This window comes from Pseudoalteromonas sp. SaAl2, from assembly GCF_052947895.1.
Genome location: NZ_CM129605.1, coordinates 1,786,805 through 1,844,475, shown reverse-complemented (window position 1 = coordinate 1,844,475; position 57,671 = coordinate 1,786,805). Strand labels below are relative to the sequence as shown.

The window sequence follows — 57,671 nt, the reverse complement described above, 5'->3', positions numbered from 1 at the left end:
CAAAAATACACCTCAGCCGAGGGCATCAACCGCGAACCTGTGTTTGATGTAGATGGCAACGTACAATGTGATGACAGCGGCAAACCGCTTGAAAATTGTCTCTACTCAGGCGATTTAATAACCCCAGAGCAGCGCAGCCACATAGATGCTCACATGTTCAACGGCTTTGACTTTGACGCCACCATGCTACGCGTAGCCGCCATGAACCTAGTAATGCACGGTATTAAACAACCGGGCATTCATTATCAAGATACCCTAAGCCAAAACTTTAAAGAGCACTACCCGCAAAAAGCAAAAGAAGGCTTTGACATAATACTCGCCAACCCGCCATTTAAAGGCAGCCTAGACGAAGAAGACGTATGCCCTGAGTTATTACGTAAAGTAAAAACTAAAAAAACCGAGCTGCTGTTTGTTGCCCTTATTGAGCGCATGCTAAAAATAGGCGGCCAATCTGCCACTATCGTACCCGACGGCGTATTATTTGGCTCATCAAAAGCGCACGTACAACTGCGTAAAATGCTGGTAGATAACAACCAGCTAGAAGCGGTAATCTCATTGCCAAGCGGTGTGTTTAAACCCTATGCTGGAGTTTCCACCGCGATACTTATATTTACCAAAGGCGGCAGCACCGATCACGTATGGTTTTACGATGTACAAGCCGATGGTTTTAGCCTTGACGACAAGCGCACTCCAATAAAAGCCAACGACTTACCAAGCCTGATCAGCGAATTTAAAACGCGTGATAAAGCCATAGCGACCAGTGATAAAAACGATAAAACCCAGAAAGCCTTTTGGGTCAGTAAAGACGACATAGCCAGCAATAAATACGACCTTTCAATCAACCGCTATAAAGAAGTGGTATACGAAGAGGAAACGTACGATCCGCCAAAAGAGATCTTAGGTAAATTAGTGAGCTTAGAGAACGAAATATTGGCTGATCTTAAAGAGCTGGAGGGGATGTTGTGAGTTTGCCGTTGGTAAAATTGGGTGAGGTTGCGGTTTTTATAAATGGTGATAGAGGTAAAAATTACCCATCAAAAGGTTCATTTGTTAAAGAAGGTGTTCCTTTCATTAGTGCAGGTAATTTATCTGGTGAAGAGTTAAACCGAAGCTCTTTTAATTACATTTCGGAAGAACGTTATAATTTGCTAAGCAATGGTAAAGTCAAAGAAAATGATATTTTATTTTGTTTAAGAGGCTCTTTAGGTAAGTTTGCCATCGTTAAAGGAATCGAGCGTGGCGCTATAGCTTCTTCATTAGTGATAATAAGAAACAATGAAAAAATCAATTTGAATTTTCTAAAGCATTATTTAGGCAGTCCTTTATGTCAAAGAGAAATTAATCAATTTGAGAATGGTGCAGCGCAACCTAATTTATCAGCCAAAGATCTCAAAAGCTTTAAAATCCCATTACCACCACTGGACGAGCAAAAACGTATAGCCGCGATTTTAGATAAGGCCGACACCATCCGCCGCAAACGCCAACAAGCTATCCAACTCGCCGACGACTTCCTGCGCAGCGTATTCCTAGACATGTTCGGCGATCCAGTCACTAACTCAAAGGGCTGGGACATTAAGAAACTTGATGAAGTTGGAGTATTAGACAGAGGTAAGTCCAAACATAGGCCAAGAAATGATCCAAAGTTATTAGGCGGTGAACATCCGTTAATCCAGACTGGTGATGTTGCCAAATCTGGTGGATATATAACATCTTACAGTGCAACTTATTCTGACTTTGGTTTAGCTCAAAGTAGAAAATGGAAAGCGGGGACACTTTGCATAACTATTGCGGCAAATATTGCAAAAACGGGTATCTTAACTTTTGAGGCGTGTTTCCCTGACAGTGTAGTCGGGTTTAAACCAAATCAATTAGTTACAACAGAGTATGTTCAAACTTGGCTTAGTTTTTTGCAGAAAATTCTTGAAGCTAACGCCCCTGAATCTGCTCAAAAAAATATCAACCTAGCTATATTACGTGATCTGGATATACCGTTACCCCCAATAGAACAACAAGTTCGCTTTACGAATACTGTTGAAAATATGAATGAGATTAAGAGAAAGTTTAATAATTCTAATGAGTTAAAGAAAGATGCTTTTAACTCATTAAGCCAAAAAGCCTTTGCAGGCGAACTATAACGCTATTTATAAAAATAAGAACAAGGATGTTAAATGAGCCAACGAGAATTAAATAAAAACATAACCGACACGCTGCTTTTAAAACAAGACGCTTATTTCACGCGTGAGGATAAATAAAAAATGCAGAAACAAGTAAAACGCATGAATGAAGTGGGCGATACGGTATTTTTAACACCTACGCCATTACTCAGCTACGAGGCATTGGTATTAAAAAGCTTAGGCTCAAACACCTATCGGGGTTTTCATCGTAAAAATAATAATTGCTTAGGCGCATCACACACCTTTAGAGATGTGTTAACTAAAAAGAAAGATTATTTAATACATGCACTCAATAATCTCAGCTCTGAAATAGAGTTAAACGAGCTTGCAAACGAGTTATGTAGCGAGCTTAAAATTGAACTGAGTAAAAACATTAAACCTTCGCAGTTGCAGTCGTTTAATAAAGTACGAAAGCCCGTTGATATTGTATTCGAGCATTTTGTAGCAATGGGGGAGGACTTTGCACCAGCAAGAAAAACCGCCACACCATGGCTATTTTTACCCCTTGATAGCCAAATTTTTCAGTCTGAATTTATATTTACCACAGAAGAAGCGAAGGCTTTAGGCATCAAACGCCGCTTTACATATAAAGACATTGAGACAGCGCAGCACTACGCAGATATACAAAACTTTTTTAAAAGATAAAGCGGCAGATATAGGTTTAAACCACCGTATTTATTTTGATTTGGTTTGGAATAAGCGCTTTGAAAGCAACGGCACTAATTTGTTTTTAACCAACCCAAGCAGAAAATGATAAACACTTAGCGGCTTAAAATAACAGCAGCAGGGTTTTAATGAGTTTAATAGTTATTAAGAAGTACCCTACGACTGTACGTCGGGTTAATTGTGACATTATTGGTTGTGCATTATAAATGTAATACGGCTTGGGATGTTGTTGGTTTGTTGGGTAGCGTGACTCCGTCACTTAACCAACCTACGTGTATTGACCTTACGTAGGTTGGATAAGCCGAAGGCGTCATCCGACATTATTGGTTGTGCATTATAAATGTAATTCGGCTGGAATGTTGTTGGTTTGTTGGGTGGCGTGACTCCGTCACTTAACCAACCTACATTTTTTACATGGAGGTTTTATGAGGTATCGTCGAAATTATCAAGCTGGAGGGACGTATTTTTTCACAGTTAATTTGCTTGAGCGAAATAAATCACTATTGGTTGATCACATTGATTTACTACGTGAGTCGGTACGTTGGGTTAAAAGACATAAACCTTTCCATATTGATGCGTGGGTTGTGTTACCCGATCATCTTCATGCGGTGCTAACATTACCCGAAGAGGATTTTGACTACTCTGGCCGATGGCGTGAAATAAAAAAGCGTTTTTCTAAAGGGTTACCTAAAAGAGAATACCTATCTGAGGCACGTATGAATAAAAATGAACGAGGCGTATGGCAACGTCGCTTTTGGGAGCATACTATCCGTGATGAGCAAGATTATTGGCATCATGTAAATTATGTGCACTTCAATCCACTTAAACATGGTTTAGTAAAAAGAGTGAGTGACTGGCCTTATTCAAGTTTTCACAAAGCGGTTGCATCAGGTATCTATAGCCGCAATTGGTGTGGGGAATAATAAAATGTTACTTTGTCTAAGCGCCTCAAACGCGCTTAATAGATACCTCAAAGCTGATTTACCTCGCTTACCACATGAATTCGGTAAACAAGCGGGGGTAAATACACTCATAAGCGATAATAATAGCTTTAACTGGCAATTGCAGATAATTGATAACAGCTATAAATCTCGTGAAAAAACAATCATTGTTTGTGAAGCGAATAGCCGTTTTACGTTTTTTATACCGGTTAGTTTAAAGCTATCACAACAAGAATTAACTCAGCGCTTAGAGTATGAATGGCAGTTAATGATGGCTGAAACGCTTGAGGTGTATCAGTTAATACCACGCAGCGATATTGCGGTGCTGTTAAGTGAGCTATCAAAAATAGAATTCACGCCGCACTGGGTTAAAAATACCGATTTGAGTATAAGTGGGCATATTAGCGATGCTGCCCTTTGGATTACTCAAACACTACAAGAAGAGGGGCTTTATGAGTTACCTAAAGCTCTTGCCATTGAGTTAGCTATTTATTTAAACACCCAACCTAAACGTATTACTAATAAAGCAACTCGCCGCAAAGAGAAGTTTATACCCATAGAGCGATTATTACATTATTGCCAATCGCTTATCGCTGACCAACAACAGATGTTGGCTCATCAAACGAAATAATAGATACCAGTAATATTATTAATTTTAGTGATTACCATAAAAAATAAGAGCTGGTTAATTCTTTAAACTGATCATTAAAAGGGATTTTACTTTGAAAGATTACCAACCATTTTCCGCTGAGATAAAGGGCGGAATCATAGACGAAATCAAAAATAATTTTGGTCATATTTACTCAGATGAGTTGATTGCTATTTTTATAAAAATAATGGAAGAGTCTACATTGGTTGAGCTTGATTTTGCCGACTTGTTAGTGTTTTTACATGAGAGCAGAAACGGCTTTAAAATTTTTACAACTCAACAAGCATTAACTGAATTTGTGAAATCGAGCGCAAGTAAACCGACATCATTATTTGGATATAAAATGGGGGATTCCCGTTCGATTGAAAGCGATAAGGCAAAACGATTAATTATAGCGCTCAAGGGTAATCTCAAGGCATAGATCAAGCAAAAAAGTGTAAAATTAGATACCATTATAAAAAAAGCGACCCTAGGTCGCTTTTTTGCTTTTTACGCTATTAAATTAATAGCATTTCTTTTTCGCTCTTAATTGTGAGTCAAATTCATCAGGAAATAAAATGGTGCCGTCGTCTTCTTCTGTGGGGAATACGGCGATAAGTAAGTCGTCTTGCTCAAGGCCTGGGGTCCAACGGCTTTGCCAATCCTTTAATGGGATCGCTTTAGCGGTGCAGTTTTCCCATTCTCCAGTGGCCCAGGCTTCTGCGTAAATGCGCTCTGGCCATACAGGTACACAATCATCATCTTCATTTGCCAGCATAACGCAGCCGTCATCGTCGTTTAATATCCATACTTGTTTATACTCTTGGACGGTTTCGAACATAAATGCCAGTCGTTTTTTTGCTCCTAATCCAAGGATTGTTTCGAACTTTTCAGTTGCGCTCGCTGTTGCATTATTCATATAGAGGCTCACTTTTGATTGGCTATCGTCTTGCTTTAGTATATTGACTAATATGACAGATTATCGATTGCTTTAAAATTATTTAGTAATTGATGTATATAAATCATTAGCTAGCTGATTTATGTCTTCAATATTGTTGTTAGTTAATGCATAGGTTCGCAGTCCATAAAGGCCCATGGCTAAAAACCGTGCAAGTTGCTTTGCTGTGCGTGTGGTTTGAATCTCTTGCTGAGCTATAGCGCGTGTAAACTGCGCTGCAAGGGCATTTTCATAGGCATTTAAATTCGCGCTTAATACCAGACTAATTTGCTCGTCTTGTCCTTCTATTTCACTAATGCTTTTAGTTAGCAGGCATACTTTCATACTGTTGCCGCTTAGGCACTCGGCTACTACAGAGTCTATGTACTTGCGCAAGCTTGGTAGTACGGGTTTGTTGTCGCAAAAGAAAGCCGTAAATTGTTGGTTTCTATCGGTTTGATATTGTTCAATAGCTGCGAGGAAAAGACCTTTTTTATTTTTGAATGCAGCATATAAGGAGCCAGGATGTAAAGCTGTCACTTGGGTGAGCTTTTGCATACTGGTTTTAGCATAACCAAATTGTGTAAATGCAAGCATGGCTTGGCGTAACACGTATTCGCGGTCAAATTCAGCTACTCTCATTAATTATCTCTATAGCAAATAGTGTAAGAAGGGCTTAATGTTCTAGTTTACTTAATCTTGAACAAATATTCAAAATTACCCTTGAATAATAAGCTAACCATCCTTATCTTGAATGTATACTCAAGATAAGGATTTATTACAATGGCTACAGATTTACTCAAACCGTTTAAACTTAATAACAGCATTGAGCTGCAAAACCGTGTATTAATGGCACCCTTAACCCGCTGCATGAGCGATGACAACTTAGTGCCAACACAAGCTATGGTAGATTACTATGCACGACGCGCTGATGCTGGCTTAATTATCAGTGAAGCGACTATTATTCGCCCTGATGCACAAGGTTATCCTAACGTACCAGGCTTATTTAGCAGTGAACAAATTCAAGGCTGGAAAAAAGTAACCGATGCCGTACATGCTAATGGCGGTAAAATGTTTGCCCAACTTTGGCATGTTGGCCGTGTTGCACATCCTCACTTTTTTGATGGTGAAGTGCTCGCACCTTCAGCCATTGGCATAGAAGGGTCAGTACCCAGAATGCGTGAGCTGACTTATCAAACACCAAAAGCGGCGACTATTGAAGATATTAAAGGCCTAGTGGCTGATTATGCAAAAGCGGCTGAAAATGCGATTGAAGCCGGTTTTGATGGTGTAGAAATACATGGCGCAAATGGCTATTTAATCGACCAATTCTTACATTATGCAGCCAATGAGCGCACTGATGTATATGGTCAAACGCCAGAGAATATGTCGCGCTTTGCATTGGAAGTAGTTGATGCTGTAATAGCTGCAATTGGCGCAGATAAAACAGCACTGCGCTTATCACCAGGTGCTTATTTTAATATGCAAGAAGATAACCGCGACAAAGCTGTTTTTGATTACTTATTAACAAAATTGAATACGCGAGAGCTTGCTTACGTACATGGTGGTATTTTTGATGACAGCATGCGCTTTACAAGCTTAGAAGACAAAACAACCTCAGAATATTTACGTGCTAACTATACAGGTACTTTAGTTGGGGTAGGCAGTTATAGTTTTGAATCTGCCAGTGCGGCAATAAACAATAACCAATTTGATTTAATAGCAATAGGTCGCCCGTTTATTGCAAATCCAGATTATATTAATAAGATAGCAAATAACAAAGAGCTCGTTGAATATGATGATGCGATGTTAAGTGATTTGGTATAGCTATTTGATTCTATCACTAAGCGCATGAATAAAGCCGTGCGCTTAGTTAAAATTCAATTCGATTTAACTAAATACGGAGCTGTATTTAGTTGATTTTTCTTATATCTTCTTATTACTAGCCACAAAAAGTACATCCCCTTGTAACTGTATGGTAAGTAAAAACTAATTTTTCTGTCATTTAAAGTCGCCATACTTTGCCCGAATTTAAAACAACAATTGTAAATGGGACAACAATGCGCGCTTTCAATAAGAAAACCACTTTGAGCTTAGCTATTGCTTTGGCTTTTTCTTCAAATAGCTTTGCCAATGACACCGAAATAGAAGAAGTTACAGTAGTGGCTAAACCAACTAGTTATGCTAATAACGTTATCGAGCCTTCAATGCTTGAACAGCAAAGTTCTGTATCAAGTGTATTAGCTGTTATTGATAACTTACCCGGCATTAGTATAAACGAAGGTGATGCCTTTGGCGGTGATGATTGGTCGACCACCATTACAATGCGAGGCTTTAGTATTGATGGTAATCAACAACAGCTGGGTATGACTGTTGATGGTATTCCAAATGGAGGCTCAAACTATGGTGGTGGCGCTAAAGCGAATCGATACTTAGACAGTGAAAACCTTGCAACTGTAGAAGTAGGTCAAGGAACCTCTGATATCGCATCTGCGTCACTTGAAGCACTTGGCGGTACATTTAACTTTGTTAGTAAAGATCCAAGCTTTGATAAAAGCACTACATTTGCCTATACCAATGGCGACCATGATGCCTCGCGTTATTACTTTAAGCATGAAACGGGCACTATTTTTGATAACACTCAAGCGTATGTGAGTTATTCACAAACAGACACCAGCCGCTGGATTGGTGATGGCAGTAATGGCGGTAAAGACAATCAACACGCTGAAGCTAAGTTTGTATCTAACTTTGATGCATTAACGGTTACTGGTCGTTTATCGTATGATGATGTAAGTGAAACAAACTATAACAGCGTAAGCCTTGAGCAATTTGCACAAACGCCTGACTGGGATCAACTCACGTGGAATTGGACAGGCACGCCGCACTTTGACCAAATGTTTGCAGAAGGTTGGGGTACGCTTCGTGAAAATACATTGGGTTATGTAAAATTTGAATACGCGATTACGCCATCTTCATTATTAACTATCAGCCCGTATTATCATAAAAATTCAGGCCGCGGAGATTGGATCCCGCCTTATTTAACTACCCCTGTTGATGATGAAGGAAACCCAACAACAGAAGGCGGAACAAATGCGGGTTCATATGGGTTTGCAGACAGTGACGGTAATCCACTCGCACCTAATGAAAACTGTACCGAAAGCCTAAGTTGGCCGTGGGAGTCAGGTCCTGGTTTAAACCCAGCTTGTTATGATGATTCAGCAACGCCGGTTATGTCGTATCGTCACACCCATTATGATAAAAACCGTTTAGGCTTAACCGCAGATTATAGCGTAACGTTTGGTATGCATGATATCGAAGCGGGTATTTGGTATGAACAATCGGAGCGTGATGAGTCACGTGATTGGCACAAAGTTATTGATGCTCGTGTATATCATCATTTTGATAGCACGCCATATTGGACACAATACAAAAACACCTTTGATACAGATACGTTCAAGTGGTACATACAAGACTCAATGGCATTTGGCGATTTCACTTTAAACCTTGGAGCGAAACAATACTTAGTTGAGCTACAAAAATACGACCACTTTAACGATATAACCTCAGATAAAGTAAATAGTGATTCAGATGTTTTATTCAGCGCAGGTGTGCTTTATCAGCTTAATAGCAGCACTGAGTTGTTTACCAGCTACAGTGAAAACTTTGCCGCGATTAAAGACGGAGTTTTAGAACGTGATAGCTCGGCGCTGACTGATATAGAACCAGAGACGGCTGAGAATATTGATTTTGGTATACGTTACCAAGCAGATCGTTTAAGTCTAACTGCTACTGCTTATTCAATTGAATTTGAAAACCGTATTACCTTTATTGCTCCAGGCAGTGACACCAGTGGTATTGATTACACCATCGGTACTAACGGTTCATACATCAATGTGGGTGGTATTGAATCACAAGGCTTTGAATTATCTGCAAGTTATATGCTAACCAATGAGTGGAATGTGTATACCTCGTATACCAATAATAGCTCTGAATATGCATCTGACGACCCAAGTTCATACGCTAATGGCGAACTGATTGATGGTGCAGGTCCTAGCTTTAGAGCCGGTGATGATGTCATTGACTCCCCAAGTGACATGTTTGTGCTTTCTACAGATTATTACAGCGGTGATTTTCGCTTTGGTATCTCAGCAAAATATACGGGTGAGCGTTTAGGTGCATGGACTGATGAACAAACACGTGCGCGTAACGAAGTAGACAGTTACACCGTGATTGACTTTAATGCAGGCTATTTTGCTGAAGTTAATGCAGGCGCTTTTACATCAATAGATATTGCTTTTGCTGTGACAAATGTGACAGATAAGCAATACTTGAGTGGCGGTACTGGTAATGGCTCTACCTATTTTATTGGTGCGCCACGTACTGCAGCACTGACATTTACAGCTAATTTTTAAAAATTAGTCATAAATCACAAAGCCCATCAATGATGGGCTTTTTGCTTTTAAGGTAACTTCATGAACACAATATTAAAAATAACAGTCTTAGGGCTGCTCGTTATCACCAGCACGTTGGTAAGGGCCACGCAAAATGTAGTGTTAGTGACACTCGATGGTGTACGTTGGCAAGAAGTGTTTAACGGTGCAGATGAAGCATTAATAAACAATGCAGATTTTGTAAAAAACAAAGCCCAGTTAAACAGTGAGTTTTGGCATAACAACCTAAAACAACGTCAGCAATTATTGATGCCATTTATCACTCAAACCATAGCGAATAAAGGCGTTATTATTGGCGATAGAAATAATGACTCCAAGATGTCGGTGAGTAACCCATGGTATTTTTCATATCCGGGGTATAACGAAATTTTAACCGGTACTGTTGATAAAAACATTAATAGTAACGATAAAAACTATAACCCAAATAAAACCATTTTGGAGCTGTTACACGAGCAGCCTGAATACAAAAATAAAACCGCATTATTTGGCAGTTGGGATGTTTTCCCGTTTATTGTCAATGATAAGCGCAGTGGTGTGTATGTAAATGCGGGGTTTATGCCCATTGATGCTGAGTTATCAGATGATGCAAACTTACTTAATGCAATGCAAAATGAGATCCCTAGCCCTTGGCATAATGTACGTTTAGACAGCTTTACTTATCGCTTTGCTAAAGCATATTTACTGGCTAAAAAGCCAAAGTTATTAGTAATAAGCCTTGGTGAAACCGATGATTTTGCCCACGACGGTCACTACGACCACTATTTAAAATCGGCTAAACAAAGTGATGCGTTTATCAAGGACTTGTGGCAAACACTGCAAGCCACGGAGGGATATAAAAATAACACGACGTTGATTGTTACTACAGATCATGGCCGTGGCAGTCATGCTAATGACTGGCAGCACCATAGCTCAAAGCGTGCATTGGCTAAATCAGAACAAGGACGTAAAGCGTTTCCTGATGGGATTGTTGGCTCTGAACATATATGGCTGGCAGCAATGGGACCGACTATAAAGCAAACTGGTTTAGTAAAAACGGATCAAGAATTTAAACAAGCACAGGTTGCAGCCACTGTATTAAAAGCACTAGGGCAAAACCCACAGCAAATTAACCCAAATATGGCACCTGCGATTAACGAGGTTTTAAAATGAAACGACTTAAAACAGCCCTCATCATTAGTGTATTTTTAAGCTTTAATACTTTTGCAGCAATTGCACCAAGTAAAATTCTGTTTGGTTCGTGTGGCCACCAAGATAAAGCGATTCCCATTTTTGATGCGATCAATAAAGAAAATGCAGACTTGTTTATCTTTTTAGGCGATAACATTTATGGCGATACCAATGATATGCAAGTATTGGCTGATAAGTACCAAAAGCTAGGTGCAAAACCAGGTTTTAAAACACTGCAAGCTAACACGCCGATTATTGCGATGTGGGACGATCATGATTTTGGCCAAAATGATGCGGGCAAAGAATACCCACACAAAGAGCAATCACGACAAATCATGCTCGACTTTTTTGGTGAACCAAAAGAATCAATACGCCGCACGCGCCCCGATGGAATTTATACCTCGTATACATATGGTGAGGAGAACAAACAGTGCAGGTGATCATGCCAGATTTACGCTGGAACCGCGACGCACTTAACCATGTAAGCGAAACGCAGTATTACACTAAGCGCAAAGAAAATAATCAAGGTCCATATAGCCCAACTGAGGTAAAGGGTGCATCAATGCTGGGTGAGACTCAGTGGCTTTGGCTTGAGCAAGAGCTTAAAAAGCCTGCGGCAATAAAATTAATAAGCTCAAGCTTACAGTTATTGCCTGACTTTACAGGGTGGGAGTCGTGGGCTAATTTTCCTGAAGATCGCGCGCGGTTATTCGCACTGATTAAAAAGCATCGTGTGAATGGGGTGATTATTATCAGTGGTGATACACACTGGGGGAAATTTCAAAATACAGCGCTAACCTAGATTACCCGTTAACAGAAATGACCAGCTCAGGCCTGACTGAAAAATGGAAAGATGTTAGCCCTAATAAACACCGTGTAGGTGATTTTACTCATCAAGTTAACTATGGCGATTTGAGTATTGATTGGCAGCAAAAAGATCCAGCTATCTCATTGCAGCTTAAAGACATTGATGGCAAAACCATAATGCAAAGCCAATTTAGTTTATCCAGTATTAGCCCATACTAATAAAATGCTACGCACAGAGTAAACCTTGCTCTGTGCGTGCGAATTTAAAGCTAACTTCCTGATTTATTAATGCCATTAATCGTTAATGGCTACCCCTGCAATTGAAAATATCTTACACTGTTTTTATCTCATGCAAGGACAGTGTCGCAATGCTCAATATTATTCAATCTAACCGAATGGAAACCCTGCAAGCTCAGTTTCATAAGCTGTTAAGTGTAGACCCGCTAACCAGCCCATTTGAAAAAGAAGTGGTACTGGTGCAATCGCCAGGTATGTCGCAGTGGTTAAAAATAGGTTTGAGTGAACAGCTCGGTATTGCAGCACAGGTGGACTTTCCTTTGCCTTCGAGTTTTATTTGGCAGCTTTATCAACAATTATTGCCAAACGTACCCAAAGAGTCAGCATTTAATAAACCAAACCTTGCATGGAAAATATTTACCATTTTACCTGATTGCATTGATGAGCCGTTATATTTACCCCTTAAAACGTATCTTGAAGGTGATTTAGACGGGCAAAAAACCTTTGCTTTGTGTGAAAAAATAGCCGACGTGTACGACCAATATTTAATGTATCGCCCACACTGGATTGCAACATGGGACAGCGGCAAAGATGCCCTAGATGACGTAGACATTAGTATTTCTCCTTGGCAACCCGATTTATGGCGACGCATTGTTGCTTTAAGTGTTGAGCTTGGGCAAAGCCAGTTTCATCGTGCCAATATGCAAGGTAAATTACTGGCAGCACTTGAGACTATGGACGAGAGCTTATTGCCAAAACGCATTAGTCTATTTGGTATATCGGCCATAGCCAGCTCTCAACTGGAAATTTTTGACGCATTAAGTAAAAAAACACAGGTGTTTTTATTCTTTTTTAACCCAAGTGAGCATTATTGGGGTGATGTGGTTGATGAAAAAACCGCAGCAAAAATTACCGCTAAATACGCCAAAACCCCGTTACTTGATGCCGCTCAGCATACGCTTAGTAAACCCGATGAAGAATATTACTTTATTGGTAATCCGCTACTGTCATCGTGGGGTAAATTAGGCCGCGATTATTTTGAGCAACTAGTACAATTTGATGCTAACTGGATTGACGGCTTCACCGACAATTTTGATGACTCACTACTGGGTAAAATTCAAAGCGAAATATACCAACTGGCATTTAAAGGTGAATCATTAACGCTAGATAAAGAGTGGTTTATCAATGACGAAGGCAAATTGCCAATTAGCGAGACTGACACCAGCATTATTGTAAGTGATTGTTATACGCCGCTGCGCGAAGTTGAACGCTTGCATGATTATTTACTTAACTTGTTTCATCAAAACCCAACTCTTACACCAAAAGACATTATCGTGATGATGCCTGATGTAGGCACCTATAGCCCGTATATTGAGGCGGTATTTGGTGGTGCGCATGGTAAACGCCATATTCCGTATGCGTTAGCGGATTTAGCCATCGAGCAAGAAAAACCTGTACTTAGCTCGTTTGCCAGTCTAGCCAATTTACCGTTTTCGCGTTTTGGCGTGTCTGACATTTTAGATTTATTACAAGTAACACAAATTGCCGAAAAGTTTAGTTTAGAGCCCCATGAGTACGAGCAAATTCAATACTGGCTGGAGCGGGTAGGGGTAAAATGGGGCATTAATGCAGAGCATAAAAGTGGCTTTGACTTACCAACAATAGATTTAAACACCTGGCAACATGGCTTAAACCGTTTATTGCTCGGTATAGCACAGCGCGATGAGCAAATCCCATTTGCGGGCATTTACAGCGCCGATGAAGTTGAAGGCATGGCACTCGATACACTCAATAAATTGGTGCATTTTATTGATGTACTGCAAACATTTAAAGAACGCTTAAGCCCAGATGATACTCTCACGAATAAAGCGGATATTTTAGATGAGCTGCTTGAAGCCATTTATGAAAGTGAAAGCGATGACAGCTGGGATCTTTTAGTACTTAAAAAAGTGCTCGATGAGCTGAAAAAACATCATGAAAACGGTGATTATACTCAAGCGGTGTCGCAGCGTATTGTCAGCTATTTAATCAAACAAGGCATTCAAGAAAAGGGCGTTGGCCAGCGATTTTTAGTCGGACAAGTTAACTTTTGTACGCTGATGCCGATGCGCGCCGTACCATTCAAAGTAGTGTGTATGCTAGGGCTAAACGATGCCGACTACCCGCGTACTGTGCAACCCATTGGTTTTGATTTGGTGCCGTATTCTAAAAAGCAAAAAGGTGACCGATCACGAAAACTTGATGACCGTTATCTATTTTTAGAAGCGCTTCTGAGCGCTCGAGATAATTTATATATGAGCTATATTGGTCGTTCGTGTTTTGACAACCAGTCACGTATGCCATCAACATTAGTAAGTGAGTTATTAGAATACATTGGTAGAAGCTTTACCTTAACTGAGCAAAGCGAGCGAAACCCTGCCAGACTGTTTAGTTAAAGCGCAGCGCCTTCAACCATTTAATTACCATTACTATATGCCAAGCGAGCAAACACCAACGCAATTAGCGGTTAATGAGCACAGCTATAACCCAGTATGGTTGCCGGCAGAGGCTATAACGCCTGAGCCACTTAGCAAACTTGATGTGGCAATGCCTGAAAGCCTCGACCTTGATGTGTTTATTCGCAGTGTTTGTAACCCCCATGAAAGCTTTTATCAGCAAACGTTGGGCCTACGCTTACCTGAGTTTAACGATGTGGCCAAAGATGAAGAGCCGTTTAGTGTTGATGCGCTGAAACGCTATTTTTATTTAGATGAAATACTTGAAGCGGCCATTTTCGATAGGCCCCTGAGCCGTGAACAAATATTGCAACGAGGGGAGCTGCCTCAAGCTCATGTCGGTGACTTGATTTTTGAAAGCATGGAGCACCGGGTTGACGCGCTTGCAGGGCAAGTGAAAGCCCATATAGCGACTGGCAAAAATGAACCTGTTGAAGTGTCTTTAACACTCAACTGTGAGGATGCTGATGGCAAAACGCAAAGCAGCCAACTTGAAGGCTGGCTCAATCATATTTACATGCAAAAACAAGTGTTTTACAGAAGTGCCAGTATTAAAGCGAAAGATCTAATTAAGGGCTTTATTTATCATTTAACGGCTCAAGTGATGGGTCACCCTGTGGAAACCTTAATTTTAGGTTTAGATAAACAAATCGCTTTTACGCCGATGGATGCAGAGTATGCGCAGCAACAATTAAACCAATGGTTTAGTTTATACGCAGCCTTGAGGCAATCACCAGTGGCGTTTTTTCCGGCCAGTAGTTATGAGTTCGTAAAAACTGAGGGCGATATTAATAAAGCGATTAATAAATTTAGCCCACAATACATTGGCCGAGGCGAGGGAGAAAACCCGTACATTCGTTTAACTACGCAATCGCTATTAGATTGCCAAGAAGAATTTACTCATTGGAGCAATACACTCCTTACGCCACTAATTGATAACGCTAAGGAGAGTGATTATGCAAGCGCTTAACCCGCTCAACATGCCTCTTGCGGGGCAAAGTTTAATTGAGGCCAGTGCTGGCACCGGTAAAACCTATACTATTACCGGCTTGTATTTACGTTACTTACTCGGTATGCAAATAGCGGATGATCAACAGTCAGCCATAAATAAACCGCTGAGCGTGGAACAAATTTTGGTTGTAACCTTTACTGAGGCCGCCACACAAGAAATTAAAGACAGAGTACGAGCGCGTATTATTGCAGCGCGCGATGCATTACTGGGGCTTAAAACCAAAGATGAGTTGGTAAACGAGCTCATTGCAAGCATCGATGATAAACACCGCGCCTTTGATTTACTTGATGCTGCGGCAAAATCGATGGACGAAGCGGCCATTTTTACTATTCATGGTTTTTGTCAGCGCATGCTCAAACAACATGCGTTTGAGTCTGGCGTGGCGTTTAATTTAGAATTTATACTCGACGAGCGCGAAATTCTACTTGAGACCATTAAAGATTTTTGGCGTACTTTTGTCTACCCGTTAAATAAAGAAAAAACTGATGCCATTTTGGATGTATTCCCAGCACCTGAATCATTATTTAGTCAGGTAGCGAGTTTACTAAATAAAGGCAATGCGCTCATTACTCCTACGATTAACCTTGATGATGTATGGCGAGCACGTGAAGCGTATTTAGCTAAAATCCCCAGCTTTAAAAAAGCGTGTTTAGACAGCGAGTTTATTGGTGCAATTAAAGCCTCTGGGCTCAGTGGTTCCAAAACGCCTGGACGTAAAGGCAGCTTACAAGCGCTTGAGGATTTTTGCCGTGGCGATGAATTATTTTTTAAATTTGGCACAAGTAAGTATTCGTTTGAGGTTTGGAGCACTGATAACTTAAGTGACTCGGCTAACTATAAAAAGAATCAGCCTTTATTTAGCCATGAATTACTGCCTCAATTTGATGAGCTAGCAAAGCTAAGCGGTACTATTAACGAAGGGCTTGGTATAGCCATTGCTCAACACGCAGCAAGCTGGGTTAAAACAGCCATCGTTAAACGTAAAACAGAGCAAAGTGTGATCACCCCTGATGATTTATTAAGTAATTTACACAGTGCGCTTAACAGTGAGCAAGGCGATACACTTTCGCAAAAAATAGCCCAGTTATTCCCCGTGGCGATGATTGATGAATTCCAAGATACCGACCCAATTCAATACGGTATTTTTAGTAAAATTTATGGCCAAGAAAATACCACACTTGCGATGATTGGCGACCCTAAACAAGCAATTTACGGCTTTAGGGGCGCGGATATTTTTACCTATATTGGCGCAAAGCATGCAGTTGCGCAGGAGCAACAATTTACCTTAGGCACGAATTTTCGCTCAAGTAGTGATGTAGTAATCAGTGTAAATAAGCTATTTGCCAAGCACGATAACAGCTTTATTTATAATGAGGCCATTCCATTTAATCCGGTTGCAGCCAAAGGTAAAAAGGCCGATGAATCATTTTTAATCGACGGTAAACCTGCCAAGGCTTTTGAGTTTTGTGTATTTGCCGACACCGCCGCCGATGACAGTAAAAAACCCACCAACAAAGGGGTTGGGCAGCATCATTTAGCAAGCCATTTTGCCAATAAAGTCGTCACTTTACTAAGCCAAGCACAACTAGGCCGTGCCTGCATTGGTGAGGCACCGGTAACTGCTGCCGATATTTGTATTTTGGTACGCGACCGTTTAGAGGCGCAAATTATTAAAAAGCGCTGAGCGACGCTAAAATCGCCAGTGTGTATTTATCCCGCGACAGCGTATTTAGCCAAGAGCTTAGCCATCATTTACTTAACTTTTTAACCGCACTGCATGGTCAATACAATGAATCATTACTGCGCGGTGTATTGGCGGGGCCGCTATTTTGTTTAAGTTATAACGAGATTTACGCGCTGGCTGACGATGAAGAGCAGTGGCAATCATACCTTAACTTTTTTTGCTTACTTAACGGCGCTGTGGCACAAACAAGGTGCCATGGCGATGCTAGAGCACCTGTTGAGCCACAATCAATTAAGCGCGAAGTGGCAGGGTTTAGGGTATAACGTAGAGCGCTGGCTCACCGATTACCGCCATTTAAGTGAAATACTGCAACAAAAGCAAATTGAGCTTGAGGGCACATTGAGGCTATTACGTTGGTTTGCACAAAAGGTTAGCCAACAAGATGGTGAGGCGGTGCAAGTTCGCCTTGAAAGTGACGCAAACCTAGTGCGTATTGTGACCATGCACGCTTCAAAAGGGCTTGAGTTCCCGCTGGTGTTTATGCCATTTGCCAGTGGTTACCGTGAAACTAAAGAGGCTTTGTATCATAAAGATGGGCAACTTATTTACGACTTAAGTAAAACCGACGATGCCCTGCAAAAAGCCGAGCAAGAACGCCTAGCAGAAGATTTACGCTTATTGTACGTGGCACTCACGCGGGCCATTCATTTTTGTGCCATCGGCATGTATAACTTAGGACAAGGGCAGAGTAAGCGACTGGCAATACAAAGTAGCTCGTTGGGCCATGTACTCTTCGCACGGCTTGATATTACCAGCAGCGAAGTATGGCGTAGCCACTTAAAAGAATTTTGCGACGAAAACAACGCTATGCAATACACTGAATTTACCAGCGATGAGTTGCTTGAGCAGGGCACCTTGCAATTGACTTCAACGCAAAGCTCAAGTCACAATCTCAGCGTTAATAATGTCACCGTAGACATTGAAAAAGATTGGCGTGCCACCAGCTTTAGTGCCTTGAGCTTTAAAAAGCACACTGATCACATACAGCCTGGGCGCAGTGATGAAGATCACGAAAAAGACGAGTTTGCCGCAGAGCAAGAAGATGTTAAATCGCCATACAGCTTCCCTAAGGGCGCAAAACCCGGTAGCTGCTTACATGAAATTTTTGAGCAGATTGATTTCACCAGCCCTATAACGCATCCAACTAACAGTGAGCAAGACTTATCTTGTGTAGTCGAAAAAAGCTTAAAAAAATACAACATAGATAGCAGCTGGCAAGAAACTGCAGAGCAGTGGATACTCAGCGCCCTGCAATGCCCACTGAATGACGAAGGGCTCAGTTTAAGTGTATTGCCGCCGAGTGATTGCTTGGTCGAGATGGAGTTTAATTTACCCCTTGAGAGTTTAAACGCTAAACAGCTTAATGCCGTGCTTATAAAACACTTTGGTTTTAATCAAAGTAACCTTGAGTTTTTGAATGTTAAAGGCTTATTAAAAGGCTTTGTTGATTTAATATTTTGCTTTGAAGGCCAATATTATATTTTGGACTATAAATCGAATTACTTAGGGAACCAAGCCAAGCGACTACGAACAAGACTCCCTTGAGCAAGCCATGAGCAGCCATCAATACCATTTACAGTATTTAATTTACACAGTGGCGTTGCACCGTTTGTTAAAACAGCGCATTGCAAATTATAGCCCAGAGCAACACTTAGGCGGCGTTTACTACACCTTTTTACGGGGGATGGGTGAAGGGAAAGGCATTTTCTTTAATAAACTCACCACAGAGCAAGTAGCTATTTTAGATGGCTTATTTACTCAACCCGCGGTTAAAAAAGGAGAGGCATCATGAGTGAAGTTGATGCAATAAATGAATTACCATTAATGGCCGCTGAGGCTGATAATACAGTAGATACCGTGCCGTTAATTGACTTTTTAGTGAGTGAAGGGCGCCTGCGAGTGGTTGATGTAAAACTCGCTGAGCTTTTAACTGGGCATGTAGCGAGCAGTGCTGACAATAGCGATGTATTTAACTTAATTTTGCTGCTGTGTTTAGCAGGTCAAAGCCAGCACAGTTGTTTAAATTTAGATGATGTAAATTGGCAAAATCCATTTAACTTACGAAAGTCTGACTTTAATAAAGCACAAGGCCCCTCGCCCGATACAGTTAGCCCATTTAGTGATGAGTTTGATATTAATCAAGCGGTTCGCTGTTTAGAGTCGCACCCAAGTGTAGGGGAGCAGCAACCACTGAATTTATTTGGCACTAGGCTCTACTTTGCACGCCTTGCAGGGTACGAACAAACGCTAGCCTCAAGGTTATTAGCCATGAGTAAGCGTGAAATAAAAATAGACAATGCAGCGCTTGCTAAGTTACTCAATGATTATTTCCCTGAAGATAAAGCACCAAAAGAAGGGCTCGACTGGCAAAAAGTAGCCTGTGCTATGGCGGCTACAAAGGGGTTTAGTGTTATCACCGGTGGCCCAGGGACCGGTAAAACCACGACAGTGACAAAGTTATTAGCCATTTTACAATCACTGTACCAAAGTGCGCCGCTAAGCATTAAGCTGGTGGCCCCAACTGGTAAAGCCGCCGCGCGGTTAAGTGAATCTATTTTAGGGGCTAAGCAGCAATTAAAAGCGGATATTCCAGATAATGTTGAGCCACACATTCCGCAAACGGCGCAAACTATTCACCGTTTACTTGGGGTTAAACCTTTTACCAATAAGTTTAAACATAACAGCAGTAACCCATTACATGTAGATGTATTGATCATCGATGAAGCGTCGATGGTTGATTTATCACTGATGGCTAAACTAATCGAGGCATTACCCGCTCGCGCAAGGTTAATATTACTCGGCGATAAAGACCAATTAGCGTCGGTAGATACTGGCAGTGTCATGAGCGACTTATGCCAAGGCTTGGCTCTTGGGCAAACGCCGAGTTATTCTGATGCCCGCTGCACCGAGCTTAATCAGTTGTGTTTTAATGGCGAGCAAAAATTACAATCGCAGCAAAGCCTATTTGCATTAGCCGATTGCATCGCGTTCTTACAACACAGTTATCGCTTTGATGCTAAAAGTGGTATTGGCGAGCTGGCTTTTGCGGTGAACACCAACAACTCAGGTAAGCTCAATTATGTTGAGCAGGAAATCTATTCAGGCAAATTTAACGACGTTGTTTTAGATTACGATATTGTCACTAAGCCAATTGAAAAACTGGTACAAAGCGCTGCTAGTCATTACAGTGAGTATTTAAACCTCATTAAGCAAGGCGCGCCGAGTGCAGACATTCATCATGCGTTTACACAATACCAATTACTCGCCGCTGTGCGTGAAGGTGATTATGGCGTAAACAGCTTAAACCTTCGTATTGAAAAGCAATTACATAACCTTGGCTTGATCAATACCCATGCAAATAACCGCCATTATTTAGGTTTGCCTATTATGATTGCGCAAAACGACTACCAATTAAAACTGTTCAACGGCGATATTGGTATTCTACTGCATGATGAAAACGCGCAGCTAAAAGCGGTATTTATTGACGAGCAGGGCAATGAACGGGCATTTTCACCCGCACGACTCCCAGCCCATGATAAAGTATATGTAATGACCATACACAAATCACAAGGCTCAGAATTTAACTACACCGCCATGGTTCTACCCCTGCAAATCAAGCAACCGCGGGTATAAATCGCCAATTGGTCTACACCGGCATCACCCGCGCAAAACACACCTTTGAATTGGTGGCCGACAAAAAAGTATTGCTCATGGCTATGAATAAATCAGTCAGCCGAGCATCAGGGTTGTATGAGAGGTTAACGTAAGTTGAGCAAGCTAGTTAGCGAGGGGGAAGTTTGCGAGTTAGCGAGAGTAAAGTTAGCGAGATTAGAGACAAGTGCGGTGTTAAATTTATTATGTGGGAGTAGGCTTTAGCTGTGATTGTTTTAAATATAGTCGGATGTGCTTCAGCACATGAAATTGTGCAAGGTGTTCCTAAAGTGTCAATGTTGTTTACCTTGATATTCTTAAATGGAATTATTTGTACGTGTGATACAAGCCGTTATATGAATCGATAATCAGGTGTAAATAAAAAATGTACCAATGGAATAAATTAAAATCAGAGTTTGAAAATGATGGAAGCTTAAGAGATATATATGCACTTGATACTAATGCGGATTCATGGAGTCTGTTTCTAGATAATTTACGATTGTCGAATTACAAATTTGAGTTTAAACATGGTGATGAAGTCCTAAATTTACCAAGCAATTATACTTCTATTAGAAAACTACAAGAAGTAAATCCCACAACTTTAACTATTTGGTTAAGTGAAATCAGAGTTAATTGTCATTTCTTTGTTGAGAGTGAAATTGAAATGGACATCTCTCCTGCGGAAATTAACTCAAAAGAAAATTTTAAAGAATTAATGGCGTTTATAACTTGGTTTTCATATTCCCTTCAAGTTGATGTAGTATTAACTCATGAAAATGCAAAAGATTTTGAAATTATTAGGGTTGAGAAAAAATTCATATAACACATCTGATCTTTAACTCTTAATAGATATACAGTTCTTTTCGGCTGCTTCTAGGCAATGGCGGCCGTTTATATATCAATAAACCAACTCACCAATACTCGCTCTAATATCTGCCATGGTGATAAATAATTTGTTATCTACGTCTTTGAATGGGGTGAAGCCGTATTTTTCATAGAAATTCTCAGCACCGCCTTTTGCGTCAACAATGACGATCGGAAAGGCGATAGTATCACTTGCCATTAATAGTTTTTTTAGTGCATCAACTAACAGCCATTCACCAAAACCTTTGTCTTTGTATCTCTGATCAATTGCTAAGCGTGCAATTAAACCACCAGAAGTTACATTGTGATGCTTTTTTTGTAATTTAACGGGCAAATCTGGAATATTAATTGGTGTCATTGTTAATGTATAAAAACCAATGATGTGTTCAGGGCATTGCTGATCCTCAAGAACAAATGTACGCGTATTGTCTTTTTTAGCTTGTTGGCTTGCCATAACCTTTAAGTAATTATTGAGTGGGGCAATACCGCAGTCAAAACGGCTTCGGTCATGTTTAGCTTTATCTAATTGGACAGTATTCATTATTGAGTTTTATTTTTATAACGAGTAGCTGCACTTTGTAATTTACTATTTGGTTTGGCTGGTTGGTCTAACGCGGCCATTAAAGTCATGGTATCTTGCTGACTCAATTGTAGGGCACGCTCACGTTCCATAATTGTTTTTGCTTTTTCAACAGCTGCACTAAGCACAAACGAATTGATACTAGACATACCCGCAATAGCCGCGGCTTTTGATAGCAGTTCTTGTGTATCACTATCTACACGCGCTGTAATTCGAGGTAATGCAGTGGTCATAATAATCTCTACTTAGTATCAGTGTTGCATAAGCGAATTGTAGTATGGTTTTTATGTACTGACAAGTTGTGTGTCATTATGGCACATGAATGGTGGGGCTAATAAGAGCTGAAATGTGTATTTTATATCGGTATTTATAAGATTGGTTTATTTATAAGTAAGTAAATAATTGTGCTTGAAACAATTGGTGAAAAGAAGTTATCAATAAAAAACCTAGAGCATAAGTGTTAGGCTGGCCCTTATGCTCATAGCACCTATATTTTTCTGCCATTAAGCTCTATGGTTTCACCGTCATCAGGGATGATAAACCGTGCTAGCAAGTCATGTTGACTCAACAGTATGCTTAAGTCTGCGCGGTTTATACGGCAGTGATCGAGTGCTTCCATATGGTTCGCTATGATTATGCCTGTGCTCAGTGATGCCAATTCAATAATGTCGTTTTCAGTAAGTAATAAAGGTGCGCCAATATCAAATTGTGCTTTACCAGTTGGGGCAACAATGTAGTCAGGTTGGTTTTTCTTAATAAACTCTCTGATTTCATTGGTTAATATAGTATCACCCATTAGATAAATAGTTGGTTCATCCTCAAGTTTTATAAAATACCCAACACCATGCTCCATAAATGGCGTTAGCCAGCCTGTAGTGTGCTTTGCAGCGACTTGCTCTATAGTGCCGTTGAAAAAAGGGCTACATTTTTCTTTTAATACTTCAATGTTAATCCCTTTTTTAGTTAAGTAACGGGAATCGTGTTTGGTGCAAAATGTGGTGATTTTGTTGTTTCGTAGCCAGCGTTCACCTTTTTTATCTAAATGATCGAAGTGGCCTTTTTGGCAGTGAGTGATCAAAGCGTTTGCAATTTTATGCTCTAGTTGATGGAATGCACTGGGTAATTCAACAAGTGGGTTTCGCTGTTGGCTTTTAAAGTATCGAAGTCTCGGAAGAGTTGCTTTTTTGGCAAGCATAGGGTCGAGTAAAATATATTTACCTGCAGTTTCAATAATTAAGGTCGCATTTCTGATTTGAGTAATTTTCATAATTTCTCCTAGTTAAAAAACTATGGTAATTTGTGAAGTAACTCCATAGTCAAATACTAAATATGAAAATTGCAGAGTTTGAAAAACAAACCGGGCTTTCTCGTGATACGTTAAGGTATTATGAGAAGATAGGCATGCTAACTCCCCCAGTGCGAGCAGATAACGGTTATCGGTATTATGGCCAAACTCAGCTTCAGGAACTTGCTTTTATTGAACGCGGTAAGACTATTGGTTTTACGTTAACGGAAATCAAAGTAGGGTATCAGCGCTATAAAGCTTTAGGGCATCTATGTCCTGAGTTCACAAAACAATTACTAAGCAAAAAAGCATTACTCACTAAGCGAATTAGAGATGATCAAAATGCGATAACCATAATCGATGATATGCTGAAGTAGTCTTAGAAAAGTGTAAATTTGTTACTTATTTGAGAAATAAAGGAGATGAAACTACAACACAGTTTGGTGGCTTTTTAAAGGATTAATTAGTTTGCAACTTTGCTTGAATTTAAGGGTAACGGCTTTGGAACAGCGATAATAAATATCTAAGGAAATTATATATTAACTGTTTTTGCTGTGATGCACACACAAAAAGAGGCTTGTATAAAATATAATCGTGTTCGAACTTTCTTTTGCCTTTACTTAGTTTAAAGTAGATTAGAGCTGATTTTTATACAGCCGATACAATGCTCTCCTGTGGTAGATATATAAATTATTGATGACCCCTTGACCTCGAAATTCAATTCTAGAACCTATTTTCTCACTGTTCTTTTTCTAAATATATTTGGTTGCCAGCCCCAGTGTAGGGCGCTAAGTCTTAAAAAATACGGTAACAAAAAGCGACCCGATAATACACCACATGTAATTTACTTCGAGTAAAAATAGTGCCGCGTAGGTGAGACCACCACAAAAGCAGGTGGTGGAGTATAGCTCGTCGCGCATAACAAGTGGCACTTCACGACATATAACATCACGCATTAGACCGCCAAATATACCTGTGGTCATGCCCATGGTGATTGCGACTATCATAGTGGTGCCTTCTATTAGGGCTTTTTCAATGCCGACTATATTGAATATGGCCATACCAATAGCATCAACCAGTAGCATATAATAATTAGATACATCGGGAAGATAACGAATAAACATAACGGCCACAAATATAGAGCCATAAGTGGCATATAAATAGTTTGGCTCTGCAATCCAAAATACGGGTTGATTTAGCAGTACATCTCGTAACGTTCCGCCACCGAGAGCGGTAACGGTGCCGACAACGACTACGCCAAAGCCACCAATGTCTTTATCGTGCCCAAGTAACGCGCCAGAAATAGCAAAAAAGGCGACGCCTATTAAACTTAGAAAATTAAAATATTCTGCTGTCACTTGGCATCCTTCCCTCGTTTTGTATTCGCGAAAAAGCTTAGCGTGTGGAGTATTTATTTATGCTGAATAGCAGTAGTCGTATTTCACAAAGCTACTGCTATGGCATTAAACTAATAGTTACTGTAGGTAATCAACAACTAACTGAGTCATAGAATCGATTCCTAGCTGCAGTGCTTTTTCGTCGGCAAAAAACTGTGGCGAATGATTACTCGGTGCTGTTTTTGCGTCTTGACCTTGTGGTGTTACGCCTAAAAAGTAAAATAAACCAGGTACTTCAAGAGCGTAGTAGCTAAAATCTTCTGCGCCAGTGATTAAGTCAGTAGTGATGATGTTGTCAGCTCCAACCACCTTAGCGAGTGTTGGGGCCATTTTTTGAGTTAATGCAATGTCGTTTACAGTAACAGGGTAGCCGTGATCGATATGTACATCGGCTTTGGCTCCCCCTGATTGTGCAACCATTTCGGCTGTTTTAACTAATCGCTCTTTTATATCAGCTCGCATCGTTTGGTCAAAGGTGCGAATAGTGCCAATGAGTTCAACGCTATCAGGAATAATATTTGAGCGTACGCCGCCATTTATAGCCCCAAAGGAGATAACCGATGGCGCTTTGGTGACATCAACTTGGCGTGATGAAATGGTTTGCGTTGCCATTATGATTTGTGATGAAGCAACTATTGGGTCTACACCGTTCCAAGGGCGTGAACCATGCGTTTGGCGCCCTTGAACGTTAATAGTGAATGAATCTTCACTGGCCATTAATGGCCCTTCACGAAAACCAATTTGGCCTGTATTTAAAGAGCTGGTCACATGTAATCCAAATACAGCATCAGGTTTTTGTTTAAATAGCCCTTCTTTGAGCATTAGCTCTGCACCGCCTTCTTCACCTTCTGGCGCACCTTCTTCGGCAGGTTGAAATACAAAAAGTACATCGCCTGCTAATTCATCTTTAATTTTGACTAAAGATTCGGCTACAGCCATGAGTATTGCAACGTGGTTATCATGACCACAGGCATGCATTACGCCCACTTCGTTACCACGATAGGTTGATGTTTGTGTTGAAGCAAAAGGTAAATCGACTTGTTCAGCCACAGGAAGGGCATCCATGTCCGCACGTAGTGCAACAAGTGGCCCTTTTTTGCCGCCTTTTAATTTAGCTACTACGCCAGTATGGGCAATACCGGTTTGCACCTCAAGACCAAGGGATTTTAAATGCTTAGTAACATATTTAGCGGTTTCAAATTCACGATTACTGAGTTCTGGGTACTGATGTAAATGTCGACGCCATGTAATAACTTTTTCACTTACGCTGGCATTGGCTTTTTTAAGCTCTTTATTGATGTCACCGGCAAAACAGGGGGGTGCTAGAGTGCCTATTATTAAGCTGCTATAAATAATTTTGTGTAACATGCGGATCCCTTTTATTATTAGAGTATTCATATCAATGTAGAGTAACCCATGCTCAATGAACAGGATCGTGCGATAATTCACCAAGGAAATTGGTTTAACAGTTGCTGTAGTCATCTTCAGCATGATTTAATTTGTCACGCGAAAGTAGTTGAATTAAATGCCGGAGAATCTTTATTTTTACGCGGTGATAATAACTGCGGTGTATATTGTGTTATCAGTGGTGTAGCAAGGGTTAGCGGGGGGAACGCTCAGGGCAAAGAAGCGGTTTTAAGTTTTATTCCTCAAGCTGTGTGGTTTGGTGAAGTCGCATTGTTTGATGGTGGTAGCCGTACTCATGACGTATATGCGCAAACAACACTTAGGCTTGTGCATGTTAGTGAGCGCGCATTAAGCAAGTTGTTGAGTGAGCACCCGGCGTATTGGCAGGATTTTGGCGTTTTATTGTCGCAGAAAGTACGATTGTTATTTTCGTCTTTGGAAGATCATGCTCTGTTATCGGCGCATCAAAAGGTTTGTAATTGTCTGTTAATGTTAACAGCTTTCGACTCTAACACCTCAAATATTTACTTATCGCAGCAACAGTTGGCAGATATTACGTATTTAACACGACAAACAATTAATCAGGTCCTTCAGGCCTTGAGTAAACAAGGTAAGATTGCTTTGCATTATCAACGTATCGATATCTTAGATAAACCCGCACTAGAAAACTCCTTGAATCTGCCCCTATAAAGGAAACTTGGCGTCATAATTGCTTTATTTTGACACACAGTCAAATAAAGCAGGACGCTTAAGTAATGTCATCACTTACGTTTAACAACCAATATCGCTTAGAGCCATACAGTGCACCTTCTACACCTAAAGTTAGCTTGCCCGTGAAGAGCGTTGACAAAATAGAAGATGTGGCAAAATCTGGCCAGCAAGATTTTGCCACTCAGTTAAAACAGCCAACTCATGATAAAAGCTTTTTAGAAGAAGCCAAAGAAGCCCTTGTTTATCAACGCTTAGGTGTTGATAAAGAAAAAATAGATGAAATAAAGGCCCAAATTGAAAAGCTAGCAGAGCAAATGCAACAACAAGGTGCAGACATTGAGACACTACAAGAAAAAAATGCAAGAAACCGCAAAGTATGCTTGAGCAAGAGTATCAAAAGGGGCGAGAGCGACTAGAGCAAAAACCTGAACATGAAAAAGGTAAAATTATCAGTGCATTTGTTTAAATTTATTTTAGTATACATAACTGTCGGGTAACCGACATTGTTGTTTGATGCTATTTGCTACAGTTAATTTATCCTTACAATTAAAAGAGCAGCTCATGAAAACACTTCAGCAACAACTAGGTCAATATGCCCTTTATCATCGCTCGAAACGAAATGTACTTACTCATTTTTTTGGTATTCCATTAATTGTATTTGCCCTCTTGTGTTTATGTGCTCGTATTGAGTTTTCCGTTGCTGGCTATCTAATAAATACCGCGCAAATCCTAGTTTTCGCAAGCGTGGTCTATTACTTAATGCTTAGTGTATCACTTGGGTTAATTATGGCGGTTATTCTTGTGCTGCTTAGTTTGGGCGCTATTGAGATTGCACAGTTAAGCCTTAGAGATTGGCTGGTTATAAGTGTTAGTCTATTTGTAGTGGGTTGGATACTGCAATTTATAGGGCATTACTATGAAGGCAAAAAACCAGCATTTGTTGATGACATTGTTGGCTTAATCATAGGGCCGCTATTTGTACTTGCAGAAGCATTATTTTTAATGGGCTTTTATAGTTCACTTGAGCAGCAGGTAATTGATATTGCAGGTGCTAATAAGCCTTAAAGAGGGTGTATGGACTTTAAAAATAAAACAGTTTGGATCACTGGCGCGTCGTCAGGTATTGGTCAAGAGCTTGCTATTCAACTGGCGAATTTAGGTGCAAATATTATTTTAAGTGCACGCAGTGTCGATAAGCTAGAGCAATTAAAAACAAAATTAGCAAAAGGAGATCACCGAGTTATTGCACTTGATTTAGCACAACCAGAGCAAGTGTTACAGCACGTTAAAAGCACTATTAATGAAATTGGTCAGCTTAATATTTTAATTAACAATGGTGGAGTGTCTCAACGTAGTTTGTTTTTAGAAAACGATTTTTCTGTGTACCGACAGCTAATGGAAGTGAATTATTTTGGTTTAGTTGCCCTGACGAAGGCGGTATTACCTTCTATGGTTGAACAGGGCGGCGGCTCTATTGTGTCAATTAGTAGTGTTGCAGGTAAAGTTGGGTCAAAATTTCGTACAGGTTATTCTGGCAGTAAATATGCTGTTGTTGGTTTTATGGACTGCTTACGAGCTGAAGTAGCAGATAAAAACATTCACTGTTTAACTATTTGCCCTGGCTCGATTAAAACTGCCATTGCACATAATTCACTTAATGAACATGGGGTTGCACAAAATAAGCCCGAGCAGTCGATAGAAAACGGCATGAATGTATCATTAGCGGCAAACAAGATGATACAGGCTATTGCTAAGCAAAAAGATGAAGTTGTTGTGGGGCAGGGCTTGAGTGGTTGGGCACCGACAATTAAACGTTTTTTTCCTGGGATTTGTAACCGTTTAACAGCAAAAACAAATTATAAATAAAGGAGTGACTAAAGTTACTCCTTTACCTAAAATGGCAGTGACAAGTTCTTACCTTCACTCATATAAAGGTCGTCGTATTTGAGACCACCATTATCATAAGGCTTTTTCTTTGGTCCAGTATTGCAGTTAGCTAAAAAGTAGATAAGTGGTTTTTCACGTTTCATTCTAAATGTAGCACTTTTATATACTAGGGTTTGCTGAGTAAATTCACCGCCTTTTACATATACATCGTATTGCTGACCACCATTATTGACTGTAGCATTGTTTACCACGTACCAAACTTCGTACCAGTTACCGGGCTTTAATGGTTTTGCTGATTGGGCCATCGAGTAGTTCTGAATATTGCTATAGCCTGAGTCCGTTTTGACCATTAACGCACCATCATTTTTAAACCCGTTAGACTCTGCTTTGTCGGTGACACGTAAGGTTGCTTCAAAAGCATCATATCCGTGTTTTTTGATGTGTTCAGGTGTTAAGTTGCTTAGTCCAAACGCGTGATTGTTCGGAAAGCTTTCAACATTGATACGGGTATAAAATGTCACGGTTTCACCTACTTCGACTTGTTTTGGCAAAGGGTAAAAGCTAAGAGCTTTGCGGTTACCGACAACTCCTTCAGCGGCTGGCTTTTTAATCAAAAAATGATTAGCGTCATGCCCAGTTTTTTCAGCTCGTATTTCGGTAATTTGTGGGTTTTTTATATAGGGCTTCGTGTCGTTTTGAGTATCTGCTTTAGTCCAATTAAGCGCATTACTTTCAAAATTATCGATTAGTAACCATGTTGTTTTTGCTTGTACGGGAGTTGCAAAAGCTAATATACAACTGAAGGGGAAACCTAAATATAGTTTCATAGTTACTCACTGAAAATTCAATTAAAGAAATAAAGAAAGACGAAGCCTAAAAATTTAGACTTCGTCTTTTCACTCACACTCAATATTTTTTATACGCAGAGGGAGAAGAACTACGTATAAAATGTGTATTAGAACTTAGCGCGAATACCTAAGCTATAACGACGGTCAGCTTCTGTGTATTTCCATGCACCACCTAGCTCTGATAGATAAATAGATGGTTCACCCGTTAAGTTTGTAGCACTACCGACTAAAGTGAAGTTCTCATTGATATCCCAGCTAGCTGAGAAGTCAAGTTGGCCTCGGTCATCACGGTAGTTATTGCCGTATACAGTGCCATCCTCAGAAATACCACCGGTAGCGTTGATATTTTCAACACGTTTTTCATTTTCGGTATCTAAGAAACTGTCACGATAGTTGTAAGCAAGGCGAGTCGATACACCTTCATATTCCCAAAACAGCTGAATGTTATAAGTGTTTTTAGAAATATCTAACAGTGGGTTACCATTTGGTTGTTCACTGTCTGCATAAGTGTAGTTTGCATTAATACCTAAGCCAGAAAATGCACCTGGTAAGCTAGTAAAGAATTGTTGATAACCAACTTCAAAACCATTAACTGTACCGTTTTCACCATTTACGTTTTTAACTGTATCGATACCCGTTAAACCTTGGTCACGTAAGCCTTCAACATGAGCAAAGCCATCTGCGTCATTCGGGTATTCTGTAGCATCAGAGTAAACCATATTTGACTGAGATACACCTGCTGTGTCTAGCTGGCAAACTTGGTTCCACTGAGTTACGTTTTGACCAGTGACAGTACCTGAAGCTGCAACGCAGCTGCTTTCATTACTTAAGAATGATTCAACATCTTTGTAGAAAACAGCGAACGAAAGTACGTTACCTTCACCAAAGTAGTGCTCTACTGACAGGTCATATTGTGTTGCACGGTATGGTTCTAAGTCGATAGAACCTTGAGTTGCACCTGTCATATCATTGTTTACATCAAAAGCAGGGCTTAACTGATTAAAGTCAGCGCGACGCATAACTTTTGCAGCAGCAAAGCGGAATAATGTATCTTCTGAATAATTATAAGTTGCGTTTATGCTTGGTAAAAAGTCACTGTAGTCATTTTCACCGGTGATTTTTTCACCATTTAAGTAAACACTTGACTCTAAATCTGTTGTTACATAACGACCACCAACAATGGCAGTAATGTAATCAAAGTCTAAATAAGCAGATACATAAATGGCAGCAGTGTCTTCTACTACATTGCGGTATGCGCTTTCTTGGAATTCTTTATTATCAGCAAGTGAACCTGTTGTTGCTAGGGTTGTACCAGCAAGTAAAGTTTGTAACTGATCAAATGTATTAGAAGCGTTTGAAAGACCGTTATAGCTTAAGAACGTTAACAAATCGTTTTGACCAGATTGACCTAATTGGTCAAACGAGTTGTCGTGGCTCATCACAGTAAAGCTTTCAGGGAATAATTCGTTATAATCATCTGTCCAAATTGTTGCTTGTGACCCATCTGAGGTATTAAATGCATTTTTGTAGATATCTTTGATTTCTACTTTGTATTGCTCATATTCAAAATCACGGTTAGTAGCACGCACACCCGCCTTGACTTTTGAGAGCCAGCTTACGTTTAGCGGTTCAAACATTTCAATATCAAAACGAACAGCTGTTTCTTCATTATCAGTGAGTCTGTCTTCTGTTTTGAAGGTACGCAATGCTAAGTTTTGCGGATCAGTAAATGCGGTAGGATCTGAATGAATAATACTTGGCAATTGGTTGCCTATTTGTGAAAAAGCACCATCATAAAGGTGGTTCACTAAATCAACACCGCCACTTGCTTCGTAGGTTGATTTTTCAATTGGGCGTAAAGTGAATTCTGAATCAGGTCGTACACTTTCAGAAGACGCAATAGCAATCTCACCAGAAATTTTAATTGAGTCAGTTAAGTTCCACTCTGCACCTAATGCATTCGAAAATGATTCAGTATCACGAAAGTCACTGTATGCTTTTGGAATAGCAAATTCATTTGTTAAGGTGTAGTTGTTAACACCGTTAGCATCCTGTGTTGTGTTGGCGTCAGTAGAAAGTGAACCTACAACACCTAATATTGAGTTACCAGATTGCTCACCTGAGCGCTTGGTTCCACTTAGGTCAAGGTAAACCATACCATTGCCAGATTCAGGCGCCCATTGTAATGATAATGCCAGTGCAGTACGTTCACGGTTTTCTACGTATTGTTCAATGCTGTGTTCGTCACGGACAATTGCGTTACCACTTGGTGTGTTACCCGGTTCACCATTAATTTCAATATCTTGTGGTTTAACACGGCTAGAGTGTTCGTCTTGACGAATCTCACGATCTTGATAAGAGATCATTGCAATGGCACCAAACGAGCCTGCATCACCTAAATCCCAGTTATCACCAATTGACCCACTAAAAATAGGCGCCACATTTTCAGTTTTATCAGCATATTCTGCATCGATTGACATTGCTGCTGTTAATTCATCTAACTCAAGTGGACGAACTGTTTTGAGGCTAACGGTACCACCTAATGCACCTTCAATCATGTCTGCAGTTGGAGATTTAACGACTTCAACAGTTTTTAAGAAGCTAGAAGGGTAATCCTGTAAGCTGATACCGTCACGAGAGTCGCCGACTGTTGAGCGGCCATTCAATTCAACGCGGTTTTGCGGTAAACCACGAATTGAAACACTGTCACCAACACCGAAATCACTATTGATTGAAACACCAGTTATACGTTGTAGGGCTTCTGCAATGTTATTGTCAGGTAACTTACCAATATCTTCAGCAACAATGGCGTCAACAATACGGCCATCTGTACGCTTTATAAGTGAAGCCGCTTTAAGGCTGCCTAAAATGCCTCTTACCTCAATAACTTCAAATTCGTTGTCGGCACTTGCTTGTTGTTCTTGGTTTTCTTCTGCAGCAAACGTAGATGTAGATAGCATTGCTACAAGTGCAGCACTGAGCATTGCAGTGCTACGAGTTGACATTAAGCTTTTGTTGTAAAGTACGGAACTTATTTTGTTTAATTTAATATTCATGCCGATCTCTTTATAGGTTGTGTGTTGAAACATGTTGAATCACGTTATTACCAATTTAAATATTGATGTCTTAATTTGTGACTGTATCAAATGTAGCCAATGGTATGGTGCCTTGTCAACCAAAAAGGTTAACCAATTGTGATTTTTTTTGTGCTTACATTAGACTTATTGGTAATATGTAAATAAATAGATAGCAACATAGGGCCTTTGTACCTTTGAATTAGAGGGACAGTTTTTATTTTAATATCCCTTTGTTAATCGTTTTACACTTGCGCCTGAGCTGGTTAGCACTTAAAGTGTCGAAATGTTGTAAAAGAGAATAAGTAAAATGAGTCAAGAACCAACAAAGCAAACACCAAAAAAACAAGTAAAAGAGTTAACAGCAGAAGAGCAAGCTCAAGCGCATCAGCAAAGTGTTATGTGGCAAAGAGAATGCTTTCAAAATGCACAAAAGCATTTAGCTGAAAAAGGTGTTATGCCGCAAAGCCTAATAGAAAAAGAAAGCCGATTTATTGCACCACTTTGTGCATTATGGAAATTCAAAGCACAAGACAAAAAGAAATATTGGGTTATTACTGGGCGGTTACCTACCGATCACGCCCATGAAAGTGCAGCAGAAAACCCTAGGGATGCGTTGCGTTATTTCTCGTTACAGTGGCAATTAAAAGCTGATCAAATAATGCAATCAGGCGCAGTAGATAAAACAAAAGTCGATTTTGCTAATCTTTTAATTAATCGCGCCCATGGTATTTACGAAATGTATGAAAAAGATCATCTGTGGACGAATGAGCCAAGCTGACTTGGAGCTATTGAAGATAAAAAAGCGAGCTAAGAGGCTCGCTTTTTAATGCACTAAAGTAAATGGTTTAGTGTCAAACTGATTGATAGGGCATTGCATTCGTTGGCGGGGGATACCGGCTTCCATGAAAACGATACCTTGTTGTTCAAAGCCATTGCGTTTAAAGCGCTCTACCTCATTTAATATGCAGTTTATGCTTACGCTATCATAACCTTGTTGTTGTGCTAAATTGACTATGTAAGTCAATAGGGATTTATACACTGAGCGGTTACGATGCTCGGGTAAAACAGCAATTCGACCAATTAAGCCATCACTACATAAGCGCCCAGTTGCAACAGGTGTTTGGCAATCATCAGTAACAAGCACATGCAATGCGTTGCAATCTAGGTTATCAAACTCTATGTGTTTGGGTATATGTGGTTCGCAAACAAATACCCGCTCTCTGATTTGTTGTAGTAAATCCTTACCTGTATTCCACTCTACCTTGTCGATATGATAGCTCATAGAAACCTACCTTTAGCAAAACCAAATGCCCTCATTTAACAGTGTAGTAAAGGTTTGTATAAAAAATAAACTATTTTTTGAGCTATTTAATTCATCGCCTGTTACGTGGATTTGATCGGTGAGGCATTTAACGGCGGATAAGTCATCAAGTGGTAAATTGTAATTTTGTCCATTCACACTTAAAATAATTTCATTTTCAAATACCTGATAAACTGCGCGGGTGCCGCCTAAGCGTTCAAAAAGGGTATCTGTATCGTGCATTAATTGTTCAACATCAGAAGGGCTATAAGCCTGATCAGGCGGCATTAAATCCATTTCATGTTTTGGTTGACTAACGGTTGTACCTAACCAAGTTTTGAATACGGTTTCATTATCAAGTAGAGATTGAATTAATTTCTTTACTTGGTCTGCTTCAGCTTGAATAAGCTCACCTTTGGATGCTCTTAATTCTAATTGCAGATCGCTATAACGGGTATTTCCTGCTTCGGTATCAATAATATGATCAGCAAAACTTGACAGTAAATCTTGTTGGTTTGGGGCTCTAAAACCCACTGAGTAATTAAGGGCATTTTCGACTGCATAACCTTCGTGAGGGCAGCCCGGTGGAATATATAAAATATCGCCGGGTTCTAAAATGCAATCAATAACGCCAGGAAATTGTTCAACTTGTAGCAAGGAGTTATTTTGTGCAAACTGTTTTAGATTGCTGTCAGGCATGCCTACACGCCAATGCCTTTTCCCTTCACCTTGGATAATAAATACGTCGTATTGATCTAAATGGGGGCCGACACCACCACCAGGTGTGGAAAAGCTGATCATTAAATCATCGATGCGCCAATTAGGAATAAACCTAAAGGGTTCTAATAATTGCGCTGCATCAGGATGCCAATGGTCAACCGCTTGTACTAAAAGGGTTGAGTTTTGTTCGGTCAGTAATTCAAAATCTTCAAAAGGACCATGGTGCGCTAACCATTCGTTGTTATGGTTAGTGATAATACGTGATTCAATACTCTCTTCAACGGCTAGGCCCGCAAGTTCATTTGCATCAAGTGGATCTTCAAATTCAGAAAAACCTTGTTTGATCAACAGTGGTTTTTTTTGCCAATATTGAGATAAAAATTCTTGTTCAGTTAGGTTGTTAATCGTTAATTGATACATGATGATCACCACTCGATAGGAATAAAAAAAGCGAAAGGGTAACCTTTCGCTTTATAAACATTCTAGAAAAGCTCTATGCTAAGTTATCAATAAACTCAACAGCACGGCCAATGTAGTTAGCCGGTGTTAGTTTTTTCATTTCAACTTTAGCTTCTTCTGGTAAATCTAAACCATCGATGAACTTAGCCATGATTTCTTGATTAACACGCTTACCACGAGTTAAGTCTTTTAGCTTTTCATATGGCTTTTCAATGCCATATTTACGCATAACTGTTTGGATTGGTTCAGCAAGTAGCTCCCAGTTTTGGTCAAGCTCTTCTAATAAACGCTGTTCGTTTACTTCTAGCTTGCTTACACCTTTTAGCGTTGATTGGTATGCAATAAGTGCATAGCCCATACCTACACCTAAATTACGTAAAACTGTAGAGTCTGTTAGATCACGTTGCCAACGAGAAACTGGTAGTTTTTGCGCTAGGTGACCAAAGATTGCATTTGCAAGACCTAAGTTACCCTCTGAGTTCTCAAAATCAATTGGGTTAACTTTATGTGGCATTGTTGAAGAGCCAATCTCACCGGCGATAGTTTTTTGCTTAAAGTGATTAAGGGCAATATAACCCCAAGCATCACGGTCAAAATCTAATAAAACAGTGTTAAAACGTGCAATCGCATCAAATAGCTCCGCAATGTAATCATGTGGTTCTATTTGTGTTGTAAACGGATTGAAGGTTAAGCCTAGGCTTGTTACAAATTGCTCGGCATGATTATGCCAATCGTAATCAGGGTATGCGCTAAGGTGAGCGTTATAGTTACCTACAGCGCCATTAATTTTACCTAGCATTTGTACTTGTGCGATTTGGTCACGTTGGCGCTTAAGGCGCATATACACGTTTGCAAACTCTTTACCCATAGTTGAAGGTGTAGCAGGTTGACCATGAGTACGGGTCATCATTGGTACAGCTTTATACTCAATCGCTTTTTCTTTAATCGCGTTAAGTAATTGGTCGCAGTAGGGTAATAATACGCTATCACGCGCTTCAGTTAACATTAAACCATGAGACAGGTTATTAATGTCTTCAGATGTACATGCAAAGTGAATAAATTCATTGATTGCATGAAGCTCAGCATTATCAGCTACTTTTTCTTTTAGAAGGTATTCAACTGCTTTAACATCATGGTTGGTTGTACGCTCAATGTCCTTTACACGTTGTGCGTCTGCTTCGCAGAAGTTATCAACGATTGCATTAAGTAAAGCGTTCGCTTCATCACTAAACGCCGGTACTTCTTTGATAGTTTCAGCAGCAGCAAGTGCTTGCAACCAACGAACTTCAACTGTTACACGGTATTTGATTAAGCCAAATTCGCTGAAAATACTGCGTAGTTCAGTGGTTTTGCTGCCGTAGCGACCATCCACCGGAGAGATAGCGGTTAACGCTGAAAGCTCCATAATAACTCCTAAATTTTAGTTTTGAACGATAATTAAATATGGTTTTTTGCAATGGCGATAATTTTTCTTTTTGCTAAGAAAAAATGACGGCGTTTACCGCCCATTTGTCGCCATAGTACAGCACTGCGAATACCAGCTAATAAAAGCGCACGTATTTTGTGTTGTACCAATTGCTGTTTTAGTAAATCAGGTTTGCCATAAACCTGTATTCGGTGCCCAAGGGGGCTAAGCACCTTTGAATATATATCCGCAAGCGCCGCTATAACGGTGTCATCAGTAATTGCAAAATGATCAAGGCGACGCTTTATATCATCAATACTTTTACCAAGCTCTGCTAAGCTACTTGCTTTTGCGCTCAGTGCACGCTCAAGCTGCATTAAACCGCCAACATACTTGACGATTTCAACATCTTTTTTTTCACCGGCGCTGAGTTGCTCTATTAAACATTGATAACCCGCACGTAAATTTGCTGTACCTTGGTATACATCTGCAGGTGAATCAGGTGTCGTTTCAACAATACTTGAAAGTAATTTTTCAAGTTCATAATCATTACTACTGCCGTATTGCGCTATTTTTTGTACTTGTTTTGCAACTTGGCACATTGCAGCCAGTGCCATGACTTGGTGTTCATTCATTATTTGATCACCGAATCTATGATCCCACCACCAAGGCATACTTCGTTGGCGTAAAATACAGCCGATTGCCCTGGAGTAACCGCTTTTTGCGGCTCATCAAAAAGAACCCGAGCAAGGCCATCATCACCAACTAGCAGCGTACAATTTATATCTTCTTGGCGATAACGAGTTTTTACAGTACAACGCGTAGTGCCTTTAGGTCCAATTCTATCAACCCAGTGTAATTGGTTGGCATTTAAACCGTTACTGTATAGGCGAGGGTGATCTTTACCTTGTCCTACGATTAGCACGTTACGTTCAATATCTTTATCAACCACGTACCAAGGTTCACCTGTTCCTTCTTTCATTCCACCTATTAGTAAGCCTTTACGTTGGCCTAGTGTGTGGTACATTAGTCCTTCATGCTCACCCACATTGTTGCCTTCGGTGTCTTCGATAACCCCAGGTTGAGCTGGTAAGAATTTTTGTAAAAAGTCTTTAAACTTACGTTCGCCGATAAAGCAAATACCGGTGCTGTCTTTTTTATCATGTGTGATTAGATCTTGTTCCTCTGCGATGCGGCGCACCTCAGGTTTGGCAATGTCACCAACCGGGAACAATGTTTGAGCAATATGTTCATGACTCAGTGTATATAAAAAGTAACTTTGGTCTTTGTTATCATCAAGACCACGGCACATAACATATTTATCGCCACGTAACTCTCGACGAACGTAGTGACCTGTTGCGATATAATCAGCACCAAGCGCACCTGCAGCAAATTCTAAAAACGCTTTGAATTTGATTTCTTTATTACACATGATGTCAGGGTTTGGCGTGCGACCAGCTTTATATTCAGCTAAGAAATATTCGAATACGTTATCCCAATATTCAGCTGCAAAGTTGACCGTATGTAGTTCAATACCAAGCTTATCACATACTGCCTGTGCGTCTTTTAGATCTTCAGCGGCTGCACAATACTCATCATTATCATCTTCTTCCCAGTTTTTCATGAACAGGCCTTCAACTTGATAGCCTTGCTGCTTTAATAAATAAGCAGATACTGAAGAATCTACACCGCCGGACATACCAACGATGACTTTAATGTGACTATTTTCGCTCATGAATAATTTCGCTTATACAGGTTACTGTCGTTTACACTACTTACCATTAAGCTGAAACAAAAGTGGAATAAAATAAATAACGCCACGCCCAGCCAATAGAATTAGAAAGGCCGCGATTATAGCACGCAAACAGGAAATCTAGCCACCCAAAATATAAGTTTTGTAAAGCGTATTATGCGGATTCTTTAGAAGCTTTTATATGTAGGAAATTGTGAGTGTGATTAGTAATTATTTACGTGAAAAATCAGTGCGTAGGTAATAATTTATTAGGTTTAAGTTAATTTGATGGTGTCTTTATGAAAATATTTGTAAAGATGGTATCAAGGGGGCTTTATTTTTGAGAAGATTGATATTTTATAGCTTCAGGTTTTGCTTGGTAAACTATGTTTGGAGCGCGTTCAAGCTTGATATATACGTCCTCAGCAGGGGATTTTACCGAAGTCAGGGTATTAAATGGATTCTATCTTTATTAAACAGTCACTGTGTTCATTAATTGAATACTTTAGTGTGGATGATTGCGAAAAAATTAAGCACAACGCGACTAATGTAAACAGTGATTTGAGAAACAAAGCATACTCATTATTTGAAAATCGTATAACAAGTAGTTTATACAATAAAGAATTAATTAATAATATTAATTTGTTATTCAATGATTTGAAACAGCAGATGATGAGTCAATCGTCCCAGCACAGACTACTTGTTGAAATACTGCATGGTTGGTGGCATGAGTGGACTTATGTATACCTTATGCAAAGCAAAGTAGTTACAAATTTACCGGTTGAAATTCAAAATGTAACCCATCTTACTCATGGTAATACCCAACCACTTAGACAGCATGAGCTCAGTCATTATGCAAATTTATTCATCCAAGTGCCGATCCCATTATGTAATGTCAGTATGGCAACGGGTGACGTTATCAGGATTAATCAACGATTCGTAGATGTATTTGGTTATACAATTGAGGATGTACCGACTCTTAAAGTTTGGTGGCAAAAAGCTTATCCAGACCCTGAATATCGTGAATGGGTACTAGAAACGTGGCAATCGGCCCTTGAATATGCAAAAAATCACGCCACCGATATTCAACCAAAAACATTACCAAGTAACCTGTAAAAATGGTCAAACAATTACCATGGAAATTTCCGGTATCGTGATTGAAAATGAGTTACTAGCGATTTTTAAAGATGCAACTCAACAGATTGCCGCTGAGGATATCCTTCGTGATATGGCATTTTTAGATTCCCTTACTCAAATAGCTAACCGTCGGCGTTTTGATGAGAAAATAGTACAAGAGTTTAATAAGGCTATTCAGAATAACGAGCCACTCTCTATTTTGTTAATTGATATAGACTTCTTTAAAAACTATAACGATACTTACGGTCACTTAGCGGGTGATGAATGTTTATTTCAAGTCGCGCAATCTATATGTAGTGCAGCCAGTGAAAATGACGATTTTGTAGCGCGTTATGGTGGCGAAGAATTTGTGGTTATATTACCAACAAGCCAACGAGAAAGGGCGCGTCAAGTAGCTGAAAAGATACAGCAAGAGCTAAAAACATTGAGTTTGCCGCATAAGTTTGGACAAACCAACGAAATTACTGTCAGTATAGGAATTAATACGATTCATTCAAGCGCACTAAGAGCAAACTATATTCAGTTTTTAGAAGGCGCAGATCAGGCTTTATACAAGGCGAAACAGCAAGGACGAAATAGCATCGCTTATAATGACTAAGCGATGCGCTTATTTACTCACCTTGGATTAACTGGTAATCCCCGTTTTTAATGTTATCTAGCGTATATTGACCAATCTTATAACGAATTAACCGTAGTGTTGGGTAACCAATGTGCGCTGTCATGCGCCGAACCTGACGGTTTCTACCTTCGGTGAGTGTAATGCTTAACCAGCTAGTAGGAATGTTTTTGCGCTCACGAACTGGGGGCGTGCGAGGCCATAAATGGGGCGGTTGCAAACGTTCTACTTTGGCTGGCAAAGTCATGCCATCTTTAAGTTTTACACCACAAGAGAGGGCTTCAATTGCTTCATCGGTAGGCTCTCCTTCTACTTGCACCCAGTATGTTTTGCTGGTTTTCTTATTCGGTGCCGTGAGTGTGTTTTGTAGTTTTCCACAATTGGTTAGCAGTAACAGGCCTTCGCTATCTCTATCTAATCGCCCCGCAGCATAGACTCCTTTTATATCTATATAATCAGCCAAGGTTTTGCGATTATCTTCATCTGTGAATTGACATAACACATCAAAAGGTTTGTTAAATAAAACAATTTTACGCTCAGCTAAAGGTATTTGTTGTTTAACTTCTCGTTTATTATGAGCTTTTGTCGGTTTTTGTCGAGTAAGATCACGGCTAAAACTTCGTCCGCTATTACGTCTATTTATTGGCTTATTAGATGTCATTGTTAAATACACCGAGCAGGCTTGGGTAAACCGGCAATTTTGGTCGCTTGTTTGGCTGGGCCTTTTGGGAAAAGTTTATACAAGTAAATACTGTTGCCTTTATCTTCACCCAATGCTTTAGCCATAGCTTTTACAAGCATTCTAATAGCTGGACTTGTATTATATTCAAGATAAAAATCTCGGACAAAATTAATTACTTCCCAATGTTGCTCACTGAGTATAATGTTTTCTTGCTCTGCTAATATAGGGGCGAGGGCAGGTGTCCAAAGTTGGTGATCGAGCAGGTAGCCTTGTTTATCCGTTTCAATGTGTTGTTGATTAAATTCTAGCATGTGTTACCAAGTAATAGATTGCGAAGTGGAAAGGGTTAATGCAACAAAGTCAGCATAATTTAGGCTTTCATCGGGTTTTACAATATCGATACCCCGTGCAGAGGAATCTTCAACTAATACTAAAAGAGATGCAGCAAGTTGGCGATAAAAAGCTTATTGAGTAACAAGCATCACTGACCAACAACACCTTGTCCTGTGGCTGAATTAAATTCACCAGCCGAGCATTATCATAGTAGCTAATAGGCTTTGAAAAAATATGTAAAGTACTCATAAATTAATCACCTGTTGTTGTTGAGCGATTAAACTACGTTGCGCATTAAAATCTAGCGCTTTAGCCTCAATGAGTAAGTCGTTTATATCTAAATTGTAATCAATTAATGACTTTTCGCATACGTATATATTTTCCACATCATAAATTTCTAATGTTTTAATACTTTTAAAATAGTTTTTTAAACCAATAGGTTCGGTTTTTTGATCTTTTTTTAAAGCCAGTACTTGCGGGCCCTGTAAATAGCCAGCTGATGTTTTGTTCGATGGCGGCAAAGATTAAAGTCATGTCGAGTGCATCACGGATGTGCATATCATCAAATGGACTATGCTGACTTAATACCAGTACGTTGATCATTTAAATTGCACCCATTTGTCGGCATCACTGGCAAGCATGGCAAATTCAGCAAGTCCTGCGACGCTAAATACCCCTGTTGAAGACACATTGAGTCCACGTTTTTCAGCAGCAGTTACACAGAGCATCAAATTTATATTATGCTGATGTAATTGGTGCCATAACGAATTAATTGCCAGTTCGTCTGTAGCAAGGTTTATGTGCTCACTGGCATGGAAAACACCGTGTTGGTATAAAAAAATAGCATCTATGGTATGGCCTTGTGCTAAACAGGCTGTTGCAAATTTATATAACCGTTGTGTGGTGTCGTGATCGGACGGTGCGCTATGCAGCGAAAGTACAAATCGTGCCAAAACTAATCCAAAAAAAAGCCCCTAAAGAGGGGCTATTTTAACAGAACTTTTTAATTAGTCATTATTTGCGCCAAGTAGGGCAAGTAATGAAGTAAATAAGTTATACACACTTAAGTATAAAGACACTGTTGCGCGGATATAGTTTGTTTCACCACCGTTAATGATACGGCTTGTATCAAATAGGATTAGGCCTGACATGATCAGGACTACTGCTGCATTAAGTACCATAAACATCAATGAACTGCCGATGAAAATATTAACGATACTTGCAACAATTACCACCAGTAAACCGACTGTTAAAAAGCCGCCCATAAATGAGAAGTCTTTCTTAGTATTAAGTGCATAAGCAGATAGACCAAAGAAAATTAACGCAGTTGAACCTAATGCTTGCATAATTAGCATTGGACCATTTGGCATTGCTGCGTAATGGTTTAACATCGGCCCTAAGCCTGCACCCATTAGACCTGTGAATGCAAATACCCAAGCTACGCCTGATGCGCTATCCGCTTTCTTATTGACTACAAATAATAAGCCAAATGAAATAAGCGTAAAAACTAACCCCATAAAGTAAGGTAGTTGTAATGCCATTGAGATACCAGCCGTCACTGCACTAAATGCTAATGTCATGGCCAGTAAGAAATAGGTGTTTTTAAGTACCTTGTTTGTTTCAATGGTCGACATAACCGGTTTAGCGGTATTGTACGAATGATTAAATGCCATTGTAGAGCTCCTTTAAGTGAAACTTGTTGTAGTTCCGATAATTAACTAGAGTTAGACTATCAAGACTTATATATTTGGGCAAATGTTTGTAGTTCAATAGACCATGAAATAAATATAAAAGTTCCAGGTTGTACGATTATTCAGCTTGCTTGTGCGAAGAGTATGCAAATTAATTGTTTTTTAAGCACTTGAAAAGTTTTTTACAAAAAAGCTTCACAAAGGGCATTGGTTTATCTATTATGCACGCCGTCGGAGAGATGGCAGAGTGGTCGAATGCACCGGTCTTGAAAACCGGCAGGGGTTTGTAGCCCCTCTAGGGTTCAAATCCCTATCTCTCCACCACCTAATTTAAAATAGTTATGAGTACACTCTTACTCCTGACTTATAGCAGTTTCGGAGAGATGGCAGAGTGGCCGAATGCACCGGTCTTGAAAACCGGCAGGGGTTTGTAGCCCCTCTAGGGTTCAAATCCCTATCTCTCCACCATATATAAAACCCGCTTCTAGCGGGTTTTTTTTATACCTTTGAAAAAAATAATTACGACCATAGTCTCTGTTTCGAAGTCAAAAAACATCATGCATGATTAGTTTAAATACTTACATGATTTAGGACGCTTAATGAAACATAAACTTGCAAAGAGTGTTGCATTGTCACTACTTTCTCCCATTATCATTGGTAGCTTGTTAGGTGCTTATTATGCACTTACCTTAAATGGTGATGCGTTTACTATTTTTCTCCAATTTACTTATGAGTGCTATTGCCAATGCTCATATCGTTGGCTTAACTATGGCAGCATTTGTGGTACCTGGATATTTATTGATGTTTAAATATGCCAAGGTGAATTATTCAGGTGTGTTAACACTAGGATTACTCGGTGGTGCTATATTTAGTTATTTGCTCAGTGCAACACAAGGGATGGTCTTTTTAGTTAATACCTCAATGTCAGCCCTTGCGGCCGGTTTATTTTTATATGGGTTAAGAAAAGGCGCACTGAAAAAAGACTCACATTAATAGCAGGATTATTGAGCAAGCTTGCTGAAATTTAGGGTAAATTGTTTTTTTTTTACCCTTAAAAGGTTTCAATTATTGGCCACAAAGAGTACCTTTAGCTACTGTATGTTTGATAAGAAGTAGTTTGGTATGCAAAAGCAAGAATTTTACCAGTCATTAGTTAAACAAACTGAGTCGCTAATCACTGGTGAGACTAACATTATAGCCAACATGGCAAATATAAGCGCGCTGTTATTTACATCATTAGACGATGTGAATTGGGCTGGCTTTTATTTAATGGACTCCCCGTCAGAATTAGTACTAGGTCCGTTTCAGGGTAACCCTGCGTGTATACGCATCCCAGTGGGAAAAGGGGTTTGTGGAACAGCTGCCGCAACTGCAGAAACTCAACTCGTTGAAGATGTACATGCATTCTCAGGGCATATTGCCTGTGATGCTGCGTCAAATTCTGAAATAGTGATACCGATCCTTAAAAATGGTGAGGTTTATGCTGTTTTAGATATCGACAGTCCGAGTATTGCTCGGTTTAATGCTGAAGATATGCAAGGTCTAGAAGCGTTAGTTACTTGTTTTGAGGCTACGCTTGCATGAAAGACTTACTAAATGTACAGGATTATCTGTTTGCCATCACTGATGTTGGTGATTGGGAAGGGGATGAAGAACACGTAGCGGAAACGCTGAATGATTTGATTCACATTGCTTGGGAGCGTCTACCAGATGACCTTGAATGTGAACTGATCGACGAAATTATTAATGGTATTTGGGAACACCTTCGTGGCGATATGGCGCTTATTGAGGCTGAGTTCGAAGAGTTAACCGACTGGGTAACACACTATGTCGATTCATCAATCGATGAAAAGATGTAATAAAAGGTTCTAAGATGGAAACCACAAACAAGCTAAAAGATATTAATGAAGTATTGGAATTCTTATATCAAGAATTTCCACAATGTTTTAAACAAAAAGACGGTATCAAACCGCTGAAAGTCGGTATCTTTAAAGATATCGCTGAGCGAATTGAAGGGTCAGATAAAGTAAGTAAAACTCAGGTGCGTCAAGCGCTTAGAAAGTATACTTCAAACTGGCGTTACCTTGAAGCAGTTACTAAGTCTGAGTTTCGTATTGATCTTGATGGTAATCAAGGCGAAAAAGTTGAGCAAGAGCATATTGACCATGCGCAAAAAGCGCTTGAAGAAAGCCGTGCAAAAATGGCTAAACGCAAAAAGCAACAACGCCCTCGTAATGATTCAGACACAAAGTCTTACAAAAAGAAACCTAGTCACTTTGCTAAAAATGGTGATAAAAACGCTAAGGTTAACAATGCCCCAGCAAAAGCTGCACCGGCAAAACGATCAGGTAAAATTGAACCTTTACCAGCGAGTGAGGTCAAGGTTAATAACAAAGTTAAAGTTAAACTTGGCCAAGCCCTTGTTAATGCCACAATTACTGAAGTGAACAAAGATGATGTTCACGTAGAACTAGTAACGGGTATGCAAGTTAAAACAAAAGCAGACAGCCTGTATATCATTTAAGCTGTAAATAAAATTAAGGAGTTGTGTATGAGTCAGAAGTTTACGCTCATTCCGTTAGTCGCGGCCCTATTTTCGGGTTCATTATTTGCATCAGCTGAAGTTGCTGATGTTTTGACAGAAAAAGACTTGCCTGTTCTTAAGCAAGAAAGTCAACACAGTACGGCTAGCAAACGGGTGACAAACTTATTTACTCGTGCACACTATAAACCCATTCGTTTTAATGATGCACTGTCTAGTAAAGTGTTTGACCGTTATATCGAGTCCCTTGATTTTAATAAAAGCGTTTTTTTTGGCTGCGGATATTGCCTCTTTTGAGCAATACCGCAACCAATTTGATAATGCATTAACCACAGGTAAGCTAGATTTTACGTTTGATATTTTTAACCTAAGTATGAAACGTCGTTTTGAGCGTTATGATTATTCGCTTAGCTTGCTTGAAAAAGAGATGACATTTGATAAAGACGATGAATATTATTTTGATCGTGAAGATGCTGCATGGGCAAAAACCCAAGCAGAGCTTGACGAGCTTTGGCGTGAACGCGTTAAGTATGACGCGCTACGTTTAAAGATGACGGGTAAAGATTGGGAAGGTATTAAAGAAGTACTGACCAAACGTTACCACAATGCACAAAAACGTTTAGTGCAAACAAATAGCGAAGATGCATTCCAGATAGTGATGAATTCATTTGCCAGAAGTATTGAAGCTCATACATCTTATCTCTCGCCGCGTCGAGCTGAACAATTCAAGATGGACATGGATCTTGAGTTAGAAGGTATTGGTGCTGTTCTTAGTTACGATGAAGATTACACTGTAATACGCAGCCTTGTACCAGGGGGGCCTGCCGATAAGTCTGAGCAAATCAAAGCTGATGATCGTATTATCGGTGTTGCACAAGATGGTGAAGAGTTTGTTGATATCATTGGCTGGCGCTTAGATGATGTAGTTGACTTAATTAAAGGACCTAAGGGTACTAAAGTTCGCTTGCAATACCTAAAAGGCGCTGATGCGCATGGCACTCCAAAAGTCGTAGAAATTACCCGCGATAAAATTCGTTTAGAAGACCGAGCTGCAAAATCAGACGTTTTCGAAGCGAAGTATTCAGATTTGACCAGTAAAATCGGCGTTATTGAGATACCAGGCTTTTACAATAATTTATCTAAAGATGTAAAAGTTGAACTCGCTAAACTCAAAGAAGCTAAAGTCGATGGAATCATTATTGATTTACGTCAAAATGGTGGTGGTTCTTTATATGAAGCAACACAACTGTCAGGTTTGTTTTTTTGACCAAGGCCCTGTAGTGCAAATTCATACACTTAATAATCGTATTGAAGAGCAAAAAGACAGAGACGGCATTACTTACTATGATGGACCATTGACTGTATTGGTTGACCGCTACAGTGCATCAGCATCTGAAATCTTTGCTGCCGCGATGCAAGATTATGGTCGTGCCGTAGTGATTGGTGAGCAAACGTTCGGTAAAGGGACTGTACAACAGCATAAAGGGTTGGGCAGAGCCTATGATTTGTATGACAACCCGTTAGGAAGTGTACAGTATACAATTGCTAAATTTTATCGTATTAATGGTGGCAGTACTCAGCACAAAGGTGTGATACCTGATATATCATTCCCATCAGCGATAGACCCTGCTGAGTGGGGTGAAAGCCAAGAAGATAATGCATTGCCTTGGGATAGTATTATTCGTGCTAAGTATAATTCGGTAGATAATTTAAAACCTGCAATTAGTTATATTGCTAAACAACATGCAGAACGTATTAAAACTGAACCAGAGTTTAATTATGTGTTTGAGGATATTACTCGTTATAAAGAAGAAAAAGATCGTAAGACTATTTCTTTAATGGAGGCCACGCGCATTAAAGAAAAAGATGAAAATGAGGCTCGCGCGCTTGCGAGAACCAACGAGCGTCTAACACGTTTAGGTGAAAAGCCTGTTGAAAACTTAGATAATTTACCAGAAGTACTTGACGACTTAGACCCTTTTTAGAAGAAGCGGCTCTGATTACTCAAGACTATATCAAGTTTGGCCAAATCGCTAAGAAATAAACACATAAATCAGTCAATTTAAAAAAGGCGCAATAGCGCCTTTTTTGCTGCCTAAAGCAATATGAATTGCTATAATCGCTGATTAAACGCTGATTAAACGCTGATAAAAACTATGCTTTAGATAGTTCACAGTGCTAAAAAATAATAATTAAGCGCGTACATTGCTACGTGTAGGAGTTCCAATTTTGATACCACAAGAAGAAAAAACCGTTCAACAAGCAAGCTTTTGGGATGCACTGATACCAATCTCAGTGCTAATTTGTTTATTAGGCGCAGCGGTCTACTTATTTGGTGATAGCTCTTCATCAGGTCCAAATCAAATTGCATTATTGTTTGCAACATTCACAGCAGCTTTAATAGGCCTTAAAAACGGTTATACTTGGAAAAAGCTTGAAGATGCAATGATAGAAGGCATCACTTTATCTTTGGGGGCGATACTAATTTTTACTTATGGTAGGTGCTTTAATTGGTACATGGTTGCTTTCTGGTACAGTGCCAACCTTAATTTATTATGGCTTACAAGTTATCGATCCGAGTTGGTTTTATGCAGCTAGCTGTTTAATCTGTGGCATCGTTGCGATGAGTATAGGCAGTTCATGGACCACAGCGGCAACCATAGGTACTGCATTACTTGGGGTTGCAACCGGTTTAGGTTTAGATCAAGTAGTTACTGCTGGTGCGGTAATATCAGGGGCTTATTTCGGTGATAAGTTAAGTCCCTTATCAGAAACAACTAACCTCGCCCCCGCTGTTGTTGGCGCTGATTTATTTGAACATATTCATCATATGTTATGGACTACAGTGCCAAGCTTTATTATCGCTTTAATTATTTTTATTGTGATGGGTTTTAATGCCAGTGCCGAAAATGAAGCTGGTCGTATTGATGAAATTACCCTTATTCTAGAGCAAAATTTTAACATCGGCATTGAAATGCTTGTGCCATTAATTGTCTTACTCGTATTAGCAATTAGAAAAATGCCCGCGTTTCCGGCTATTTCTATTGGTGCGGTGATTGGTGCTCTATGGGCTATGTTGTTCCAATCAGATTTAATTACCAGTCAAATAGATGCTTCACAAGGGCAAATTATTGGTTACTTTAAGTTAATATGGAGCACATTTTTCGATGGCTTTTCAGTTGTTACAGGTGACGACAAAATGGACTCCTTACTCAGTGGTGGTGGTATGGCTGGCATGTTAACGACTACGTGGCTGATAATGACTGCATTAATGTTTGGTGCCATTATGGAAAAGACTGGTCTACTAGATATTTTTGTAAAAAGTATTTTAAAAATAGCCAAGAGTACAGGCTCTTTAATTACAGCAACTATTGCTACGTGTATTGGAACAAACGTTATTGCCGCTGATCAGTATATTGCGATTGTGGTGCCTGGGCGTATGTATAAAGATGAATATGAAAAACGTGGGCTTAAACCGGTTAATTTATCTCGTACATTAGAAGACGGCGGTACTATTACCAGCCCGTTGATCCCTTGGAATACCTGCGGAGCTTACATGCAAAGTGTATTGCATGTTAATCCATTTGATTATTTATTCTATGCATTCTTTAACTTAATCAACCCATTCTTAGCCGTTGTTTACGCCTATTTAGGTATCAAAATTTTACGCATCAAACCAAAACAACAGGCTTAAATTTAGTGCTCCTTTTTACGGAGGAGCCATTTTGGAATTTACCTATGACTGCAAGCAAAAAACCTCAAGCACAATATCTAACAGACTATCAAGCCCCCGATTTTAATATAGAGCATGTCGATCTGACATTTAAACTCAGTCCACTTGAAACGCAAGTGACCTCTATATTACAACTTGTTAGAACCAATAATAGTAATGCTGATTTAATACTAGATGGCATTGACCTCACGTTACTCTCAGTTCAAGTTGACGGGGATGATTATGCAGACTATCAAGAGCAGAACGAACAACTAATAATTAAAAACTTGCCTGATAATTGTCTTCTAAGAATTGTTACTTATATTTCACCGGATACTAATTCATCCTTAGAAGGCCTATATTTATCGGGTGGGGCTTACTGTACTCAGTGTGAAGCGCAAGGGTTTCGAAAAATCACCTACTATTTAGATCGCCCTGATGTGCTTGCCAGTTTTGATGTAACGATAATTGCTGAGCAAAAATTTGAGCATTTATTATCTAATGGTAACAAAGTTGATGAAGGCATGCTTGACGACGGCCTACATTTTGCTAAATGGCAAGACCCTTTTAAAAAACCAAGCTATTTATTTGCTTTAGTTGCGGGAAGCTTCGATGTTTTAACTGATAATTATGTGACTAAAAGTGGACGAAATGTTGAACTAGCTTTGTTTGTAGACAAAGGGAATTTACCTAAAACCCCTCATGCTATGGCCTCACTTAAGAAGTCTATGCAATGGGATGAAGAACGCTTTAATCTAGAATATGACCTTGATATTTATATGATTGTTGCTGTTGATTTCTTCAATATGGGGGCGATGGAAAACAAAGGCCTGAATATATTTAATTCTAAATGTGTGTTAGCCAATCAAGAAACTGCCACTGACAAAGATTATCATACAATTGAATCTATTGTGGGTCATGAGTACTTTCATAACTGGACTGGTAATCGCGTAACCTGTAGAGATTGGTTTCAGCTATCGTTAAAAGAAGGGCTTACAGTATTTCGTGACCAAGAATTTAGTAGTGATCTGGGGTCACGAGCACTTAATCGAATTGATGCTGTTAAAGTGATGCGTACACACCAATTTAGTGAAGATGCAGGCCCTATGTCTCACCCTATTAGACCTGAAAAAGTTATTGAAATGAATAACTTTTACACGGTAACCGTGTACGATAAAGGTGCTGAAGTCATCCGTATGATGCACACTTTGTTAGGTGAGGAAAAGTTCCAACAAGGTATGACACTTTATTTTGAGCGCCATGATGGTCAGGCGGTCACGTGTGACGATTTTGTAGCAGCAATGCAAGACGCGTCAAACATTGATCTAACGCAGTTTAAGCGTTGGTATAGTCAAGCTGGTACACCTCGCATAAATGTGAAGCAGAGTTTTGATAATGACAGGGATATTTTGACCTTATCTGTTATGCAATCTGCACCTGTTAATCAACCCGATAATGCGCCTTTACATATTCCATTTGCAATCGAGTTACTAGATGAGAAAGGGCAGAGTATTCCTTTATCATTTAATGGTAAAGAGCTTGATTCTGTACTTAATGTTACTAAATGCTCGCAAGAATTTAAATTTGACGGTTTAACTAAAAAACCAGTTGCGGTGTTATTAGAGGACTTTTCAGCGCCTTGTATTGTTGAACACACAACGAATGAAGCGAGTTTATTGCATATCATGCGTTATGCGCGTAGCGATTTTTCGCGCTGGGATGCACAGCAAAAACTCTTTGTTATGGCAGTCAAACAGGCTATAGAGACACCAACTGAAGTGAAGTTAAGTGATGCTGTTATTAGTGTGTTTACAGCATTAATTAATAATTTAGAGGGAGATTTAGCTCTGACAGCAGAACTATTAAAGCTGCCAAGTTTTGATACATTAGCTGCAGAGTTTGATGTTATCCCTGTAGATAGCATCTTAAATGTTACTGAGAGGTTCGAACTGCAGCTGGCTCAAGAGCTGCAGTCAGCACTGCATAATTGTTATAATCAACTCCATGATGATGGCTCAATCAATGCCAATGCGGTTGCTGTGCGAGCTTTAAAAGGGCAATGTTTACATTATTTGGCTAAAACCGAAGATAATCGCGTAACGACGTATCTATCGCAAGTTGCTCAGTCAACAAATATGACCAATGTACTAGCGGCATTAAGTGCAGCAGTCAAAGCACAGCACCCATTAACAGATGAATTGTTAAATGGCTTTGATGGCCAATGGCGCCATGACGTACTGGTTATGGACAAATGGTTTGCATTACAAGCTATGCAAAGTAAGCCTGATGCCATAAAACATATTCAAAGCTTGTATGAACACCCTTGCTTTGATTTTTCGAATCCAAATCGTGTACGAGCCCTGGTTGGTAGTTTTAGTCACTTTAATATTGCACAGTTTCATCGCATTGATGGAGCAGGTTATGCGCTATTAGGCGACTTGCTGATTAAACTCAATGCGATAAATCCACAAAATGCGTCAAGAATGCTTACACCATTTATGTCATGGCGGCGCTACGATGATACGCGTTCAATGGCAATGAAAGCACAGCTAGAGCGATTGTCACAACTGGAAACTCTCAGTGATGATTTATTCGAGAAAGTTGAGAAAGCATTAGATTAAGGATGCGCGAGTATTACTTTTTACTAAATCTGACGTATAAACAGTGTATGGATTATTACGATGGTAAATATACGTCAGTACAAGTAACTGAAGATGGTGGTAAAACAGTACGTTTTGCTGCCCATCATTTGCGACCTTTTATTTCATCTTTGGGGGTTAGAGGCCGCTTTCGATTGCTGCTAACAGCTGAAAATCAATTTCTTAGGCTTGAGCGAGTAAGCTAAAAAATTTAAAAAAATTCTACATTTATATTATCTTTTTGTTAATTCAATTTGTCCTATTGTTAATTTACGTGTATAAATTATCTGGTAGGACGTCTTACCATTACGTAAACGCTAACTAAATTGTAAATTAATGGTTGTTTCAACGCGTTCTATTTGTAATTTTTATGTTTCGGTTCTATCGTTACTACTACACTAAAAACAACAACTTGATCACAAAATGACCCGCGACAGGGGGAAACACACAATGATAAGAAGATCGCTTTTTGTTAAAAACAAAATAGTTTTAGGCCTAGCAGCTGCTTCGTTAGGTTTATCCACTGGCGTAGCTCAAGCCGCTAACTTTGAGGTTGGTGGCTTTGATGTTACGTTCGATTCAAACTTTTCTTATGGACAAAGCATACGTATAGAAGACCGTGACTTTGCGCTGATTGGTAAAAGTAATAGCCCTGCACTTGATTGGAGTGGTTATAACCCTTCAATTAACAACATTGTTTATTCTTCACAAGATGTATGGGCACAACCCGGTGCTTATTCTAATAATGGTGATGCAGGAGATTTGAACTTTGATAGCGGTGAATCATTTTCTAAATTACTCAAAGGCACACATGACCTATCTATAAGCAAAGACAACTTTGGCTTATTTACTCGTTTTATGTATTTTTATGATTTTGAATTAATGGATGGCGACCGCGCCTATGTTAATCCAACATCAGGTGGTGGCGTCGATCCATGTGATGACGACGATACTAAAGAGCAAGTGTGTGCTGATCTGCGTTTACTTGATGCCTATGTTTGGGCCAATTTTGATTTGAATGATGGTAATAACCCACTTTCAATCCGCCTTGGTCAGCAAGTGGTTAACTGGGGGGAAAGTACTTTAATCTCTCATGGTATTAACGTTAACCCTGTTGATATAGATCGTTTAAAAGCGCCTGGTGCGGAACTTAAAGAAGCGTTTATCCCTGTAGGTATGTTATGGGCGTCTTTAGGCATAACTGAAAATTTAAACCTTGAAGCTTTTTATCAATATGAATGGCATGAAACACGCTTGCCTGCTGCTGGTAGTTATTTTTCAACTAATGACTTTGCCTCTGAAAATGGTTATCAGCAGAATATCCAATTAGGTTTTACTTCAAACCCTGATATTGATTTGGGTTCTTAACAAATAGTTTAAACAGCTTAGATGATATTGTCCGATCACAAGGTGTTGATCCAACCAGTGATCAAGGTAAACAAATGATGAGCCAGATGTATATGGCTTATCCGACTAAAGTTGCCTTGAAAGGCAAGGGTGGTGCCGGTAAAACTGATCCTAAAGATGGTGGTCAGTATGGCTTACGCCTAGGTATGTTTTTACCTGAACTCAATGATACTGAAGTTGCGCTTTATCATATTAATTATCACAGTCGTCGCCCTTTAATTTCTGGTAAGGTATCTGATTTCTCTACAGCTGCTGTTGGCCAAGATATCGCGACTATTTTGTCGGGCGAAATCACAGAAGATAACATTACCCAGTTAAATGCTTTCACCCAAGGTGTTTTAGAATACCCCGAAGATATCAAATTGTATGGGCTTAGTTTTAATACATCATTAGGTGAAACTGCTTTTGCTGGTGAATTTGCGTTTCGCCAAGATGAACCATTGCAAATTGATGACGTGGAGTTATTGTACGCAGGTATGCCTGAACAGTTAGCTGTGGCAGGCTTACGCCCTGACTTTGAGCGTATATCACAAGTGCCAGGTAATGCACAAACCACTCAAGCTGATGGAACCGTAGTAACCAGTGCTGTTGCACCAGGGCAAGTTGCTGCGGGTTATATTTTAAGAAACACAGCACAGCTTCAATTTACAGCAACACACTTATTTGGCCCATCGCTTGGTGCTGATAGTTGGGCTGTTGTGGGTGAAGTTGGCGGTGTTAGAATTAATGACATGCCTGAATATGACGAATTGCGTTTAAATGTTTCTGGTACTGGGCGCAGTGGTGTAATTATGGGTCCAGGTACTGATGATTATTCTACCTTGCATTTAGGCTTATCAAATGGCCCAGAAACGAACCCATTCCCGACTGCATCTGCTTGGGGTTATCGTTTAATCGCCAAAGGTGATTATTATAACTTCTTTAAAGGGGTTAACTTCTCACCTCGCTTTGTGTTTTCACATGACGTAAATGGTATTACACCTGATCCGATGTTTTTATTTATAGAAGATCGTAAGTCTTTAGGTGTTACTGCTAACTTCAACTATCAAAATGCATGGTCATTTGACTTTAGCTACAACTCGTTTTGGGGTGGTGGCGAAACAAATACTTTCTCTGACCGTGATTACGTTTCTTTCAATATTAAATATTCAATTTAAGGGTATCATCATGATAAAAAAACCTACCCTCATCGCATTAGCTGTTTGTAGTTTACTTTCGACTACACCAGTTGTTGCAAAAATGTCTGCAGAAGAAGTTGCACGTTTAGGTAATGATCTAACGCCCGTGGGTGCTGAAAAAAGCTGGCAATGCCGATGGTTCGATTCCAGCTTGGACGGGGGGCATAACTAAGGCACCAGCTGGTTATACACCAGGTATGCATCACCCTGACCCGTATGCAGATGACAAAGTACTTTTTACCATAGATAAATCAAATGTTGATAAGTACAAAGAAAATTTAAGTCCTGGGCAAGTTGCTTTATTCGAAGCCTACCCAGAGACATTTAAAATGAACATTTATAAGACTCACCGTAGTGCATCAAACCCTAAGTTTGTATATGACGCAACAAAACAATATGCGCCAACAGCGGAGTTAATAGAAGGTGGTAATGGTATAAAAAATACCGCGATTGGTATTCCTTTTCCCATTCCAAAAGATGGTTTAGAAGCTATTTGGAACCATTTACTGCGCTACAGAGGCTTATCGATTGAGCGTTTTGGTGGTCAGGCAGCACCAACGGCATCTGGTTCTTATAACATGGTTGGTTTTGATGAGCAGTTGCTTGTTAAGTACTCTGATCCTGCTGCTACACCAGCCGAGTTACAAGAGTCTAATATTCTGTTTAAGTTTAAACAAAAAGTGACGCAACCTGCGCGGCTTGCCGGTACTGCACTGTTAGTGCATGAAACCATGGACCAAATTTTAACTCCTCGCCAAGCTTGGACTTATAATACTGGTCAACGTCGTGTTCGTCGTGCACCAAATGTTGCTTATGATGCACCGGGTACAGCAGCTGATAGCTTACGTACTACCGATGATTTCGATATGTTTAATGGCTCACCTAATCGTTATACGTGGACGCTTAAGGGTAAAAAAGAGCTTTATATTCCTTACAACAGCTATAAATTACACAGTGATAAGCTAGAGTATGATGATATTTTAATGGCCGGTCACATTAACCCTGAGCATGTGCGTTATGAAAAGCACCGTGTTTGGGTGGTAGAAGCTGATTTAAAAGAAGACACTCGTCATATCTATAAAAAGCGTGTTTTTTATATTGATGAAGATAGCTGGCAAATTCATGTAACTGATATTTATGATAACCGCGACCAGATGTATCGTGTGGCTATGGCACACGGCCTAAACTACTATGATGCATTAACAAACTGGAGCACGCTTGACGTATACCATGATTTGAACTCTCGCCGTTATCTAGCAATTGGTTTGGATAACCAAGAAAAGATGTACGATTTTTCTAAATCGTTTAATGATAATGAATTTACGTCTAATGCGTTACGTCGCGCAGGTCGTTAAAATTTAACTGGCACCTAATAAGTTAGGTGCCTTTTTCAAGCCGCGTTTGTCTTTCTGACACGCTCTGGTTTTTCCATTTGCATGTCTTTTTCAAACACACTCTCCTCAAGGCGATTTTAAACTATGAAGTATTTGCTTTATGCAGGGTTAAGTACCTTAGCAAGTCTTACTTTTGTACTGTCGGCAGCAGAGCCACTGCCTGCAATAAGCGCAACAAAAGCTGATAAAACACTGTTAACTGACATTGAATTTAATGGTGACAAACTTGTTGCAGTTGGCAAGCATGGTACGGTTATTACTAGTACTGATACTAAAACGTGGCATCAAGCTACAGTGCCAACACAAGTTTTACTTACAGCAGTCAATTTTATTGACTCACAACAAGGTTGGGCATGCGGTCATGATGCCACCATTATTAACACCACCGATGGTGGGGAACAATGGCAACTGCAACACGTCAAAGAGTCGCTTGATAAACCATGCCTAGACATATTATTTAATACTAAGCAACACGGCTTTGCGGTTGGTGCTTATGGTATGTTTTATGAAACTTTTGACGGTGGCTTAAATTGGAACAAACGATTTTTAGATAGCCTGCTTTTTGCCGAGGACCGTGATTATCTCAATGACCTAAAAGAAACAGACCCACAAGGGTATGAGGCGGAAACGGCTTCTATTCTCCCCCATTTTAATCGAATTTTTAAAGCAGACAATAAATTAATGCTGGTGGGTGAAATGGGTTTATTAGCACACAGTGTAGATAACGGTAAAACTTGGCAACGAGATGAAGAAATTTACCCTGGGTCTTTTTTTGCATACGGACAAAACACGCAAGGTGAAGAGCTTGTTGCTGGTTTAAGAGGTAACATTTTTATTCGTACCGGACAAACTCATTGGCAGCATATTGGCAATGATAAAACCGCGACAATAAACAGTATTTTGGATACTGGCAAAAATGACTGGTTGCTATTAGCAAATAGTGGGGTCATTTTTCACTATAAAGATGGCACGCTTAATTTAGAACAATTACCAGATGGTAAATCAATACTTGATGCTGTTTTATTCAAAAAACAACTCGTTATGGCATCAGAAAATGGCATTAAAGTGAAGGAGATGACTCCATAATGCAGGGTTTATTAGACTTTTTAGAAAAGGCTGTGTTTCGTCATCGTCTCATGATGATTACAGCTTTTGTTGTGATCAGCTGTGCTCTGGCATTTAAGGCAACACAGATTCAGCTTGATGCATCATTTAACAAAAATATTCCGCTAAATCATGATTACATGAAAGTGTATTTAAAACATGAAAAGCAGTTTGGTGGCGCTAACAGTATTTTAATATCGGTGTGTGATGACAGTGGTAACATATTTAATCCTGAGTTTTTTACTCAATTAAAAGCTGTACACGATCAATTATATTTCATTCCAGGCGTTAACCGTCCGTTGGTTAACTCAATATTCTCTCCCAGTGCTCGGTTTGTTGAAGTTGTTGAAGATGGTTTTGCCGGTGGGCCAATCATTCCCGCTAATTTCAAAGCAGATAACAAGGGTTTAGCAGTTGTAAAAGAAAACATCGAAAAAGCAAAAGTTGTTGGCCGAATGATAGCGTCTGACTACTCGTGTGCCATGGTGAGTGCACAACTTTTAGAAACTGATCCGCAAACCCAAGAAAAGCTCGATACACTGGCCTTTGCAGAAAAACTAGAAACACAAATTCGTGAGCCATTAAGCACAGATAAAGTCAGTATTCATATTATCGGTTTTGCAAAAATGGCGGGTGATATAGCCGAGGGTGCAA

43 protein-coding genes, 2 tRNA genes and 11 pseudogenes (2 of these 56 running past the window's edge) are annotated in these 57,671 nt (G+C 39.7%); 36 read left to right on the top strand and 20 right to left on the bottom strand.

The annotated features are described in order from the left end of the window. The 6 genes from ACU8V8_RS08915 to ACU8V8_RS08890 form a co-directional block, all read left to right on the top strand. A protein-coding gene (locus ACU8V8_RS08915; RefSeq protein WP_446889519.1) for a type I restriction-modification system subunit M crosses the window boundary here: on the top strand, window positions 1-966 show its 3' portion. It extends 615 nt beyond the left edge of the window; 966 of the gene's 1,581 nt are visible here — the last part of the coding sequence; the start codon falls outside the window, past its left edge; its stop codon occupies window positions 964-966. Next, window positions 963-2,135: a restriction endonuclease subunit S gene (locus ACU8V8_RS08910; RefSeq protein ID WP_446889518.1), complete on the top strand. Its 1,173-nt coding sequence runs from the start codon at window positions 963-965 to the stop codon at window positions 2,133-2,135. Before ACU8V8_RS08915 ends, ACU8V8_RS08910 begins: the two co-directional genes overlap by 4 nt. A gap of 120 nt (window positions 2,136-2,255) precedes the next feature. Next, on the top strand, window positions 2,256-2,819 hold the full coding sequence (locus tag ACU8V8_RS08905) for a hypothetical protein (protein WP_446889517.1): 564 nt from the start codon (window positions 2,256-2,258) through the stop codon (window positions 2,817-2,819). Between the two features lie 446 nt (window positions 2,820-3,265). Further along, window positions 3,266-3,763: an REP-associated tyrosine transposase gene (locus tag ACU8V8_RS08900; RefSeq protein WP_446889516.1), complete on the top strand. Its 498-nt coding sequence runs from the start codon at window positions 3,266-3,268 to the stop codon at window positions 3,761-3,763. A 4-nt stretch (window positions 3,764-3,767) separates the two neighbouring features. After that, complete coding sequence (locus tag ACU8V8_RS08895; protein ID WP_446889515.1) at window positions 3,768-4,412, top strand: amino acid adenylation; 645 nt, start codon at window positions 3,768-3,770, stop codon at window positions 4,410-4,412. A gap of 91 nt (window positions 4,413-4,503) precedes the next feature. Beyond that, window positions 4,504-4,851 (top strand): hypothetical protein, encoded by a 348-nt coding sequence (locus ACU8V8_RS08890; RefSeq protein ID WP_446889514.1) that lies wholly within the window; start codon window positions 4,504-4,506, stop codon window positions 4,849-4,851. Window positions 4,852-4,932: 81 nt separating this feature from the next. Here the strand turns inward: ACU8V8_RS08890 and ACU8V8_RS08885 are convergent, their stop codons facing one another. Beyond that, window positions 4,933-5,328, bottom strand: coding sequence for a DUF2750 domain-containing protein (locus ACU8V8_RS08885; RefSeq protein ID WP_446889513.1), 396 nt, complete (start codon window positions 5,326-5,328; stop codon window positions 4,933-4,935). Window positions 5,329-5,406: 78 nt separating this feature from the next. Then, window positions 5,407-5,988 (bottom strand): TetR/AcrR family transcriptional regulator, encoded by a 582-nt coding sequence (locus tag ACU8V8_RS08880; RefSeq protein WP_417670387.1) that lies wholly within the window; start codon window positions 5,986-5,988, stop codon window positions 5,407-5,409. Between the two features lie 141 nt (window positions 5,989-6,129). On the opposite strand from ACU8V8_RS08880, the gene ACU8V8_RS08875 reads away from it, so the two are divergent. From ACU8V8_RS08875 to ACU8V8_RS08840, 8 genes and pseudogenes are all read left to right on the top strand, one after another. Then, complete coding sequence (locus ACU8V8_RS08875; RefSeq protein WP_446889512.1) at window positions 6,130-7,173, top strand: alkene reductase; 1,044 nt, start codon at window positions 6,130-6,132, stop codon at window positions 7,171-7,173. A gap of 233 nt (window positions 7,174-7,406) precedes the next feature. Continuing rightward, a complete protein-coding gene (locus ACU8V8_RS08870) occupies window positions 7,407-9,758 on the top strand; it encodes a TonB-dependent receptor domain-containing protein (RefSeq protein ID WP_446889511.1) in 2,352 nt (783 codons plus the stop codon). A gap of 60 nt (window positions 9,759-9,818) precedes the next feature. Then, window positions 9,819-10,946 (top strand): alkaline phosphatase family protein, encoded by a 1,128-nt coding sequence (locus ACU8V8_RS08865; protein ID WP_446889510.1) that lies wholly within the window; start codon window positions 9,819-9,821, stop codon window positions 10,944-10,946. Next, a pseudogene (locus tag ACU8V8_RS08860) lies at window positions 10,943-11,990 on the top strand (alkaline phosphatase D family protein). Before ACU8V8_RS08865 ends, ACU8V8_RS08860 begins: the two are co-directional and overlap by 4 nt. A gap of 149 nt (window positions 11,991-12,139) precedes the next feature. Beyond that, window positions 12,140-15,473: pseudogene (recC, locus tag ACU8V8_RS08855) on the top strand (exodeoxyribonuclease V subunit gamma). Then, a pseudogene (gene recB, locus ACU8V8_RS08850) lies at window positions 15,460-19,051 on the top strand (exodeoxyribonuclease V subunit beta). Before recC ends, recB begins: the two co-directional pseudogenes overlap by 14 nt. A 32-nt stretch (window positions 19,052-19,083) precedes the next feature. Then, window positions 19,084-21,026 (top strand): annotated as a pseudogene (recD, locus tag ACU8V8_RS08845) (exodeoxyribonuclease V subunit alpha). A 269-nt stretch (window positions 21,027-21,295) separates the two neighbouring features. Further along, window positions 21,296-21,733, top strand: a complete 438-nt coding sequence (locus ACU8V8_RS08840) for a hypothetical protein (protein ID WP_446889509.1) — start codon at window positions 21,296-21,298, stop codon at window positions 21,731-21,733. A gap of 75 nt (window positions 21,734-21,808) precedes the next feature. Here ACU8V8_RS08840 and ACU8V8_RS08835 read toward each other — a convergent pair whose 3' ends face one another. The 3 genes from ACU8V8_RS08835 to ACU8V8_RS08825 all read right to left on the bottom strand — a co-directional run bounded on the left by ACU8V8_RS08835 (window position 21,809) and on the right by ACU8V8_RS08825 (window position 23,621). After that, window positions 21,809-22,318, bottom strand: a complete 510-nt coding sequence (locus ACU8V8_RS08835) for a GNAT family N-acetyltransferase (protein ID WP_446889612.1) — start codon at window positions 22,316-22,318, stop codon at window positions 21,809-21,811. Continuing rightward, complete coding sequence (locus ACU8V8_RS08830) at window positions 22,315-22,587, bottom strand: type II toxin-antitoxin system TacA family antitoxin (protein ID WP_446889508.1); 273 nt, start codon at window positions 22,585-22,587, stop codon at window positions 22,315-22,317. Before ACU8V8_RS08830 ends, ACU8V8_RS08835 begins: the two co-directional genes overlap by 4 nt. 254 nt (window positions 22,588-22,841) lie before the next feature. Further along, entirely contained in the window at window positions 22,842-23,621 is a 780-nt protein-coding gene (locus ACU8V8_RS08825) for an MBL fold metallo-hydrolase (protein WP_446889507.1), read from the bottom strand. Between the two features lie 62 nt (window positions 23,622-23,683). Here ACU8V8_RS08825 and ACU8V8_RS08820 point away from each other — a divergent pair, with 62 nt between their 5' ends. Then, entirely contained in the window at window positions 23,684-24,016 is a 333-nt protein-coding gene (locus ACU8V8_RS08820; RefSeq protein ID WP_446889506.1) for a MerR family transcriptional regulator, read from the top strand. Window positions 24,017-24,369: 353 nt separating this feature from the next. On the opposite strand, the pseudogene ACU8V8_RS08815 reads toward ACU8V8_RS08820, so the two are convergent. Together ACU8V8_RS08815 and ACU8V8_RS08810 are read right to left on the bottom strand one after the other, a co-directional pair. Further along, a pseudogene (locus ACU8V8_RS08815) lies at window positions 24,370-24,997 on the bottom strand (trimeric intracellular cation channel family protein). A gap of 117 nt (window positions 24,998-25,114) precedes the next feature. Further along, complete coding sequence (locus tag ACU8V8_RS08810; protein ID WP_446889505.1) at window positions 25,115-26,404, bottom strand: amidohydrolase; 1,290 nt, start codon at window positions 26,402-26,404, stop codon at window positions 25,115-25,117. Window positions 26,405-26,452: 48 nt separating this feature from the next. Between ACU8V8_RS08810 and ACU8V8_RS08805 the strand changes: the two genes are divergently transcribed. The 4 genes from ACU8V8_RS08805 to ACU8V8_RS08790 all read left to right on the top strand — a co-directional run bounded on the left by ACU8V8_RS08805 (window position 26,453) and on the right by ACU8V8_RS08790 (window position 29,020). After that, window positions 26,453-27,133 (top strand): Crp/Fnr family transcriptional regulator, encoded by a 681-nt coding sequence (locus tag ACU8V8_RS08805; protein WP_446889504.1) that lies wholly within the window; start codon window positions 26,453-26,455, stop codon window positions 27,131-27,133. 65 nt (window positions 27,134-27,198) lie between these two features. Then, window positions 27,199-27,570, top strand: a complete 372-nt coding sequence (locus ACU8V8_RS08800) for a hypothetical protein (RefSeq protein ID WP_446889503.1) — start codon at window positions 27,199-27,201, stop codon at window positions 27,568-27,570. A gap of 145 nt (window positions 27,571-27,715) precedes the next feature. Beyond that, window positions 27,716-28,219: an Mpo1 family 2-hydroxy fatty acid dioxygenase gene (locus ACU8V8_RS08795; RefSeq protein ID WP_446889502.1), complete on the top strand. Its 504-nt coding sequence runs from the start codon at window positions 27,716-27,718 to the stop codon at window positions 28,217-28,219. A 9-nt stretch (window positions 28,220-28,228) separates the two neighbouring features. Continuing rightward, window positions 28,229-29,020 (top strand): SDR family oxidoreductase, encoded by a 792-nt coding sequence (locus ACU8V8_RS08790; protein WP_446889501.1) that lies wholly within the window; start codon window positions 28,229-28,231, stop codon window positions 29,018-29,020. 26 nt (window positions 29,021-29,046) lie between these two features. On the opposite strand, the gene ACU8V8_RS08785 is transcribed toward ACU8V8_RS08790, so the two are convergent. Then, window positions 29,047-29,868 (bottom strand): hypothetical protein, encoded by an 822-nt coding sequence (locus ACU8V8_RS08785; protein WP_446889500.1) that lies wholly within the window; start codon window positions 29,866-29,868, stop codon window positions 29,047-29,049. A 128-nt stretch (window positions 29,869-29,996) separates the two neighbouring features. Beyond that, window positions 29,997-32,939 carry a TonB-dependent receptor gene (locus tag ACU8V8_RS08780; protein WP_446889611.1) on the bottom strand — a complete coding sequence of 981 codons (2,943 nt, stop codon included), beginning with the start codon at window positions 32,937-32,939 and terminating at the stop codon, window positions 29,997-29,999. A 334-nt stretch (window positions 32,940-33,273) separates the two neighbouring features. Here ACU8V8_RS08780 and ACU8V8_RS08775 point away from each other — a divergent pair, with 334 nt between their 5' ends. Further along, window positions 33,274-33,744 carry a DUF4826 family protein gene (locus ACU8V8_RS08775; RefSeq protein WP_446889499.1) on the top strand — a complete coding sequence of 157 codons (471 nt, stop codon included), beginning with the start codon at window positions 33,274-33,276 and terminating at the stop codon, window positions 33,742-33,744. A gap of 45 nt (window positions 33,745-33,789) precedes the next feature. Here ACU8V8_RS08775 and ACU8V8_RS08770 read toward each other — a convergent pair whose 3' ends face one another. From ACU8V8_RS08770 to mnmA, 5 genes are all read right to left on the bottom strand, one after another. Then, on the bottom strand, window positions 33,790-34,248 hold the full coding sequence (locus ACU8V8_RS08770) for a GNAT family N-acetyltransferase (protein ID WP_446889498.1): 459 nt from the start codon (window positions 34,246-34,248) through the stop codon (window positions 33,790-33,792). A gap of 12 nt (window positions 34,249-34,260) precedes the next feature. Then, the gene (locus tag ACU8V8_RS08765; RefSeq protein ID WP_446889497.1) at window positions 34,261-35,406 is read right to left on the bottom strand and encodes a JmjC domain-containing protein; all 1,146 of its coding nucleotides are present in this window, start codon (window positions 35,404-35,406) and stop codon (window positions 34,261-34,263) included. 73 nt (window positions 35,407-35,479) lie between these two features. Continuing rightward, on the bottom strand, window positions 35,480-36,850 hold the full coding sequence (gene purB, locus ACU8V8_RS08760) for an adenylosuccinate lyase (RefSeq protein ID WP_446889496.1): 1,371 nt from the start codon (window positions 36,848-36,850) through the stop codon (window positions 35,480-35,482). Window positions 36,851-36,882: 32 nt separating this feature from the next. Further along, on the bottom strand, window positions 36,883-37,485 hold the full coding sequence (gene hflD / locus ACU8V8_RS08755) for a high frequency lysogenization protein HflD (protein WP_446889495.1): 603 nt from the start codon (window positions 37,483-37,485) through the stop codon (window positions 36,883-36,885). After that, the gene (gene mnmA, locus ACU8V8_RS08750) at window positions 37,485-38,585 is read right to left on the bottom strand and encodes a tRNA 2-thiouridine(34) synthase MnmA (RefSeq protein ID WP_446889494.1); all 1,101 of its coding nucleotides are present in this window, start codon (window positions 38,583-38,585) and stop codon (window positions 37,485-37,487) included. Before mnmA ends, hflD begins: the two co-directional genes overlap by 1 nt. A gap of 453 nt (window positions 38,586-39,038) precedes the next feature. Between mnmA and ACU8V8_RS08745 the strand changes: the two genes are divergently transcribed. Both ACU8V8_RS08745 and ACU8V8_RS08740 read left to right on the top strand, forming a co-directional pair. Next, complete coding sequence (locus tag ACU8V8_RS08745) at window positions 39,039-39,698, top strand: hypothetical protein (protein ID WP_446889493.1); 660 nt, start codon at window positions 39,039-39,041, stop codon at window positions 39,696-39,698. Then, window positions 39,643-40,317 carry a GGDEF domain-containing protein gene (locus ACU8V8_RS08740; protein ID WP_446889492.1) on the top strand — a complete coding sequence of 225 codons (675 nt, stop codon included), beginning with the start codon at window positions 39,643-39,645 and terminating at the stop codon, window positions 40,315-40,317. Before ACU8V8_RS08745 ends, ACU8V8_RS08740 begins: the two co-directional genes overlap by 56 nt. Window positions 40,318-40,330: 13 nt before the next feature. Here the strand turns inward: ACU8V8_RS08740 and ACU8V8_RS08735 are convergent, their stop codons facing one another. The 6 genes and pseudogenes from ACU8V8_RS08735 to ACU8V8_RS08710 all read right to left on the bottom strand — a co-directional run bounded on the left by ACU8V8_RS08735 (window position 40,331) and on the right by ACU8V8_RS08710 (window position 43,023). Continuing rightward, a complete protein-coding gene (locus ACU8V8_RS08735; RefSeq protein WP_446889491.1) occupies window positions 40,331-40,996 on the bottom strand; it encodes a pseudouridine synthase in 666 nt (221 codons plus the stop codon). Window positions 40,997-40,998: 2 nt separating this feature from the next. Further along, on the bottom strand, window positions 40,999-41,328 hold the full coding sequence (locus ACU8V8_RS08730) for a TusE/DsrC/DsvC family sulfur relay protein (RefSeq protein ID WP_446889490.1): 330 nt from the start codon (window positions 41,326-41,328) through the stop codon (window positions 40,999-41,001). Window positions 41,329-41,331: 3 nt separating this feature from the next. Then, window positions 41,332-41,412: a hypothetical protein gene (locus tag ACU8V8_RS08725; protein ID WP_446889610.1), complete on the bottom strand. Its 81-nt coding sequence runs from the start codon at window positions 41,410-41,412 to the stop codon at window positions 41,332-41,334. A 183-nt stretch (window positions 41,413-41,595) separates the two neighbouring features. Further along, window positions 41,596-41,953 (bottom strand): annotated as a pseudogene (gene tusC / locus ACU8V8_RS08720) (sulfurtransferase complex subunit TusC). Further along, window positions 41,950-42,303 carry a sulfurtransferase complex subunit TusD gene (tusD, locus tag ACU8V8_RS08715; RefSeq protein WP_446889489.1) on the bottom strand — a complete coding sequence of 118 codons (354 nt, stop codon included), beginning with the start codon at window positions 42,301-42,303 and terminating at the stop codon, window positions 41,950-41,952. The pseudogene tusC and the gene tusD overlap by 4 nt, the downstream one beginning before the upstream one ends. 54 nt (window positions 42,304-42,357) lie before the next feature. Next, the gene (locus ACU8V8_RS08710) at window positions 42,358-43,023 is read right to left on the bottom strand and encodes a Bax inhibitor-1/YccA family protein (RefSeq protein WP_446889488.1); all 666 of its coding nucleotides are present in this window, start codon (window positions 43,021-43,023) and stop codon (window positions 42,358-42,360) included. Between the two features lie 251 nt (window positions 43,024-43,274). Here ACU8V8_RS08710 and ACU8V8_RS08705 point away from each other — a divergent pair. From ACU8V8_RS08705 to ACU8V8_RS08640, 14 genes and pseudogenes are all read left to right on the top strand, one after another. Then, window positions 43,275-43,365: transfer RNA gene (locus ACU8V8_RS08705), tRNA-Ser, on the top strand. A 53-nt stretch (window positions 43,366-43,418) separates the two neighbouring features. Then, a tRNA-Ser gene (locus ACU8V8_RS08700) sits at window positions 43,419-43,509 on the top strand. 131 nt (window positions 43,510-43,640) lie between these two features. Next, window positions 43,641-44,034 (top strand): annotated as a pseudogene (locus tag ACU8V8_RS08695) (hypothetical protein). Between the two features lie 129 nt (window positions 44,035-44,163). Beyond that, on the top strand, window positions 44,164-44,625 hold the full coding sequence (locus ACU8V8_RS08690; protein WP_446889487.1) for a GAF domain-containing protein: 462 nt from the start codon (window positions 44,164-44,166) through the stop codon (window positions 44,623-44,625). Next, window positions 44,622-44,900: a hypothetical protein gene (locus ACU8V8_RS08685; protein WP_087532285.1), complete on the top strand. Its 279-nt coding sequence runs from the start codon at window positions 44,622-44,624 to the stop codon at window positions 44,898-44,900. Before ACU8V8_RS08690 ends, ACU8V8_RS08685 begins: the two co-directional genes overlap by 4 nt. Before the next feature lie 14 nt (window positions 44,901-44,914). Then, complete coding sequence (gene proQ / locus ACU8V8_RS08680) at window positions 44,915-45,565, top strand: RNA chaperone ProQ (protein ID WP_446889486.1); 651 nt, start codon at window positions 44,915-44,917, stop codon at window positions 45,563-45,565. Window positions 45,566-45,592: 27 nt separating this feature from the next. Then, window positions 45,593-47,627: pseudogene (gene prc / locus ACU8V8_RS08675) on the top strand (carboxy terminal-processing peptidase). Window positions 47,628-47,812: 185 nt separating this feature from the next. Beyond that, window positions 47,813-49,277, top strand: a pseudogene (gene nhaC / locus ACU8V8_RS08670) (Na+/H+ antiporter NhaC). 44 nt (window positions 49,278-49,321) lie between these two features. Continuing rightward, window positions 49,322-51,916, top strand: a complete 2,595-nt coding sequence (gene pepN / locus ACU8V8_RS08665) for an aminopeptidase N (protein ID WP_446889485.1) — start codon at window positions 49,322-49,324, stop codon at window positions 51,914-51,916. Between the two features lie 2 nt (window positions 51,917-51,918). Continuing rightward, window positions 51,919-52,140, top strand: a complete 222-nt coding sequence (locus ACU8V8_RS08660; protein WP_446889484.1) for a DUF2835 family protein — start codon at window positions 51,919-51,921, stop codon at window positions 52,138-52,140. 244 nt (window positions 52,141-52,384) lie between these two features. Continuing rightward, window positions 52,385-54,498, top strand: a pseudogene (locus ACU8V8_RS08655) (DUF1302 domain-containing protein). 10 nt (window positions 54,499-54,508) lie between these two features. After that, window positions 54,509-55,874: pseudogene (locus tag ACU8V8_RS08650) on the top strand (DUF1329 domain-containing protein). Window positions 55,875-55,997: 123 nt separating this feature from the next. Then, window positions 55,998-56,999, top strand: coding sequence for a WD40/YVTN/BNR-like repeat-containing protein (locus ACU8V8_RS08645; RefSeq protein WP_446889483.1), 1,002 nt, complete (start codon window positions 55,998-56,000; stop codon window positions 56,997-56,999). Continuing rightward, window positions 56,999-57,671 carry the beginning of an efflux RND transporter permease subunit gene (locus ACU8V8_RS08640; RefSeq protein WP_446889482.1) on the top strand. 1,649 nt of this gene lie beyond the right edge of the window, so the window shows 673 of its 2,322 coding nt (coding positions 1-673); the start codon lies at window positions 56,999-57,001; the stop codon falls past the right edge of the window. Before ACU8V8_RS08645 ends, ACU8V8_RS08640 begins: the two co-directional genes overlap by 1 nt.

Coding starts and splice junctions, on each gene's coding strand:
- ACU8V8_RS08830 (WP_446889508.1), bottom strand. CDS start 22,587: ATGACCACTGCATTACCTCGAATTACAGCGCGTGTAGATAGTGATACA.
- mnmA (WP_446889494.1), bottom strand. CDS start 38,585: ATGAGCGAAAATAGTCACATTAAAGTCATCGTTGGTATGTCCGGCGGT.
- ACU8V8_RS08880 (WP_417670387.1), bottom strand. CDS start 5,988: ATGAGAGTAGCTGAATTTGACCGCGAATACGTGTTACGCCAAGCCATG.
- ACU8V8_RS08690 (WP_446889487.1), top strand. CDS start 44,164: ATGCAAAAGCAAGAATTTTACCAGTCATTAGTTAAACAAACTGAGTCG.
- ACU8V8_RS08820 (WP_446889506.1), top strand. CDS start 23,684: ATGAAAATTGCAGAGTTTGAAAAACAAACCGGGCTTTCTCGTGATACG.
- ACU8V8_RS08645 (WP_446889483.1), top strand. CDS start 55,998: ATGAAGTATTTGCTTTATGCAGGGTTAAGTACCTTAGCAAGTCTTACT.
- hflD (WP_446889495.1), bottom strand. CDS start 37,485: ATGAATGAACACCAAGTCATGGCACTGGCTGCAATGTGCCAAGTTGCA.
- ACU8V8_RS08765 (WP_446889497.1), bottom strand. CDS start 35,406: ATGTATCAATTAACGATTAACAACCTAACTGAACAAGAATTTTTATCT.
- ACU8V8_RS08660 (WP_446889484.1), top strand. CDS start 51,919: ATGCGCGAGTATTACTTTTTACTAAATCTGACGTATAAACAGTGTATG.
- proQ (WP_446889486.1), top strand. CDS start 44,915: ATGGAAACCACAAACAAGCTAAAAGATATTAATGAAGTATTGGAATTC.
- ACU8V8_RS08885 (WP_446889513.1), bottom strand. CDS start 5,328: ATGAATAATGCAACAGCGAGCGCAACTGAAAAGTTCGAAACAATCCTT.
- ACU8V8_RS08810 (WP_446889505.1), bottom strand. CDS start 26,404: ATGTTACACAAAATTATTTATAGCAGCTTAATAATAGGCACTCTAGCA.
- ACU8V8_RS08805 (WP_446889504.1), top strand. CDS start 26,453: ATGCTCAATGAACAGGATCGTGCGATAATTCACCAAGGAAATTGGTTT.
- ACU8V8_RS08870 (WP_446889511.1), top strand. CDS start 7,407: ATGCGCGCTTTCAATAAGAAAACCACTTTGAGCTTAGCTATTGCTTTG.
- ACU8V8_RS08785 (WP_446889500.1), bottom strand. CDS start 29,868: ATGAAACTATATTTAGGTTTCCCCTTCAGTTGTATATTAGCTTTTGCA.
- ACU8V8_RS08795 (WP_446889502.1), top strand. CDS start 27,716: ATGAAAACACTTCAGCAACAACTAGGTCAATATGCCCTTTATCATCGC.
- ACU8V8_RS08895 (WP_446889515.1), top strand. CDS start 3,768: ATGTTACTTTGTCTAAGCGCCTCAAACGCGCTTAATAGATACCTCAAA.
- ACU8V8_RS08735 (WP_446889491.1), bottom strand. CDS start 40,996: ATGACATCTAATAAGCCAATAAATAGACGTAATAGCGGACGAAGTTTT.
- ACU8V8_RS08800 (WP_446889503.1), top strand. CDS start 27,199: ATGTCATCACTTACGTTTAACAACCAATATCGCTTAGAGCCATACAGT.
- ACU8V8_RS08905 (WP_446889517.1), top strand. CDS start 2,256: ATGCAGAAACAAGTAAAACGCATGAATGAAGTGGGCGATACGGTATTT.
- ACU8V8_RS08840 (WP_446889509.1), top strand. CDS start 21,296: ATGTACCAATGGAATAAATTAAAATCAGAGTTTGAAAATGATGGAAGC.
- pepN (WP_446889485.1), top strand. CDS start 49,322: ATGACTGCAAGCAAAAAACCTCAAGCACAATATCTAACAGACTATCAA.
- ACU8V8_RS08775 (WP_446889499.1), top strand. CDS start 33,274: ATGAGTCAAGAACCAACAAAGCAAACACCAAAAAAACAAGTAAAAGAG.
- ACU8V8_RS08745 (WP_446889493.1), top strand. CDS start 39,039: ATGGATTCTATCTTTATTAAACAGTCACTGTGTTCATTAATTGAATAC.
- ACU8V8_RS08685 (WP_087532285.1), top strand. CDS start 44,622: ATGAAAGACTTACTAAATGTACAGGATTATCTGTTTGCCATCACTGAT.
- ACU8V8_RS08740 (WP_446889492.1), top strand. CDS start 39,643: ATGCAAAAAATCACGCCACCGATATTCAACCAAAAACATTACCAAGTA.
- ACU8V8_RS08770 (WP_446889498.1), bottom strand. CDS start 34,248: ATGAGCTATCATATCGACAAGGTAGAGTGGAATACAGGTAAGGATTTA.
- ACU8V8_RS08825 (WP_446889507.1), bottom strand. CDS start 23,621: ATGAAAATTACTCAAATCAGAAATGCGACCTTAATTATTGAAACTGCA.
- ACU8V8_RS08730 (WP_446889490.1), bottom strand. CDS start 41,328: ATGCTAGAATTTAATCAACAACACATTGAAACGGATAAACAAGGCTAC.
- ACU8V8_RS08900 (WP_446889516.1), top strand. CDS start 3,266: ATGAGGTATCGTCGAAATTATCAAGCTGGAGGGACGTATTTTTTCACA.
- ACU8V8_RS08710 (WP_446889488.1), bottom strand. CDS start 43,023: ATGGCATTTAATCATTCGTACAATACCGCTAAACCGGTTATGTCGACC.
- ACU8V8_RS08790 (WP_446889501.1), top strand. CDS start 28,229: ATGGACTTTAAAAATAAAACAGTTTGGATCACTGGCGCGTCGTCAGGT.
- purB (WP_446889496.1), bottom strand. CDS start 36,850: ATGGAGCTTTCAGCGTTAACCGCTATCTCTCCGGTGGATGGTCGCTAC.
- ACU8V8_RS08865 (WP_446889510.1), top strand. CDS start 9,819: ATGAACACAATATTAAAAATAACAGTCTTAGGGCTGCTCGTTATCACC.
- ACU8V8_RS08875 (WP_446889512.1), top strand. CDS start 6,130: ATGGCTACAGATTTACTCAAACCGTTTAAACTTAATAACAGCATTGAG.